The sequence below is a fragment of the Bradyrhizobium campsiandrae genome (assembly GCF_014529705.1).
Taxonomy (GTDB): domain Bacteria; phylum Pseudomonadota; class Alphaproteobacteria; order Rhizobiales; family Xanthobacteraceae; genus Bradyrhizobium; species Bradyrhizobium campsiandrae.
This window is the reverse complement of sequence record NZ_JAANIH010000013.1, coordinates 57,026-114,239: the sequence shown is the minus strand read 5'-3', so window position 1 is coordinate 114,239 and position 57,214 is coordinate 57,026. Positions and strand designations below refer to the sequence as shown.

52 protein-coding genes (2 of these 52 cut by a window edge) are annotated in these 57,214 nt (G+C 64.8%); 37 read left to right on the top strand and 15 right to left on the bottom strand.

The window, feature by feature from the left end; translation table 11 throughout:
* The 3 genes in view from G8O24_RS12240 to G8O24_RS12230 are tightly spaced (each overlapping or abutting the next) and all read left to right on the top strand, a layout consistent with a single transcriptional unit that may run on beyond the window.
* On the top strand, positions 1-1,068 hold the 3' portion of the coding sequence (locus tag G8O24_RS12240; protein ID WP_188099512.1) for an MATE family efflux transporter. It extends 324 nt beyond the left edge of the window; the window shows 1,068 of its 1,392 coding nt (coding positions 325-1,392); the start codon falls outside the window, past its left edge; its stop codon occupies positions 1,066-1,068.
* Positions 1,065-1,553 carry a DUF2867 domain-containing protein gene (locus G8O24_RS12235; RefSeq protein ID WP_188099510.1) on the top strand — a complete coding sequence of 163 codons (489 nt, stop codon included), beginning with the start codon at positions 1,065-1,067 and terminating at the stop codon, positions 1,551-1,553. The genes G8O24_RS12240 and G8O24_RS12235 overlap by 4 nt, the downstream gene beginning before the upstream one ends.
* Positions 1,550-2,200, top strand: a complete 651-nt coding sequence (locus G8O24_RS12230) for a 2-hydroxychromene-2-carboxylate isomerase (RefSeq protein ID WP_188099508.1) — start codon at positions 1,550-1,552, stop codon at positions 2,198-2,200. The genes G8O24_RS12235 and G8O24_RS12230 overlap by 4 nt, the downstream gene beginning before the upstream one ends.
* Before the next feature lie 3 nt (positions 2,201-2,203).
* Here G8O24_RS12230 and G8O24_RS12225 read toward each other — a convergent pair whose 3' ends face one another.
* Positions 2,204-3,319 carry an FUSC family protein gene (locus G8O24_RS12225; RefSeq protein WP_188099505.1) on the bottom strand — a complete coding sequence of 372 codons (1,116 nt, stop codon included), beginning with the start codon at positions 3,317-3,319 and terminating at the stop codon, positions 2,204-2,206.
* Positions 3,320-3,442: 123 nt separating this feature from the next.
* Here G8O24_RS12225 and G8O24_RS12220 point away from each other — a divergent pair, with 123 nt between their 5' ends.
* Positions 3,443-4,813 (top strand): MmgE/PrpD family protein, encoded by a 1,371-nt coding sequence (locus G8O24_RS12220; protein ID WP_188099503.1) that lies wholly within the window; start codon positions 3,443-3,445, stop codon positions 4,811-4,813.
* A gap of 5 nt (positions 4,814-4,818) precedes the next feature.
* Here the strand turns inward: G8O24_RS12220 and G8O24_RS12215 are convergent, their stop codons facing one another.
* Positions 4,819-6,246 (bottom strand): serine hydrolase domain-containing protein, encoded by a 1,428-nt coding sequence (locus G8O24_RS12215; RefSeq protein WP_188099501.1) that lies wholly within the window; start codon positions 6,244-6,246, stop codon positions 4,819-4,821.
* Positions 6,247-6,391: 145 nt separating this feature from the next.
* Positions 6,392-7,453: an AraC family transcriptional regulator gene (locus G8O24_RS12210; protein ID WP_188099499.1), complete on the bottom strand. Its 1,062-nt coding sequence runs from the start codon at positions 7,451-7,453 to the stop codon at positions 6,392-6,394.
* Between the two features lie 217 nt (positions 7,454-7,670).
* Between G8O24_RS12210 and G8O24_RS12205 the strand changes: the two genes are divergently transcribed.
* From G8O24_RS12205 to G8O24_RS12195, 3 genes are all read left to right on the top strand, one after another.
* Positions 7,671-8,588 (top strand): pirin family protein, encoded by a 918-nt coding sequence (locus G8O24_RS12205; RefSeq protein WP_188099497.1) that lies wholly within the window; start codon positions 7,671-7,673, stop codon positions 8,586-8,588.
* A 77-nt stretch (positions 8,589-8,665) separates the two neighbouring features.
* Positions 8,666-9,580 (top strand): phosphoribosylaminoimidazolesuccinocarboxamide synthase, encoded by a 915-nt coding sequence (locus tag G8O24_RS12200; protein ID WP_188099495.1) that lies wholly within the window; start codon positions 8,666-8,668, stop codon positions 9,578-9,580.
* 340 nt (positions 9,581-9,920) lie between these two features.
* Complete coding sequence (locus tag G8O24_RS12195; protein ID WP_188099599.1) at positions 9,921-12,137, top strand: SLC26A/SulP transporter family protein; 2,217 nt, start codon at positions 9,921-9,923, stop codon at positions 12,135-12,137.
* A 19-nt stretch (positions 12,138-12,156) separates the two neighbouring features.
* On the opposite strand, the gene G8O24_RS12190 is transcribed toward G8O24_RS12195, so the two are convergent.
* Together G8O24_RS12190 and G8O24_RS12185 are read right to left on the bottom strand one after the other, a co-directional pair.
* The gene (locus tag G8O24_RS12190) at positions 12,157-13,035 is read right to left on the bottom strand and encodes an MBL fold metallo-hydrolase (protein WP_188099492.1); all 879 of its coding nucleotides are present in this window, start codon (positions 13,033-13,035) and stop codon (positions 12,157-12,159) included.
* A gap of 11 nt (positions 13,036-13,046) precedes the next feature.
* On the bottom strand, positions 13,047-14,084 hold the full coding sequence (locus tag G8O24_RS12185) for an NAD(P)H-binding protein (protein WP_244645828.1): 1,038 nt from the start codon (positions 14,082-14,084) through the stop codon (positions 13,047-13,049).
* On the opposite strand from G8O24_RS12185, the gene G8O24_RS12180 reads away from it, so the two are divergent.
* Positions 14,054-14,866, top strand: a complete 813-nt coding sequence (locus tag G8O24_RS12180) for a helix-turn-helix transcriptional regulator (protein ID WP_188099489.1) — start codon at positions 14,054-14,056, stop codon at positions 14,864-14,866. The genes G8O24_RS12185 and G8O24_RS12180 overlap by 31 nt on opposite strands.
* An 8-nt stretch (positions 14,867-14,874) precedes the next feature.
* Here G8O24_RS12180 and G8O24_RS12175 read toward each other — a convergent pair whose 3' ends face one another.
* On the bottom strand, positions 14,875-16,368 hold the full coding sequence (locus G8O24_RS12175; RefSeq protein WP_188099488.1) for an NAD-dependent succinate-semialdehyde dehydrogenase: 1,494 nt from the start codon (positions 16,366-16,368) through the stop codon (positions 14,875-14,877).
* A 121-nt stretch (positions 16,369-16,489) separates the two neighbouring features.
* A complete protein-coding gene (locus G8O24_RS12170; protein WP_188099486.1) occupies positions 16,490-16,810 on the bottom strand; it encodes a hypothetical protein in 321 nt (106 codons plus the stop codon).
* Positions 16,811-17,143: 333 nt separating this feature from the next.
* Between G8O24_RS12170 and G8O24_RS12165 the strand changes: the two genes are divergently transcribed.
* Positions 17,144-18,337: a serine hydrolase domain-containing protein gene (locus G8O24_RS12165; RefSeq protein ID WP_188099484.1), complete on the top strand. Its 1,194-nt coding sequence runs from the start codon at positions 17,144-17,146 to the stop codon at positions 18,335-18,337.
* Between the two features lie 9 nt (positions 18,338-18,346).
* Positions 18,347-20,152 (top strand): AMP-binding protein, encoded by a 1,806-nt coding sequence (locus G8O24_RS12160; RefSeq protein WP_244645827.1) that lies wholly within the window; start codon positions 18,347-18,349, stop codon positions 20,150-20,152.
* 122 nt (positions 20,153-20,274) lie between these two features.
* Here the strand turns inward: G8O24_RS12160 and G8O24_RS12155 are convergent, their stop codons facing one another.
* Positions 20,275-21,276 carry an adenosine kinase gene (locus G8O24_RS12155; protein ID WP_188099482.1) on the bottom strand — a complete coding sequence of 334 codons (1,002 nt, stop codon included), beginning with the start codon at positions 21,274-21,276 and terminating at the stop codon, positions 20,275-20,277.
* A 125-nt stretch (positions 21,277-21,401) separates the two neighbouring features.
* Here G8O24_RS12155 and murJ point away from each other — a divergent pair, with 125 nt between their 5' ends.
* From murJ to trmB, 15 genes are all read left to right on the top strand, one after another.
* Positions 21,402-22,934, top strand: coding sequence for a murein biosynthesis integral membrane protein MurJ (gene murJ / locus G8O24_RS12150; RefSeq protein WP_188099480.1), 1,533 nt, complete (start codon positions 21,402-21,404; stop codon positions 22,932-22,934).
* Positions 22,935-23,003: 69 nt separating this feature from the next.
* Positions 23,004-24,056 (top strand): tryptophan--tRNA ligase, encoded by a 1,053-nt coding sequence (trpS, locus tag G8O24_RS12145; RefSeq protein ID WP_188099478.1) that lies wholly within the window; start codon positions 23,004-23,006, stop codon positions 24,054-24,056.
* Between the two features lie 199 nt (positions 24,057-24,255).
* Positions 24,256-24,825: a NifU family protein gene (locus G8O24_RS12140; protein ID WP_188099476.1), complete on the top strand. Its 570-nt coding sequence runs from the start codon at positions 24,256-24,258 to the stop codon at positions 24,823-24,825.
* A gap of 100 nt (positions 24,826-24,925) precedes the next feature.
* Complete coding sequence (tsaB, locus tag G8O24_RS12135; RefSeq protein ID WP_188099474.1) at positions 24,926-25,618, top strand: tRNA (adenosine(37)-N6)-threonylcarbamoyltransferase complex dimerization subunit type 1 TsaB; 693 nt, start codon at positions 24,926-24,928, stop codon at positions 25,616-25,618.
* A complete protein-coding gene (rimI, locus tag G8O24_RS12130) occupies positions 25,615-26,100 on the top strand; it encodes a ribosomal protein S18-alanine N-acetyltransferase (RefSeq protein ID WP_188099472.1) in 486 nt (161 codons plus the stop codon). Before tsaB ends, rimI begins: the two co-directional genes overlap by 4 nt.
* Positions 26,101-26,138: 38 nt before the next feature.
* Positions 26,139-26,594 (top strand): Fur family transcriptional regulator, encoded by a 456-nt coding sequence (locus G8O24_RS12125; protein ID WP_188099471.1) that lies wholly within the window; start codon positions 26,139-26,141, stop codon positions 26,592-26,594.
* Positions 26,595-26,599: 5 nt separating this feature from the next.
* Positions 26,600-27,280: an HAD family hydrolase gene (locus G8O24_RS12120; RefSeq protein ID WP_188099593.1), complete on the top strand. Its 681-nt coding sequence runs from the start codon at positions 26,600-26,602 to the stop codon at positions 27,278-27,280.
* A 138-nt stretch (positions 27,281-27,418) separates the two neighbouring features.
* Complete coding sequence (gene miaB / locus G8O24_RS12115) at positions 27,419-28,816, top strand: tRNA (N6-isopentenyl adenosine(37)-C2)-methylthiotransferase MiaB (RefSeq protein WP_188099469.1); 1,398 nt, start codon at positions 27,419-27,421, stop codon at positions 28,814-28,816.
* Positions 28,817-28,880: 64 nt separating this feature from the next.
* On the top strand, positions 28,881-29,879 hold the full coding sequence (locus tag G8O24_RS12110; protein WP_188099467.1) for a PhoH family protein: 999 nt from the start codon (positions 28,881-28,883) through the stop codon (positions 29,877-29,879).
* Positions 29,880-29,938: 59 nt separating this feature from the next.
* Positions 29,939-30,448: an rRNA maturation RNase YbeY gene (gene ybeY / locus G8O24_RS12105; protein ID WP_188099465.1), complete on the top strand. Its 510-nt coding sequence runs from the start codon at positions 29,939-29,941 to the stop codon at positions 30,446-30,448.
* A gap of 1 nt (position 30,449) precedes the next feature.
* Positions 30,450-31,565 (top strand): hemolysin family protein, encoded by a 1,116-nt coding sequence (locus tag G8O24_RS12100; protein WP_244645826.1) that lies wholly within the window; start codon positions 30,450-30,452, stop codon positions 31,563-31,565.
* Entirely contained in the window at positions 31,562-33,175 is a 1,614-nt protein-coding gene (gene lnt / locus G8O24_RS12095) for an apolipoprotein N-acyltransferase (RefSeq protein WP_188099461.1), read from the top strand. Before G8O24_RS12100 ends, lnt begins: the two co-directional genes overlap by 4 nt.
* A gap of 231 nt (positions 33,176-33,406) precedes the next feature.
* Positions 33,407-33,820, top strand: coding sequence for a helix-turn-helix domain-containing protein (locus G8O24_RS12090; RefSeq protein WP_188099459.1), 414 nt, complete (start codon positions 33,407-33,409; stop codon positions 33,818-33,820).
* A 76-nt stretch (positions 33,821-33,896) separates the two neighbouring features.
* The gene (locus G8O24_RS12085) at positions 33,897-35,054 is read left to right on the top strand and encodes a M20 family metallopeptidase (RefSeq protein WP_188099457.1); all 1,158 of its coding nucleotides are present in this window, start codon (positions 33,897-33,899) and stop codon (positions 35,052-35,054) included.
* Positions 35,051-35,761, top strand: a complete 711-nt coding sequence (gene trmB, locus G8O24_RS12080) for a tRNA (guanosine(46)-N7)-methyltransferase TrmB (RefSeq protein ID WP_188099455.1) — start codon at positions 35,051-35,053, stop codon at positions 35,759-35,761. The genes G8O24_RS12085 and trmB overlap by 4 nt, the downstream gene beginning before the upstream one ends.
* On the opposite strand, the gene G8O24_RS12075 is transcribed toward trmB, so the two are convergent.
* A complete protein-coding gene (locus G8O24_RS12075; RefSeq protein ID WP_188099453.1) occupies positions 35,758-36,840 on the bottom strand; it encodes a DUF2336 domain-containing protein in 1,083 nt (360 codons plus the stop codon). The two genes, trmB and G8O24_RS12075, sit on opposite strands and share 4 nt — an antisense overlap.
* 357 nt (positions 36,841-37,197) lie before the next feature.
* On the opposite strand from G8O24_RS12075, the gene rimP reads away from it, so the two are divergent.
* From rimP to pnp, 8 genes are all read left to right on the top strand, one after another.
* A complete protein-coding gene (rimP, locus tag G8O24_RS12070; RefSeq protein ID WP_188099451.1) occupies positions 37,198-37,956 on the top strand; it encodes a ribosome maturation factor RimP in 759 nt (252 codons plus the stop codon).
* A gap of 2 nt (positions 37,957-37,958) precedes the next feature.
* Positions 37,959-39,569 carry a transcription termination factor NusA gene (gene nusA, locus G8O24_RS12065; protein WP_188099449.1) on the top strand — a complete coding sequence of 537 codons (1,611 nt, stop codon included), beginning with the start codon at positions 37,959-37,961 and terminating at the stop codon, positions 39,567-39,569.
* A 23-nt stretch (positions 39,570-39,592) separates the two neighbouring features.
* Positions 39,593-40,276 carry an RNA-binding protein gene (locus G8O24_RS12060; RefSeq protein WP_188099447.1) on the top strand — a complete coding sequence of 228 codons (684 nt, stop codon included), beginning with the start codon at positions 39,593-39,595 and terminating at the stop codon, positions 40,274-40,276.
* A 70-nt stretch (positions 40,277-40,346) separates the two neighbouring features.
* Positions 40,347-43,034: a translation initiation factor IF-2 gene (gene infB / locus G8O24_RS12055; RefSeq protein WP_188099445.1), complete on the top strand. Its 2,688-nt coding sequence runs from the start codon at positions 40,347-40,349 to the stop codon at positions 43,032-43,034.
* Positions 43,035-43,189: 155 nt separating this feature from the next.
* Positions 43,190-43,633 carry a 30S ribosome-binding factor RbfA gene (rbfA, locus tag G8O24_RS12050; RefSeq protein WP_188099443.1) on the top strand — a complete coding sequence of 148 codons (444 nt, stop codon included), beginning with the start codon at positions 43,190-43,192 and terminating at the stop codon, positions 43,631-43,633.
* Positions 43,630-44,751: a tRNA pseudouridine(55) synthase TruB gene (truB, locus tag G8O24_RS12045; RefSeq protein ID WP_188099441.1), complete on the top strand. Its 1,122-nt coding sequence runs from the start codon at positions 43,630-43,632 to the stop codon at positions 44,749-44,751. The genes rbfA and truB overlap by 4 nt, the downstream gene beginning before the upstream one ends.
* 2 nt (positions 44,752-44,753) lie before the next feature.
* Entirely contained in the window at positions 44,754-45,023 is a 270-nt protein-coding gene (gene rpsO, locus G8O24_RS12040; RefSeq protein WP_028133641.1) for a 30S ribosomal protein S15, read from the top strand.
* Positions 45,024-45,490: 467 nt separating this feature from the next.
* On the top strand, positions 45,491-47,653 hold the full coding sequence (gene pnp, locus G8O24_RS12035) for a polyribonucleotide nucleotidyltransferase (RefSeq protein WP_188099438.1): 2,163 nt from the start codon (positions 45,491-45,493) through the stop codon (positions 47,651-47,653).
* A gap of 188 nt (positions 47,654-47,841) precedes the next feature.
* Here pnp and katG read toward each other — a convergent pair whose 3' ends face one another.
* Positions 47,842-50,007: a catalase/peroxidase HPI gene (gene katG / locus G8O24_RS12030; RefSeq protein ID WP_188099436.1), complete on the bottom strand. Its 2,166-nt coding sequence runs from the start codon at positions 50,005-50,007 to the stop codon at positions 47,842-47,844.
* Between the two features lie 114 nt (positions 50,008-50,121).
* On the opposite strand from katG, the gene G8O24_RS12025 reads away from it, so the two are divergent.
* Together G8O24_RS12025 and G8O24_RS12020 are read left to right on the top strand one after the other, a co-directional pair.
* Entirely contained in the window at positions 50,122-51,045 is a 924-nt protein-coding gene (locus G8O24_RS12025; protein ID WP_188099434.1) for a hydrogen peroxide-inducible genes activator, read from the top strand.
* A 6-nt stretch (positions 51,046-51,051) separates the two neighbouring features.
* Entirely contained in the window at positions 51,052-51,516 is a 465-nt protein-coding gene (locus G8O24_RS12020) for a GNAT family N-acetyltransferase (RefSeq protein ID WP_188099433.1), read from the top strand.
* Positions 51,517-51,592: 76 nt separating this feature from the next.
* On the opposite strand, the gene fabI is transcribed toward G8O24_RS12020, so the two are convergent.
* The 3 genes from fabI to fabA form a co-directional block, all read right to left on the bottom strand.
* A complete protein-coding gene (gene fabI, locus G8O24_RS12015) occupies positions 51,593-52,393 on the bottom strand; it encodes an enoyl-ACP reductase FabI (protein WP_188099431.1) in 801 nt (266 codons plus the stop codon).
* Between the two features lie 138 nt (positions 52,394-52,531).
* Positions 52,532-53,755: a beta-ketoacyl-ACP synthase I gene (fabB, locus tag G8O24_RS12010; protein ID WP_188099429.1), complete on the bottom strand. Its 1,224-nt coding sequence runs from the start codon at positions 53,753-53,755 to the stop codon at positions 52,532-52,534.
* A gap of 40 nt (positions 53,756-53,795) precedes the next feature.
* A complete protein-coding gene (fabA, locus tag G8O24_RS12005) occupies positions 53,796-54,317 on the bottom strand; it encodes a bifunctional 3-hydroxydecanoyl-ACP dehydratase/trans-2-decenoyl-ACP isomerase (protein ID WP_188099428.1) in 522 nt (173 codons plus the stop codon).
* 376 nt (positions 54,318-54,693) lie between these two features.
* Between fabA and irrA the strand changes: the two genes are divergently transcribed.
* Positions 54,694-55,182: an iron response transcriptional regulator IrrA gene (gene irrA, locus G8O24_RS12000; protein WP_188099426.1), complete on the top strand. Its 489-nt coding sequence runs from the start codon at positions 54,694-54,696 to the stop codon at positions 55,180-55,182.
* A gap of 46 nt (positions 55,183-55,228) precedes the next feature.
* Here irrA and G8O24_RS11995 read toward each other — a convergent pair whose 3' ends face one another.
* Entirely contained in the window at positions 55,229-55,759 is a 531-nt protein-coding gene (locus G8O24_RS11995; protein ID WP_188099424.1) for an SH3 domain-containing protein, read from the bottom strand.
* Positions 55,760-56,075: 316 nt separating this feature from the next.
* Here G8O24_RS11995 and G8O24_RS11990 point away from each other — a divergent pair, with 316 nt between their 5' ends.
* Complete coding sequence (locus tag G8O24_RS11990; RefSeq protein WP_188099422.1) at positions 56,076-57,077, top strand: 2-hydroxyacid dehydrogenase; 1,002 nt, start codon at positions 56,076-56,078, stop codon at positions 57,075-57,077.
* Between the two features lie 3 nt (positions 57,078-57,080).
* Here the strand turns inward: G8O24_RS11990 and G8O24_RS11985 are convergent, their stop codons facing one another.
* On the bottom strand, positions 57,081-57,214 hold the 3' end of the coding sequence (locus G8O24_RS11985; RefSeq protein ID WP_188099420.1) for a LysR family transcriptional regulator. 778 nt of this gene lie beyond the right edge of the window; only the last 134 of its 912 coding nucleotides appear in the window; the start codon falls outside the window, past its right edge; the stop codon is at positions 57,081-57,083.

The window sequence follows — 57,214 nt, the reverse complement described above, 5'->3', positions numbered from 1 at the left end:
ATCTCCCTCGTGATCTCGCTGCCGATGATGGCCTCGCCACTCTATGGCGCGCAGATCCTGCTGGCGCTGGGGCAGGCGCCGCATTCGGCAGCGCTGGCTCAGCATTATCTGAACGGGCTCGCCTGGGGCATCGCGCCGGCGCTCGGCTTCGTCGCGCTGCGCGGCCTGATGAGCGCGATGAACCGGCCGCAATCCCCGCTGTGGATCACGCTTGCCGCAATCCCCGCCAATGCAGCGCTGGTCTATGTGCTGATCCACGGCCTGTTCGGCCTGCCGGAGCTTCGGCTTCTCGGCGCGGGGCTTGCCACCACGCTGGTCAATCTCGGCACCTTCGTCGCCGCCCTCGCCATCGTCGGGTGGCGAAAGCCGTTCGCGGGCTATCGCCCGCTCGCCCATCTCTGGCGGATCGACTGGCCGCTGCTGCGCGAGCTCGTCGCGCTCGGCGCGCCGATCTCGTTTGCCATGCTGATGGAATACGGCCTGTTCTCCTCGGCCGCGCTGCTGATGGGCCTGATCTCGACCACCGCGCTTGCCGCGCACCAGATCGCGCTCCAGGTCACCGCCGTGCTGTTCATGGTCCCGCTCGGCATCGGCATGGCTGCGACGGTGCGGGTCGGCCACGCCTTTGGCCGCAGCGACCCGGCAGGCGTCCGGCGCGCGGGGATCGTCGCCGCCGTGCTCGGCATCGCCTTCGTCGCAAGCCTGACGATCGCGATCATCCTCGGACGCTACGAGCTGGGCCGGCTGTTCTTCGGCAACAGCGAGGCCAGCGCACCGACGGTGGCGCTGACCGCCACGCTTTTGCTGGTCGGGGCGACCTTCTTCATCGCCGACGCGCTCCAGACCATCATGGGCGGCGCGCTACGCGGTATCAATGACACTGGAATGACGCTGGTGTTCGCCGTCATTGGCTATTGGTGCGTCGGCTTTCCCGTCGCCTGGATGCTCCCCTTCCACACCGGCCTCGGTGCGGTCGGCGTCTGGGTCGGATTGTCGATCGGATCGTTCGTCTATGCCGGCCTATTGATCTTGCGCTTCCGCATGTTGACGCGCAAACTGCTCGGATGACGGGATCCGTTCGCGAAATCAGCCCTGACGTCGATGCCGGCACGGTACTGTCAGGCGCGCAGTTCATCGACGCCTTTCGTGTCGAGGTCGGGGCGAGCCAATTGAGCGCCCGCGAGGCCTGCACTCGGATGGTGCTGCACGGGCCGCGCTGGATCGATGCGCTGACGCGCTTGCGCAACATCCTGGTGACGCCGTTCGGCTTGAAAACATCGGGAGAAGGCGCCTACGCGCCCGGCGGCCTGATCGGCCTGTTTCCGGTGCTGAGCGAGACGCCGGAGCGGCTGGTCGCCGGCTTCAACGACTATCATCTCGATTTCCGTATCGTGGTCGATGTCGCTGGCGAGGCGACGCTTCGCCACGTCACCGTCACCACTCTGGTGAAGACGAACAATTTCCTCGGTCGAACTTATCTCAGGCTCATCACGCCGTTCCACAAGCTGGTGGCCCGCGGCATGATGGGATGCATCGGGGAGCCGGCGCGATGACGCTGTCGGTCGACCTCTTCTTTTCCTTTCGCAGCCCCTTCAGCTATCTGGCGCTGCCGAGGACATTGAAGCTGGTCGAGGCGTACGACCTCGGCGTGAACCTGCGGCCAGTCTATCCGCTTGCCGTCCGCGTGCCCGGCTTCTTCAAGAAAGCCAATCCGAACTTCATTCGCTATGTGGTGCTCGACAGCACGCGCGTGGCACAGCATGAGGGCATTCCATTCCGCTTTCCGCGGCCGGACCCGATCGTGCAGGACAAGACGACGTTCGATGTCGCGGCCGAGCAGCCCTACATCCATCGCCTGACGCGCCTTGGCGCGATGGCGCAGCTCGAGGGCCGCTCGCTCGCCTTTACATATGCGATCGCGTGCGTGCTGTGGGATGGCTCGGTTGCGGGTTGGAACGAGGGTGACCACCTCGCCCGCGCCGCCGCGAAGGCCGGCTTCGACCTTGCCGCGATGGATGCAGCCATCAGCGCCGATCCTGATCGCTACGAGCACGTGATCACGGAGAACGAAAAGGACCACGCCGCCTCAGGCCATTGGGGCGTACCGACCTTCGTGTTCGAGAACGAGCCGTTCTTCGGCCAGGACCGCATCGATCTTCTGCTCTGGCGTCTGCAGAGCAGGGGCCTGACGAAGCGCTAAGCTTCACTTCGCCACCTTCACCGGCCCATCCGCTGCCGCCTCCGACCATTCGCCGACGACGCGGTCGAGGTCGCAGAGATTCTGGTGCATCTGCTCGAGCGAGAAGCCGAGCGCGAAGAAGCGCTCCGCGGTATCGCTGGCGTGGCCGCGGATCAGGCCGTCCTGGCGCACGGCCGCCACCGCCTCGGAATAATGCTGAAGCGCGACGTGAACGGGGTGGATCGGCGGCGCGCCGGCGCCCTCGCGCAAGGCTTCGGCTGACGCCTTCAGGAAGCGGAGGATCGCCGCGCTCACCTCTGCCAGGGGGCCTGCGAGCCTGACCTGTACCTCGGCCGGCAGCGGCACCACGGTGGCGCGGCCGATCATCACGACGTCGTGGCGCAGCCGCAGGATCGTGCGCAGCAGCGGGCCGGTGTCGGGACCGCTCGACAGCCGCGCCGAACGCTCGCGCTCGGCTTCAGTGCCGATCGTGTTCATGCCCACCATGGCGGTGCCGATACCGTCCTGAATCCGATGCAGCGCATCGTTGTCGCGGCCGCGCGTGAGGCCGGCGAGCAGTTCGCCAAAGGCCTCCGCAATCAGATCCAGCAGCTTCGCCGCGCTGGCGCGGATCTGCCGCACCGCGCGCGAGGGCAGCACCAGAAAGGAGACGAGCAGTCCCGTCACCGCGCCGACCGAAACCTCGCAGACGCGGTCGATCGCCGAAGCCAGGGGGTCGGCATGGTGCATCGACGGCAGCACCAGCACGATGACCGCCGTCACCGTCGCGGAGCTCAGATTCGGATAGATCGATGCGATGAAGGCGAGCGGCGCCACGGCCAGCACCAGCAAGCCCAGCAGGCCGAGTTCACTGGAATAGGGAATCAGGATTGCGATCGCGCCGCCATAGATGGCGCCGCCGATCGTGCCGAGCATGTAGTCGCGCGTCGCCTTCAGCGAGCGGCCGACGCTCATCTGGGTCACGATGATCGACGTCAGCACGGCCCAGAGCGGCAACAAAAGGTGAAGCGCGGTGGCGAGCGCATAGGCGCCGGTGGCCGCAACGGTGACCCGGACCGCCAACCCCAATTGCGTCCGGCGCGACCACACCCGGTCGAACAGCTCTCCTGCTGAAATCATCGTCAAACGTCCCGGTCCGATCTCGTCGTGCCAACCAAAAGCATAGCTGATGCCCGCAGCCCTCTGGCTGCTTGAAAGGCAAAATCAGCCCGCCTAACTTGCCGGTCAAAACGAGGAAACACGATGGCCCACGAAACCGCAACGCTCGCCGCCTACGTCGCCAGGCTGAAATTCGCCGACATTCCGGCGGAGGTGCTGGATCGGGCCAAGGTGCTGACGCTGGACTTCCTGGGCAGCGCCATCCGGGCGCGACGCGAGGCCGAATCCACCCCCTCGCTGCTGAAGATGCTGGAAGCACTATCGCTCGACACCAGGGGCGAGGCCACCGTGTTCGGCGATTCCAAGACCTGGACGCCGGCGGTGGCGGCACTGCTCAACGGCGCGCTCGGCCATTCGCTCGATTTCGACGATACCCATGCGGATTCCTCGCTGCATCCGAGCGCGCCGGTGGTTCCGGCCGCCTTCGCCGTCGGCGAGATGGTCGGCGCCTCCGGGCGCGACGTGCTGACGGCGATCGTTGCGGGCTACGAAGTCTGCTGCCGGCTCGGCAATGCGCTCGACCCGACCTCGCATTATGCGCGCGGCTTCCATCCGACCGCGACCGCCGGCACCTATGGCGCGGCCGCGGCGGCGGCGAAACTGTTCGGCCTCTCCGAGGCGCAGGTCATTGCCGCCTTCGGCGTCGCCGGCAGCCAGGCTGCGGGCTCGCTGCAATTCCTTGTCAACGGCGCCTGGAACAAGCGCTACCAGGTCGGCGCCGCCGCGATGAACGGCGTGATCGCAGCGACGTTGGCGCGCAACGATTTCGTCGGCGCGACCGAATCGATCGAAGGCAAGCACGGCCTGCTCGCCGGCTACACCGACGATGCGCATCCCGACAAGGCGGTCGCCGGGCTCGGCAAGACCTACGAGACCATGAAGATCGGCGTAAAGCCCTATCCGAGCTGCCGCTACACCCATGCCGCGATCGACGCGCTGATCGCGATGCGGCGCGAGCACAATCTGACGCCCGACCAGGTCAAGCGCGTCGAGATCGGCCTGCATCGCAACGGTATCACGCTGACCGGCGATGCCGCCACCAAGCGGCATCCGACCTCGATCGTCGGCGGCCAGTTCTCGATGTTCTTCACCGGCGCGCTGGCGCTCGACCAGGGCTCGTTCGGCTGGGACGATTACGCCCGGCTCGGCGATGCCGCAATCGACGCGCTCGCCGACAAGTTCGACGTGGTGCAGGACGACCGGCTCGAAATCGGCCGCACCCATCCGTTCGGCGCCCGCGTCAGCATCACGACTGAAGACGGCGTGCATGAACGGCTCTATGCCGATCCGTCCGGAGAGCCGACTTCGTTCCCGGATGTGCAGGCGATGCAGCAGAAATTCCTGACACTGGCGCGGCCCGTGCTGAACGCACGGGCCGACAGGTTCGCCGACGCGATCATGACGCTGGAGCGGTTCGACCGCGTCGCGGCGGCGACGGAGCTGGGGCGGCAGTAGGCCGCCTAGTTCGCGCCCGCCATCTTCCCCTTCTCGCGCGTGACAGCCACGACATCGCGCACGAGATCGAACACGCCATCAGCTTCCGGCGGGAAGTTCGGCGAACGACCGAGGCGCACGATCACAAGCTTCTCCGAGGGAATGATGATCGTGTATTGCCCGATCGTGCCCTTGGCGAAGAAGGCATCGCGCGGCCAGCCGTGCCTGATGCGGAACTTCGCGCCAAAGCTGTCGCCCTGATTGGTCCAGAAGCCGGCGCCGATGCCGACCCAGGCGTTTGGCGTGGCAGACGCAGAATAATTCACCCAGCCCTCTGGCAGGATGCGCTTGCCGCCGACAACGCCGTCGTCGAGATAGAGCTGGCCGAACCGCGCCCAATCGCGCGCGGAGGCCAGCATCTCGCCGGACCCCTCGATCGTGCCTGAGGCGTCGAGCTGAAGCGTGACGTTGTTCATGCCGAGCGGCGCGAACAATTCACGGCGCGCGAAGGCAAGCGCATCGGCAGGCTTGCCGCCGGCGGCGTTGCGGATGAGATGCGCCACGATGATGATGTTGCCGTCGTGATAATTCCACGCCGTGCCCGGTGCTGTCGCAAGCGGCGCGCGCTCGGCGAAGCCAGCCATATCGTCCTCGGCATATTTCATGGTGTTGACGGGTTCGAGCACGGAGCCAAGCTTGGCCTCCAACGAGCTGCCGAGCGCAATGCCGGCGGTGTGGCGCAGCAACTGGTCGACGGTAATTGCATGGCGCGGATCCTCGGGATTCTGCCATGCGGCGATCGGCGCGGGCCCGTCGAGCTTCAGCCTGCCTTGGCGCACCAGAATGCCTGTCAGCGCCGAGGTCACCGACTTCGTCATGGAGAAACCGAGCAGCTCCGTCTCCGGCCCGATGCCGTCGGCATAGCGCTCGGCAATGATGCGGCCGGCCTTCATGACCACGATCGCGCGGGTGCGGCGATAGGGCGGCTGCGCGGGCTCGGCGAAAGCGCGGTCGAGCGCGGCGGCGAGGCCCTCGCTTTGCGGGGCGACAAGTCCCGGGCCGGCGATCTCGGGCAGCAACGCAGGCTGCTTGTCGTCGGATGGCAATGCGACATTGGCGATCCCCTGCCCGTGTTCCAGCGTGCAACCGAGCCCCTCGCGATAGACGGCGTGGCTGCGGCCGATCCCAAACAGGGACACCGTGACATCCTTGCGGACGCGATCGACCTGAAGATCCATCGCCCAGGTCAAAAGACCCGCACCCGGCATCGCATCGGTGGTCTCGGCGAGGTCGCGCCTGACATCGAGGCCGGAGACGAAAATGTCCGAACAGAGCGTATGGGCGATGAAGCCGGTGGCAACTTTGGGCACGTCGCGGGCGCGCGCCGCGCCGAGCGCGAGACCGGCACAGGCGATGGCGGTGGTGAGGAGGAGGATCTTGCGGCGGCGGTTCACGGGCTTTCTCCGGCTTCGGGGCGAATGCGAGGGAGCAAGCCGGAGGCGGGCGATGTGCGCTCGCCGGATTTGGAAATCGGCCTCGTCTAAACTGATCGGGGCTGGTCGATTTCGGAATTCTTACGTGATTTCAGAGACCTAAAATCTAGGCCGCGTCGGCCTTGAGCCGGCGATACTCCGTCGGCGTCACGCCGGTCACTGCTTTGAAGGCGCGGTTGAATGGCCCCAAGGACTGGAAGCCGGCGTCCATCGCGATGGTCGTGACGGGAACCTCGGCCTGGGCGGGATCGGCCAGCGCGGCCTTGGCTTCCTCGATGCGGTGGTTGTTCAGGAACACATTGAAGTTGCGGTAGCCGAGCCGCTGGTTGATCAGCCGCCGCAGCCGGTATTCCGGAATTTTCAGCCGGCCGGCCAGCACGCCGATGGTGATGTTCTCCTGGCGATAGATCCGCTCGTCTCCCATCAGCCGCATCAGGGCGTCGATGAGCTTTTGATCGGCGGCGTCATCGGCGGCCGGCTGACTGAAAACGCCAGCCGGCGCGGGCTCCGCCGCGGCCGGGAACAGATCCGTTCCGTCAACGCGCATCATGGCATAGACGATCGCCGCGACGGTCAGGGCAAGTGCGCCGGCATTGATGGTTTCGGCGACATCGCCGACGCGGTAGCCCGCGACGGCGATCTGGAGTACCGCGTTCAGCCCGCCATAGAGCGCGATGGCGCTGACGATGAAGACGCGAACGCGGCGGCGGCGCTCGACGAGATCAGCCGGCCAGGAGGCGATCATCTGTCCGACCGCAAGCGCGATGAAGCCGAGCACGATCAGATTGACCATCATCACCGAGAACCGCACATGGCCACTGGGTGCAATCCAGACGCAGCCCGCGAAGCTGAAGGCCGCGACCGCCGCCCAGATCAGACCGTGCCACCAGCGGAGGCGAAACTCGTCATCGAACAGGGCGCGCGTGAACAGCCAGAACATCACAATGGTCCCGGTCGATATTGCGATCAGCGGTGCATGCCAGAGCGGGACCCGCGACGTGACATCCAGTGAATAGCTCACGGCGTGCGCAATCGTACCCAGCACGAAGGCCGCGCCGAGACGGGCCGCAAGTACATTGCGAAAATCATGCAGCAGCGACGCCGCCAGCACCGATAGCAGCGCGACGCTGGCCGCGCGAAAAGCGAGGTCGAGGGCGGCAAGGGTCATCGGCTGGAGCCAACGGTCGCGGTTTCGGTCGGTCGAACATCGTTCGTTGGCCACATTTTTTCAAGATCCATCCATGCCACTACTGTCATCGCCCGCCTTCGCGGGCGATGACACCGAATGTGCGGCGCGATTGCCGACCTGCAACGGCGCCCTATGTCGCGACGCCGATGCGAAATTCTGCTACGATTGAGCCCAAGAAAGTCAACAGGAGTCCACCATGAGCTGGCAACCCTCGAACGACCCCGTGCTCGGCGATCCCATGTCCTGCGATGCGCTCGATCTCGTCATCGTCCCGCGCACGCGCGATCTCGGCGATGGGTTCGCGGTGCGGCGCGCGCTTCCGCATGGCAAGCGGCAGATGGTCGGGCCCTTCATCTTCTTCGATCATTTCGGCCCGGTGCAGTTCGTCTCCGGCAAGGGCATGGACGTACGGCCGCATCCGCATATCGGCCTGGCCACCGTCACCTATCTGTTCGACGGGTCCATCATGCACCGCGACAGCGAGGGCAATGTGCAGGAGATCGCACCCGGCGCGATGAATCTGATGACAGCCGGCCGCGGCATCGCCCATTCCGAGCGCACCCCAGACGCGCAGCGCGCCTCGGGGCAGAAGATGCTCGGCCTGCAAAGCTGGATCGCGCTGCCTGAGGGCTCCGAGGAGATCGATCCCTCGTTCCAGCATTATGCGGCGGGCGATCTGCCGATGATCTCGGAGCGCGATTTTACCGCACGGGTGATCGCGGGCTCGTCGTTCGGCATCGCCTCGCCCGTCACAATGGTGTCGCCCTGGTTCTACACCGAGGTCACGGCCGTGGCCGGCGCGAGTGTCCCGCTCGATCCCGATCATGAGGAGCGCGCGATCTACGTGGTCGACGGCGAGGTCGAGATCGCGAACGAGCGCTACGAGGGGCCGCGGCTGCTGATTTTCCGGCCCGGCGACCGCATCACCGTGAAGGCGCTGAAGGCGACGCGGATGATGTTTCTCGGCGGCGATGCATTGGAAGGCCCGCGCCACATCTGGTGGAATTTCGTCTCGTCCAGCAAGGAGCGGATCGAGCAGGCCAAGCAGGACTGGAAAACCGGCCGCTTCGCCGCGGTTCCTCAGGAACATGAGTTCATTCCGCTGCCGGAATAGGCTAATCCGGCTTTCGGCCGTGCCATCAGTCGCGGCTGGATATCCTTTCCGAAAGCCAAGTCTGCGAAAGCTCTGCTATGACCGCCATGCTCTCCAGCGACCTGCCCCTGACCAAGATCGGCCGCGGCAAGGTGCGCGATATCTATGCCGTCGACGACGACCGCCTGCTGCTTCTCACCACCGACCGCATCAGCGCCTTCGACGTCGTGATGGCCGAGACCATCCCGATGAAAGGCGCGGTCCTCACGCAGATCAGCGCGTACTGGTTTGGCAAGCTCGAAGGCATCGTGCCGCATCACATGATCAGCGCCGACACGGACGAGATCATCGCGGCCGTGCCGGCATTGAAGCCCCACCGCGACGAGATCCTCGGCCGCGCCATGCTGTCCCGCCGCACCACCGTGTTTCCGATCGAATGCGTGATCCGCGGCTATCTCTCGGGCTCGGCGTGGAAGGAATATGCGGCGAGCGGTACGCTGGCGGGCGAGACATTGAAACCCGGCCTCGTCGAGAGCGAGAAGCTCGAGCCCGCGATCTTCAGCCCGGCGACCAAGGCCGAGACCGGCCATGACGAGAACATCACCATCGCGAAGATGCGCGAGGTCGTCGGCGACGACGTCGCCTACACGCTCGAAAGCATGACGCGCGCGATCTACACGCTGGGCGAAGAGCTGGCACGCGAGCAGGGCATCATCATCGCCGACACCAAGTTCGAGTTCGGCCGCGACAAGGACGGCCGCATCATCCTGATCGACGAAGTGATGACGCCGGATTCGTCACGCTTCTGGGCGGTCGATGCCTATAAGCCCGGCCAGCCGCAGGCCAGCTTCGACAAGCAGCCCCTGCGCGACTATCTCGACGTCGAGCGCCGCGCCGGCCGCTGGAACGGCGATGCTCCGCCGCCGCCATTGCCGGCGAGCGTGGTGGAGGCGACGAGCGAGCGGTACCTGGAGGCATATCGGCGGGTGACGGGGAGAGAGCTGGAGATCTAGCTCAGCCGCTGCCGAGAATTCCGTCATTGCGAGCGCTGCAAGCAAATCCAGACTGTCTCCATAGCGTGACTCTGGATTGCTTCGTCGCAAGAGCTCCTCGCAATGACGTGGAGAGACCGGCGCGCCTCTCCAGAAGCGTTGGCTGCCAAGCCCTCTGGTGTCGTTCCGGCCTCGCCGGGACGACGCCAATTTCGGTTTTCCCCTCAACCATTTGATTGACCGTTCACACCCGGAGCCCGCCAGAACTGTCGGATACTTCATATTTGCAAGAATCCTGTTGCGCTAGGCTCGCACTCGTCTACCTCTCCGGGCGGGAATTTTCATGAGCGAGTGTCACAGCGTGACCGATCCTGCTATTGGCTTTGAACCGGTCACCGGGGTCAGCCCGTCCGTCAAGCGTGCGCTGAATGACATTCTGGGTGGCGGCGCGGCGAGCATTCTCACCGTCACGTTCGGACTGTCCTATGCGCTGCTGATCTTTGCCGGGCCGCTCTCGGCTCACCTGTCCTACGGCATCGCCGCGACCTTCATCAGTTCCGCGGTGCTTGCGCTCGTGATCGGGCTCGGCAGCTCCCTGCCCTTCGCGATCGCCGCCCCCGACAGTTCGACGGCTGCCGTCACGGGAATCCTGGCAGCCTCGCTGGTCGAGCACATCGAAGCTGCCAATCCGTCGGCGCCGCTGCTCTCGCCGGTCCTGATCACGCTCAGCCTGTCGACCGTGCTGACCGGAATCGTGCTGTGCGGGCTGGGGCTGACGCGGATGGGGCGCGCCATCCGTTACGTGCCTTATCCCGTGGTCGGCGGCTTCCTCGGCGCCACGGGCCTCCTCATTGCGCTCGGTGCGATCAGGGTCATCACCAACATGCCGGTGCAGCTTGCGACGCTGCCCGGCTTCGCCAACGGCACCACGATGCTGGAGCTCGGTGCCGCCTGCACCATGGCGCTGGTGCTGTACCTGACCTGGCATCGCTCGCGGAATCCGTTCGCCCTGCCGATCATCCTGGTTGGCGGCGTGATCACGGCGCACCTGGCGTTCTGGATCTCGGGTGTCTCGCTCGATACCGCCCATAGTCTGGGCTGGACGTTTCAGCCGCCGCCGCGGGCGGCGTTCATGCTGCCCTGGCACGCCGACGAGATCACCCGCTATCCCTGGTTTGCCGTGCCCGACCTGCTCGGCAATCTCGTCGCCGTCATCTTCGTCACCGCATCGAGCACGCTGTTCAACACCACAGGCATCGAGGTCGCGGTGCATCGCGAGGCCAATCTCGAGCGCGAGCTGAACGTCACGGGCGCGGCCAACATCCTCACCGGCGTGCTCGGCGGCTACACTGGCTGCAGCTCGATCAGCCGCACCATCCTCAATTTCTCCAGCGGCGGCCGCGGCCGGCTGTCGGGCCTGACCGCCGCGGCACTGTCGCTGCTGATGCTCGGGCTCGCGCCGGAGCTGCTCGGCTTCATCCCGAAATTCGTGCTCGGCGGCCTCTTGCTCTATCTCGGTGCCGATCAACTGCACAAATGGATCATCGAATCCCGCAAGCGGCTGTCGAAGCTCGAATATCTGTCGCTGGTGGCCATTATTTTCATCATCGTCGCCTGGGGTTTCGTGCCGGGCATTTTGATCGGCGTCATCATCGGCTGCGCGACCTTTGCGTTCAGCGCGGCGCGGGTGGAATCGATCAAGTACAGTTTTGACGGATCCGAATACCGCTCCTCGCTCGATCGCTCGCGCGACGACCAGGAGGTGCTGCTGGCCCATGGCGGCAAGATCCAGGGCCTCAACCTCCAGAGCTACCTGTTCTTCGGCTCCGCCAACCGGCTCTACCAGCACGTCAAGCGGTTGCTGCAGGAGCGCCCGGAATGCCGCTATTTGCTGTTCGATTTCAAGCTCGTCACCGGCGTCGATTCCTCGGCCGCCTACAGCTTCGCCCAGATCAAGCGCAGCGCCGCCGAGCTCGGCGTCGAGCTGATCCTGGTGCACCTGTCGGCCGCGGCCGAGAAGGTGCTGCGCTCCAGCGACTTTATCGGCGAGGGGGTCACCATCATCGGCGAGCTCGATCACGCGCTGGAATGGTGCGAGAACGAGATCATCGCGCAGCACCAGGGGCTGGCGCGGGAAGAAGCCAGCCTGCGCGACTGGTTCGCGAGCATCTTGGACAGCGAGGACGATGCCGACGAGCTGATCCGGCGCTGCCAGCGCATCGAGGTCGAAGCCGGCGAGATCATCGTGCGGGCCGGCGAAGCAGCCGATTCCATGCACTTCATCCTCGAAGGCCGCGTCGGCATCATGGTTCCCGCCGATGACGACCGCACCACGCGCGTCCGCAGCCTCGGGCGCTACACCACGATCGGCGAGATGGGCCTGGTGTCACGGACACCGCGCAGCGCCACCATCCAGGCCGAGGTCGACAGCGTGCTCTACGTGCTGAACACGCACCAGTTCGACGCCATCAAGCAGGAAGACCCCGCGCTCAGCCACAAGCTGCTGACCTATTTCGTATCGGTCATGGCCGAGCGGCTGACATTCGCCAACCGGACGATTGCGGTGCTCAGGCGATAGGAGTGATCGCATTCTGGCGTCACATGAGCTCTGCTGACCAGGCTTCATGTCGGATAGCGAACGAGGCTCCCTTCTTCGACAGCCGCGCGAATCCCGGAAAATTCAGGTGCATTCCAGCGATCAGCTCTCCGGTCGCGGACACGCGCTCCAGCATTTTCTTTCGGGTCGCACTGGCGGCTTGCTGATCCGCATCGAACGCAATGGTCACTTCCGGCCTCGTCACCTGGATATCCGGATAGTGAACGATGTCCCCCCAGATCAGCAGGGATGCACCGCTGCTCTCGATACGATAGCCGCTATGGCCGGGGGTGTGGCCGGGGAGATGTTCGATCACGATATCAGGCGCGACTTGCCCTGCACCGACTGTCCGGCATCGCACGCCATAGGCCTCGAAGACCGCGCGGGCGACTTGGAAGAACGGCTTCATCATATCCGGCGCCCGGTTGAGATTCGCGTCATCCGTCCAGAAGGCGAATTCGGCATCGTGCATCACGAGCTCGGCGTTCGGAAACAGGGGCGCCGACGGCAAGGCACCGACGAGGCCTCCGATGTGATCCGGATGGGCATGGGTCAGGAGTATCTGGTCGATGGCGAGCGAATCGACGTTGGCTGCGGCAAGCGAGGTGTGCAGCCGGCCACCCCAGCCATTGATGCCGCCGCCACCGCCATCAACCAGGATGGTCCGGCCCTTTCCCTCGATCAGATAGGTACTGACGGTCATTGCGGATGACCGGGGACGCCCCGCCGCCACCGTCATGTTCATGGCCTCTTCAGGCCCCACTCCGGACAGGAGCTCGAACGGCGCGACGATGAAGCCGTCGACGATTGCGGTGACGATGTAGTCGCCGATTTTCCGTCGGTTCAGACCGACGGCCTGCCATTGATTCGAATTGGTCATGCCAAGGTTCTTCATTGCACTGCAAGGGTGTCACGCACCATCGCGTCCAGGCTGCTCGCGGTGACTCCCAGCAGTGTCTCCGTGTCGCCTGCGTCAAGCAGAAGCGGCTTTTCGAACAAGTAGGACATCTCGACGGCTTCGCCGAAGCCGATGCCTTCGAGGTCGGCCGAAGTGAGGCGAAGCAGCTTTGGATTATCGATCTTCAGCGCGACCGCGAATCCTTTCACCAATTCGCGCACGGATGCCGATTGCGACGGCACGTGAAAGGCGCGCCCCCACTCACCGGTGTAGCGTGACGCTGCGACCAGGGTCTTCGCGGTATCCTTGGTGAAGCTCCACGCATGCGCCGCATCGGGATCGCCGAGGAAAGAGACCGGCTCGTTCTTGAGCAGCGACGGCAGGGCCAGCAGCGAAAAATACGTGACCGCGCCGTTGCCCAGATAGTCGCTTGCGCGGACCTCGATGGCAGGAACGTTCGATCGCCGCGCACGCTGCCACATGATGTGCCTGACAGTGCCCTTTCGGCTGGTCGGGTCCGGCTCGATATCCGCAGTGAGAGGCCCTGCAGTTCTCGCGCCATAGCCATAGACATTCCCGGCAACGAGCAGTCTGGCGCCAACTTGCTCGGCCGCCTTGACCGTTCCATCCATGATGGGGAAAAAATCGGTCGGCCATCGATGATAGGCCGCCATCGCGCACATGAAGATCGCATCCGCGCCCTTGGCTAATGCAGCCAGCTGCGCGACATCGGTGGCATCCGACGACACGGTACGCACATCCCCTGCGTCGATTGACCCGGCATTCCTGCTGGTGAGGATGACGCTATGTCCCTCCGCTGCCAGAAGGCGAGCGGTTTCGCGGCCAACCGGGCCAGCTCCGACAATCACATAGTGGCTCACTTGACGTCCTCGTTCGTCACGAAACGGCAGATGAGTTGTTTGACGCTTGAGCCGTTGAAAATCGCGCACGATGCGCCAAATACCGAGCACGTTCCGCCAAGCCAGTTTGGAGCCCGGCCATGCGCGCGAGATCGAGTTCAGCGTCATCATCGGTCGGCGGCATCGCCGCAGCCACGCGAACGGAGGCCGATCCTGATGCCCTCGAACCGATCGGCGATCACCGGATCATCATCCATCTCACACCCACCATGCGCTCCCGTTGCCTCGCCACGGGCGAAGCGCATTTGCGTCGCGCCGGCGATATCGATCTGATCCCATCGGGCACGGTTGCAGGCTTCGTTGCAGAGACGCCCTACCGGTCGTTCCAGATCCGACTCGCGCCCGGCATGCTCGATCATGCGGCATCCCGGGCGGGGCGATTGACGTCAGTCCGGCTTGGTACGCATCACATGCTGCGAAATGACCGCATCATCCTGCTCGGGCAGGCGCTCGAAAGCGACATCCAGGCGGGCTCGCCGAGCGGTCCGCTGTTCGCCGAGAATGTCGGAATGGCCCTGGCGGTCGAACTGCTTGGGCTGACAGACGATGCGCCGCCTCGCACCACGCGTCTCTCCGAGGCGCAACTCCAGAGAATCGCCGCCTATGTCGACCAGAATCTGGACCAGCCGCTCACCGTCGACATTCTCTGCCGCCAGGCCGGCGTCAGCAGCTCGCACTTGAGGACGTGGTTCAAGGCGGCCACGGGCCTCACTGTGCACCGCTACGTCCTGCAGCGACGACTGGCGCATGCGCGCCGGCTCCTCCTGCAGGGCGATCGCAAGCTCAGCGACATCGCCCTGGAGGCCGGCTTCGCCCATCAGTCCCATCTGGCCAAATGGATGCGGATAGAGCTTGGATACAGTCCTGCCGAGTTGCGCCGAAGCAGGAGCTGATGGGGCCCTCACACCCCCGCCATCATCACGTATTTGATCTCGACATATTCTTCCATGCCGTGACGCGAGCCTTCGCGCCCCAAGCCGCTTTCCTTGACGCCGCCGAACGGCGCGACTTCGGTGGTGATGAGGCCGGTGTTGACGCCGACCATGCCCGACTCCAGCGCTTCGGCGACGCGCCAGACGCGGCCGAGATCGCGGGAGTAGAAATAGGAGGCAAGGCCGAACGGCGAGGCATTGCACATGGCGATGACGTCGGCTTCGTCCTTGAAGCGGATGACGGGCGCGAGCGGGCCGAAGGTCTCTTCCTGCGCCACCAGCGAGTCCGGCTTGACGTCGGCAAGCACCGTGGGCTCGAAGAAGGAACGCCCGAGCTCGCTGCGCTTGCCGCCGGTGACGACCTTGGCGCCGCGCTTGACGGCATCGGCAATGTGACGCTCGACCTTGTCGATCGCCTTCATGTTGATCAGCGGCCCTTGCGTGACACCGGCTTCCGTGCCGTCGCCGACCTTCATCGCCGCGACCTTCGCCGACAGCTTCTTGACGAACTCGTCGTAGATCTTGTCCTGGGCGTAGATGCGGTTGGCGCAGACGCAGGTCTGGCCCATGTTGCGATATTTCGAGACGATCGCGCCTTCGACCGCGGCATCGATATCGGCATCGTCGAACACCACGAACGGCGCATTGCCGCCGAGCTCGAGGCCGAGCCGCTTCACGCCGACCGAAGCCTGCTGGTATAGGATCTTGCCGACGGCGGTCGAGCCGGTGAAGCCGACGAAGCGCACCGCCGGATGCTCGCACAGCACCTTGCCGATTGGCGGCGCATCACCGGTGATGATGTTGAGCACGCCCTTCGGGATACCAGCCTTGTCGGCGAGCACGGCCAGCGCCAAGGCCGAGAGCGGCGTCTCGTTGGCGGGCTTGAGCACCACGGTGCAGCCGGCCGCCAGCGCCGGCGACACTTTGCGCGTGATCATGGAGTTGGGGAAGTTCCACGGGGTGATGGCGCCGCAGACGCCGATCGGCTGCTTGATCGCGAGCAGCCGCGCATCGGGCCGCTGCGTCGGAATGGTCTCGCCATAGACGCGGCGGGCTTCCTCCGCGAAGAACTCGATATAGGCGGCGCCGATATCGACCTCGCCGAGCGCTTCCGACAGCGGCTTGCCCTGCTCGGAGGTGAGGATCAGCGCGAGGTCTTCACGGTTGGCGATGATCAGCTCGAACCATTTGCGCAGGATGTTGGAGCGCTGCTTGGCGGTGTGCTTGGCCCAGCCAGGGAAGGCGCGCTGGGCGGCTTCGACCGCGCGGGTGGTGTCGTCAGCACCAAGCTGCGGCACCTTTGCGAGCTCGACGCCGGTGGCGGGATTGTTGATGGCGAACACCGGCGTGCCGACCCAGGCGCCATCGATGTAGCAGGCCTCCTTCAGCAGCGACGGGTCCTTCAACCGGTCGCGCAGGGTGGCGGTGGGGTGCTGGGCGCGTGCGGCGGCGGGCGGGGTCATGGCGTTACTCCCTAGGCGATCATCGGGGGCGATCGGATCGGCCGGAATATAGGTTCAGACGGCGCCCAATGCACCGTCCTGCAACGCACATCTGATGGGAATTAAACTGGCAGCGGCGGCGTTACGCCGCGCCGCTCATATAGGTCTCGCGCCGGCCGATCATGCGCTCGGCCGCGGCCTTGGCGTCGGCCTTGGAGGAGGTCGCGCAGGTCCGATATTCGAGATCCGGCACGTCGGATGCGTTGCGGCGGCCGAACCAGGATTTCGAGCCGACCGGCAGCAGCGCCAGCGCCTGCGCCAGATTGTCGACCGCGCCGAAGGAATAGAGCGCGCCTGATCCTGCGATCCGAACCTCGTAAATACCCGGCGAGATCGGCGCTTCCAGATTCTCGCCCCGTCCGGGACGGGGATAGCGCTTCCATTCGCTCCAGGTCGAAATCATCTCAAGGTCCCCTCGCGGCCGAGGGCCGCCAATTTTGTATCAAATCCTAACGTCAGCCCCGATCGGGCCGTGAGCTGAACGTCGCAACGCACAAAATGTTTCAAGTGCTTCAAACAGCCGAAACATACCGCCGGAGCCCATCCAAGGTCACGGTCAGCTGCGGCCATCCACCGCAGATTGTGATGAAGTGTTGCAGATCAGTCGTCTCGCGCGGGGCGCAGAGCGTCAAGTCACGACATCGCGACCGGCGCACAGGTTGAGATGCTTGCCGCCCGCGACCTGCGGGAGGACAATCGATCACTTCCAACAATAATCAAACCGGAGGAAACCCACATGCAAAGCACAGCCCAGATCGACGAGATTCTGCGCAAGGCCAGCGAGGCCAAGGAAATTCCCGGCGTCGTTGCGCTCGCCGCCAGCGGTAACGACGTGTTGTATCAAGGCGCCTTCGGCAAGCGCGATCTCTCCAAGCCCGATGCGATGACTGTAGACAGCGTGTTCTGGATCGCATCGATGACCAAGGCGGTGACATCGGCCGGCGCGATGCAGCTGGTCGAGCAGGGCAAGCTGTCACTCGATGCACCGATCGGCGAAGTGCTGCCCGATCTCGCCAAGCCGCAGGTACTCGAAGGCTTCGATGAAAAGGGGGAGGCGAAGCTGCGGCCGGCGAAGGCGCCGATCACGCTGCGTCACCTCATGACCCACACCGCCGGCTTCTGCTATAATATGTGGAACGGCGACATCGCGACCTATCTGGACAAGACCGGCACGCCGGCGATCACCACCTGCCAGAACGCCGCGCTGAAGACGCCGATCGCCTCGGATCCCGGGACGCGCTGGGAATACGGCACCAACATCGATTTCGTCGGCAAGGCGGTCGAGGCCGTCAGTGGCAAGCGCCTCGATGGCTATCTTCGCGACAATCTGTTCGCGCCGCTCGGCATGAGCGATACCGCCTTCAAGATCAGCGACGACATGCGCAAGCGCCTGGTCGGCATGCATGCGCGCGGCGAGGACGGCCAGCTTGCCGCCATCCCGTTCGAGCTCGAACAGGAGCCGGAATTCCACATGGGCGGAGGCGGGCTCTATTCGACCGCGGGCGACTACATCAAGTTTACCCGGATGATCCTCAACAAGGGCCGCGGCAACGGCAACCAGGTGCTCAAGGCCGAGACGGTCGCAACCATGGGACAGAACCATATCGGCGATCTCAACGTCACCAAGATGGTCTCGGTGGCGCCGATGTACAGCAACGACGTCGACCTCTATCCCGACCAGGCCAAGAAGTGGGGCCTCAGCTTCCTGATCAACACCGCCAAGACGCCGGAAGGCCGTAGCGCCGGCAGCCTCGCCTGGGCGGGCCTCGCCAACACCTACTACTGGATCGATCCGGCACGCGACGTCACCGGAGTCATCCTGATGCAGCTGCTGCCGTTTGCGGACACCAACTGCCTGCAAGCCTTCGCGGGTTTCGAGCGCGGCGTCTATGCCGGGCTCGATGCGGGCAGCGGCCAGCGGGCGGCGTAACCCCATAGTATGAGGCGCGCGGCGTCGCGCGCCGTCCCGGCAACAGATAACCTCGTGCCTGACAGCCATTGGCCTCGGGCACGAGGCACTACATTTGAGGAGACGAACTTGGTGGACGGTCTTGCAGGCAAAGCCGACAGTTACGTATGCGGCATCTCGGATGCGCCGCTGCTCGGCGACACCATTGGTCGCAGCCTCGACCAGGCGGCGCGGCGCTGGGGCGACCGCGAAGCGCTGGTCTCACCGAGCCACGGCGTGCGCTGGACTTGGAGCGAATTCGCCGAACAGGTCGATGCGCTCGCGGCCGGCTTTCTCGCGCTTGGCCTCGCGCGCGGCGAGCGGATCGGCATCTGGTCGCTGAACCGGCCGGAATGGACGCTGACCCAGTTCGCCGCCGCCAAGGCCGGCCTGATCCTGGTGACGATCAATCCCGCCTATCGGCTGAGCGAGCTCGAGTTCGCGCTGAAGAAAGTCGGCTGTGCCGCGATCGTCACCGCGACGGCGTTCAAGACCAGCCAATATATGGAGATGCTCAACACGCTGCTGCCGGAGCTGGCGAGCGCTACGCCGGGAAAGTTGCAGGCGGCGCGGCTGCCGGCCTTGCGGATGGTGATCCAGATCGGCGGTCCCTCGGCGCCAGGCACGATCCCCTTCGAGGAGGTCGCACGCATGGGCAAGGCGGAGCATCGCGCGCAGCTTGCCGCGCTCGGCGCGGCGCTGCAATTCGACGACCCCGTCAACATCCAGTTCACCAGCGGCACCACCGGCTCGCCCAAGGGCGTGACGCTGACCCACCACAACATCCTCAACAACGGCTATTTCACCGGGCGCGCGATGCGCCTGACGGAAGTGGATCGCATCTGCATTCCGGTGCCGCTCTATCACTGCTTCGGCATGGTGATGGGCAACCTCGCCTCCGTCACGCTCGGCACCACCATGGTCTATCCCGGCGAGGGATTCGATCCGCTCGCGACGCTGCGCACGATCGAGCAGGAGAAATGCACCGCGCTGTACGGCGTGCCGACCATGTTCATCGCCGAGCTCGATCATCCTGAATTCAAGACGTTCGACCTGACATCGCTGCGCACCGGCATCATGGCCGGCGCGCCCTGCCCGATCGAGGTGATGAAGCGCGTCGTCTCCGAGATGAACATGCGCGACGTCACCATCGCCTATGGCATGACCGAGACCAGCCCGGTCAGCTTCCAGAGCGCGACGGACGATCCGCTGGAGCGGCGCGTCTCCACGGTGGGGCGGATTCATCCGCATGTCGAGGTGAAGGTCGTCGATCTCGAAGGGAGGATCGTCAAGCGCGGCGAACGCGGCGAGCTCTGCACCCGCGGCTACAGCGTCATGCTGGGCTATTGGGAGGAGAAGGAAAAGACCGGCGACGTGCTCGACGCCGCCGGCTGGATGCACACCGGCGATCTCGCCACCATCGACGACGAAGGCTATTGCAACATCGTCGGCCGCATCAAGGATCTGGTGATCCGCGGCGGCGAGAACCTCTACCCGCGCGAGATCGAGGAATTCCTGTACCGTCACCCCAAGATCCAGGACGTGCAGATCTTCGGCGTCGCCGATACCCGCTATGGCGAGGAGCTCTGCGCCTGGATCCGCGTCAGGTCAGGCGAGACGCTGACCGCCGAAGAGGTTCGCACCTTCTGCGACGGCCAGATCGCCCACAACAAGATCCCGCGCTACGTCGAGTTCGTCGACGAATTCCCGATGACGGTGACCGGCAAGATCCAGAAATTCGTGATGCGGGATGCGGTGGAGCAGCGGCTCGGACTGAAGGCGGCGAAGACGGCGTGAGGTAAGAGCCACCGTCGTCGCCACAGCGTCATTGCGAGCGTAGCGAAGCAATCCAGAATCTTGCCGCGGAAACAGCCTGGATTGCTTCGCTGCGCTCGCAATGACGAGGAGACAGACCGGCCTTAAACCGTCAGCCCGCGCTGCTGGGCCAGCTCCTTCAGCGACACTTGCGGACGGGCGCCGATGTGCTGGATCACTTCGGCGGCGGCGAGCGCGCCGAGCTCGCCGCACTGCTTGTGCGAGAGGTCGCGCGAGAGGCCGTAGAGGAAGCCGGCCGCGAACAAATCGCCGGCGCCCGTGGTGTCCACCAGCTCCGTGATCGGCGAGGCTGGAGCCGTGACCGCATCGGTCGGCGTCACCACGACGCAGCCCTTCTCGCTGCGGGTGACCACGCCGAGCTTGACGTCGTTGCGCAGCTGCTTGAGCGCGGTGTCGAAGTCGGAGGTCTCGTAGAGCGAATGCAACTCGGACTCGTTGGCGAACACGATGTCGGCAGTGCCGTTTCGCATCAGTCCCAGAAACTCGTCGCGATAGCGGCCGACGCAGAAGGAGTCCGACAGCGTCAGCGCGACCTTGCGGCCGGCCTCGTGGGCGATCTTGGAGGCCTTGAGGAAAGCTTCCTTCGCGCCCGGCGGGTCCCAGAGATAGCCTTCGAGATAGACTATTTTTGCCGCCGCGATCTCGGCGGGGTCGATATCGGCCGGCGACAGGTCCTGCGCCGCGCCGAGATAGGTGTTCATGGTGCGCTCGCCGTCGCCGGTCACCAGGATGTAGGAGCAGCCGGTGGCGGGGCCATCCTTCGCGGGCGGCGTGTTGAAGGCGACGCCGGCGGCGCGGATGTCATGCACATAGAGCTTGCCGATCTGGTCGTCCTTGACCTTGCCGACATAGGCGGCGCGCGCGCCCAGGCTGCCGATGCCGACGATGGTGTTGGCGGCAGATCCCCCCGAGACCTCCGTCGCCGGACCCATATCGTTGTAAATGGCGGCGGCCCGCGCCTCGTCGATCAGCGACATGCTGCCCTTGGCCATGCCATGCTTGACCAAAAAGGCTTCATCGGTCCGGACCAGCACGTCGAACAGCGCGTTGCCGATCCCGAGAACGTCATATTTCACGTCAGCCATTCACTTTGATCCTGTTTGCCGGATTGCGAACCACCAGGAAATCCGCTTCCTGTCGGCCTGAAAATGTAGCTGGCGGCCTATCACGACCGGACCTTCACGGGCAAGCAACGGTATTATTAACGAGCATGATCCGCTCCTTCCTGACCGTCTCGACGGGAACACTTGCCTCGCGGCTGCTGGGTTTTGCCCGCGATTCCCTGATCGCGGCGCTGCTCGGCACCGGCGCCGTGGCGGATGCCTTTCTGGCCGCCTTCCAGCTCGTCAACGTGGTGCGGCGGCTGCTGAGCGAAGGCGCCCTCAATGCGGCCCTGATCCCGGCCTGGCTGCGCGTCCGGGAGCGTGATGGCGAGAAGGCCGCCTCCGCATTTGCCGGACGCGTGCTCGGCACGGTCAGCGCCGCCCTGATCGTGGTCTCTCTGGGCATCGCCTTCGCGATGCCGCTGATCATCATGATCATCGCGCCGGGCTTCGTCGGCAGCGCCACGCGCGATCTCGCGGTCCAGGACGCACGGTTGATGCTGCCATATCTCGCCTTTGCCGGTCCGGTCACGGTGCTGATGGGTCTATTGAACGCGCAAGGGCGATTTGCGCTCACCGCGTTCTCGCCGCTGCTGTTCAACATCGCGCTGATTGCGGCCATCGCTGCGCTGCTGCTATCGCACGCCGATGCGGCACTCGCTGCATCGATGCTGGCGGCGACCGTCGGCATCGCCGGTCTGCTGCAACTGGTGATGCTGGGCTCGCAGCGAAGCGCGAGCCTGGCGAGGCCGCTGCGCGTCAGCTTCGACAAGGAGATGCGCGGCTTCTTTGCCAGGGCGATCCCCGGCATGATCGCAAGCTCGGGCCCGCAATGGCTGATGGTAGCGGGCGCGATCATCGCCTCCGCGACGCCCTCGGCCGTGTCCTGGCTCTATTTCGCCAATCGCCTGATCGAGCTGCCGCTCGGCATCGTCGGCGTCGCCATGGGCACGGTGCTGGTGCCGGAATTGACGCGCGCCGTCGGGAGCGGCGACCGCGAGGCCGTCGCGCACGCCGAATCGCGCGCGCTGGAACTTGCAACCGGGCTCGCACTGCCCGCGACGCTCGGCCTCGCCGTGCTGGCCGAGCCGATCGTGCGGCTGTTGTTCGAGCATGGCGCCTTCGGGGCAGAAGACAGCACCGCCACCGCACGCGCGCTGACGTGGCTGGCGCTGGGGCTGCCGGCGCATGTGCTGATCAAGGCGCTGTCGCCGGCTTTCTATGCCCGCAGCGACACGATGACGCCGCTGCTCGCTACGGCCAAAGGCCTCGCGGTCGCGGTCGCGCTCGCCGTCCTGCTCGGGCATTTCTTCGGTGCGAGCGGGATCGCCGCCAGCATCGCGGCCGGTGCCTGGAGCAGCGCGGCCTCGCTGCTCCGGAAGGGCACGCGCGAATTCGGCTTCTCGATCGACGCCGCCGCCCGCAAGCGGCTGCCGCGGATCGTGCTTGCCGCAGCCGCCATGGGCGCCCTGCTCTGGCTGACCACGGGTCTGATGCCATCAGCGGCCCATGGCATGATCCGCTTCATGGTGCTGGGGCTGCAGATCGCGGCCGGCATCGCCGTTTATGGCCTGCTGCTGCAAATCCTCGGCGCCGCCTCCTGGCGCGAGGCGGCTGGCGCCCTGAAGCGGCCCGCCTAGCGAATTACCCTTGACGGGGCAGCGCCGCTGTTGGAAACGACGGCCGGCGACCTCTCAGGAAAACTGACCATGCCATTCGTTGAACGGGTTTTTTCGGGCGTCCAGCCGACCGGCAATCTGCACCTCGGCAATTATCTCGGCGCCATCGTCAACTTCGTGAAGATGCAGGAAACCCATAACTGCATCTATTGCGTCGTCGACATGCACGCGATTACGCAAGGCTTGGACGTCTGGGGCGGCCCGGCGGAGCTTGCACGCAACACCCGCGAAGTGACCGCGGCGTTCATCGCTGCCGGCATCGATCCGAAGAAGCACATCGTGTTCAACCAGAGCCAGGTCTCCGGCCATGCCGAGCTCGCCTGGATCTTCAACTGCGTCGCGCGCATGGGCTGGCTCGGCCGCATGACCCAGTTCAAGGAGAAGGCCGGCAAGGACCGCGAGAACGCCTCGGTCGGCCTGTTCGACTATCCCGTGCTGATGGCCGCCGACATCCTGCTCTACCGCGCCACCCACGTTCCCGTCGGCGAGGACCAGAAGCAGCATCTCGAGCTCTCGCGCGACATCGCGCAGAAGTTCAATAATGATTTCGGCGACTCGATCCGCGCGCAAGGCACGAACGACGGCGTCTTCTTCCCGCTGCCGGAACCCTTGATCACGGGCCCGGCAACGCGGGTGATGAGCCTGCGCGACGGCACCAAGAAGATGTCGAAATCGGATGCGTCCGACAATTCGCGCATCAACCTCACCGACGATGCCGACACCATCGCGCAGAAGATCCGCAAGGCGAAAACCGATCCGGAGCCGCTGCCGAGCGAAGAGAAGGGCCTGGAGGCGCGCCCCGAAGCCGACAATCTCGTCGGCATCTTTGCCGCGCTCTCCGGCCGCTCCAAGGCCGATGTGCTCCGCGAGTTCGGCGGCGGCCAGTTCTCCAGCTTCAAGAACGCGCTGGCGGAGCTGTGCGTGACGAAGCTTGCGCCGATCGCCGGCGAGATGAAGCGCCTCGTCGCCGATCCCGGCCATATCGACACCATCCTGAACGAGGGTTCCGACCGGGCCCGCGCCATCGCCGAGGAGACCATGAAGCTGTCGAAGGACATCGTCGGCTTCATCCGCCGGCGCTGATTGCTTATCGTCACAGTCATTTCGGGGCGCCCGTAGGGCGAACCCGGAATGACCGAACAAGAAGCATGCGAGGGACGGCAATAGGCGTCTAACTCGCTGATTTATCTGCAAAACGGCCTTGACCGTGCGTTCCCGGTCGCCATCTGCTAGGGAAGAGGCTCACGCGCCGGCCTTGAACCGGCGACGTCTGGAGAAAACCATGTTCATTCAAACCGAAGCCACCCCCAATCCCGCCACGCTGAAATTCATCCCCGGCCGCGTCGTGTCCGACGGCAGCCCGATGGAATTTTCGAGCCGCGAGGCCGCTGGCCGTTCGCCGCTCGCCGAAAAGCTGTTCGATGTGCCTGGCGTCACCGGCGTGTTCTATGGATCTGACTTCATCACCGTGACCAAGGCGGACGGTGAGTGGCAGCAGCTCAAGCCTGCGATCCTCGGCGCCATCATGGAGCACTACATGTCCGGCGCGCCGCTGCTCGCCGACGGTGGGGCTGGAAGCGATGTCGAGCTCGATGACGAGGACGAGTTCTTCGACGAGGCCGACGCCGAGACGGTCGACATGATCAAGGACCTGATCGAGACGCGGGTGCGGCCGGCCGTCGCCAATGACGGCGGCGACATCACCTTCCGCGGCTTCAAGGACGGGATCGTCTACCTCAACATGAAGGGCGCCTGCTCGGGCTGCCCGTCATCGACCGCTACGCTCCAGCACGGTATCCAGAACCTGCTCAAGCACTTCGTGCCCGACGTGGTCGAAGTCCGGCCGATGTAAATGCCGATGTAAATCATGGGCGAATGGCGAGTCGCGAATGGCGAATAGGACCCGGGTCGGCTAGACTATTCGCCATTCGCCATCAGCCATTCGCTTTTCCATGTTGATCCTTGCCATCGATACTGCGCTCGATGCGTGCGCAGCGGCCGTGCTCGACACCGATGCCGGCGAGCTCCTTGCGCAGGAGCAGCTTCTCATGAAGCGCGGCCACGCCGAGGCGCTGATGCCGATGATCGCGCGGGTGATGCAGTCGGCCAATCTCGCCTTCACGGCACTCGACCGGATCGCGGTGACTGTCGGCCCCGGCAGTTTCACCGGCCTGCGCGTCGGCATTTCGGCGGCGCGCGGTCTTGCGCTTGCGGCCAAGCGGCCGGCCGTTGGCCTTTCGACCCTCTCGGCCTATGCGGCCGCCATCGTCGGCCGGAGTGAACAGGCACCGGTGATTTCGGCGATCGATGCGCGGCATGATCACGTCTATTTCCAGATCGTCGGCGGCGACGGCAGCGAGCTGGTGCGGCCGGCCGTCGCGTCCATCGACGAGGCGATCGCGGCCTCGCAATTCGGCGCACCGCATCTGGTCGGCAATGCCGCCGGGATTTTTGCCGAGCGCTGGCCGAAGGTCGGGCCACAACCGGTTACGGTCGACGCGCAGCCCGCGCCCGACATCAGCTGGGTCGCCTGGCTCGGCGCTGCCGCCAATCCCGACTCCAATCCGGCGCGGCCGTTCTATTTGAAGGCGCCCGATGCAAAGCCGGCCGCGCTGCCGCCGCTCGCACAAGCCGCAAGCTCATGATGAGATCGCTTCTGGAATGGTGGCGCGGCGGCGCGGCCGCCGTCGAGCCCGCCTCATTGCGCGACGCGCCGCGGCTGGCGCAGCTTCACGGCGCCTCGTTCGCGCATGGCTGGGGCGAGAGCGAATTCGAGGCCATGCTCAGCGAACGCAACACGCTCATTCACCGCCTGCGGTTGAGACGCAAGACGATCGGCTTCGCGGTATCTCGGATCGGCGCGGACGAAGCCGAAATCCTCTCGGTCGCGGTCGAGGCGTCCCATCGCGGCCGCGGCCTCTCCCGCACGCTGCTGATGACCCATCTCGGCCACCTCGCCGGGCGCGGCGTGCGCACGATATTTCTGGAGGTCGAGGAGAACAACCAGCCGGCACGACGGCTCTATGACAGGGGCGGATTCGTGGTGGTCGGGCGTCGCGAACGCTACTATAAGCAGCCGAGCGGGGAACAATTGAACGCACTTCTGATGCGACGTGACTTGTCGTAGCATTGGTGGCAGAAAGCGCCCCGTCAGGCGGACACGATATGACTGGATTCAAACCCTCTTCTGCATCCAAGACGACCGGCATCGAGGCGCGCTGTGCCGCCACGGGCATGCGCATGACCGAGCAGCGCCGCGTCATCGCCCGCGTGCTCGCTGAAGCCGTCGATCATCCCGATGTCGAGGAATTGTACCGGCGCTGCGTCGCGGTCGACGACAAGATCTCGATCTCGACCGTGTATCGCACCGTCAAGCTGTTCGAGGATGCCGGCATCATCGAGCGCCATGATTTCCGCGAGGGGCGCGCGCGCTACGAGACGATGCGCGACAGCCATCATGACCACCTCATCAATCTGCGCGACGGCAAGGTGATCGAGTTCACCTCCGAAGAGATCGAGAAGCTGCAGGCGGAGATCGCCCGCAAGCTCGGCTACAAGCTGGTCGATCACCGGCTCGAACTCTATTGCGTCCCGCTCGACGACGACAAGCCGACGTCTTGAGCCTCGTGCCCATCGACCTCATCATCTTCGATTGCGACGGGGTGCTCGTGGACAGCGAGGTGATCTCCTGTCAGGCACATGCGGATGTGCTGACGCGGCACGGCTATCCGATCACGGCGGAGCAGGTGTCGGCGCGCTTCCTCGGCCGCGCGACGAAGCAGGCCAATCTCGAGATCGAGTCCGAGCTCGGCCGCAAGTTGCCCGAGGCCTATCACGGCGATCTCCAGGACGAGCTGTTTCGCGCATTCGAAGCCGATCTCGAGGCGATCCGCGGCATCCACGACGTGCTCGACGTGGTGACGCAAGCCGTGTGTGTCGCCTCCAGCGGTTCGCACGAGCGGATGCGCGTGAGCCTCGGCTGCACCTCGCTTTACGAGCGCTTCGCGCTAAACATCTTCTCGTCTTCCCAGGTGGCGAACGGCAAGCCCGCGCCGGACCTGTTCCTGTTTGCGGCCAGGGAGATGGGCGTGTCGCCCGAGCGCTGTGTCGTGGTCGAGGACAGCCTTGCCGGCATTGCCGGGGCACGGGCGGCCGGGATGAAGGTATTCGGCTTTTACGGCGGCAGCCATTGCGGCGCCGGCCATGCCGAGACCCTGCGCCAGGCCGGCGCCGACCTGACCTTTGCCGACATGCACCAGCTGCCGGAGCTGGTCCGCCGGGTCGCGGCGGACGCCCTGGCGGGCTGAATCTGGTCCAAAATCTCCAAATTCCGGGCTGAAGCGGGCGGCGAGTGCCCCGCAATAGCCGTATGGCCCTCCAATCGCTGGATTTTCGCTCCTCCAGCCTATATCTGAGGGCCGTCCTCCACCTCACCTCCGGGTTCCATGACGCCGCCGCGCAAGCTGCACATCAAATCGTATGGTTGCCAGATGAACGTCTACGATGCCCAGCGCATGGTGGACACGCTGGCTCCGGAAGGCTTCGTGGAGACCGCGAGCGCCGAGGAGGCCGACCTCGTCATCCTCAACACCTGCCACATCCGCGAGAAGGCCTCCGAGAAGGTCTATTCCGAGCTCGGGCGCCTGCGCGTCGCCAAGGACGAGGCCGCGCGCGGCGGCCGGACGATGCAGATCGCGGTCGCCGGCTGCGTCGCGCAGGCCGAAGGTGGCGAGATCACGCGCCGCGCGCCCGTGGTCGACGTCGTGGTCGGGCCGCAGAGCTATCACCATCTGCCGGAGCTGCTGAAGCGGGCGCGCGACGAAGGCCGCGCGATCGAGACCGAATTTCCAGCCGCCGACAAGTTCGGCTTCCTGGCCCAGCCGAAGCCCGATGCGATCCGCGCCCGCGGCATTTCCGCGTTCGTCACGGTGCAGGAAGGCTGCGACAAGTTTTGTACGTTCTGCGTCGTGCCTTACACGCGCGGCGCGGAGGTCTCGCGCCCCGTGGCAAAGATCGTTGACGATGTGAAGCGGCTTGCCGACAACGGCGTGCGCGAGCTCACGCTGATCGGGCAGAACGTCAACGCCTATCACGGCGAGGGACCTGACGGAAAAATCTGGGGCCTCGGCCGATTGCTCGAGCATCTGGCGACCGTTCCCGGCATCGCACGGCTGCGCTATTCGACCAGCCATCCCCGCGACGTCGATGACAGTTTGATGGCAGCGCATCGCGACCTCGATGCCCTGATGCCGTTCGTGCACCTGCCGGTGCAGTCGGGATCGGACCGGATTCTCGCCGCCATGAACCGGAAACATACCGCCGATGATTATCGAAAAGTCATCGACCGTTTCCGCGCTGCGCGCCAAGACATTGCTTTTTCATCAGATTTTATCGTGGGCTTCCCCGGCGAGAGCGAGCAAGATTTTCTCGCCACCCTCGCGCTTGTCACGCAAATCGGCTACGCTGCGGCTTATTCGTTCAAATACTCCGCCCGGCCGGGAACGCCGGCCGCGGACATGCAGGAGACGGTGTCCCCCGCCGAGATGGACCAGCGATTGGAGCGGCTCCAGGAATTGATCGACAGCCAGCAATCGGCCTTCAACAAGGCCGCGATTGGCTCAACCGTCGACGTGCTGTTCGAACGTCCGGCGCGCAGGGACGGCCAGATCGTCGGCCGCACCGCCTTCCTCCAGCCCGCCCATGTGATGGCCTCGCCCGACATCATCGGCAAGATCCTGCCGGTGCGGATCGACAGTCTCGAGCGCTACAGCTTCCTCGGCGAGCTCGCCACGCCAAACCATGCGCGCGAGCCCGCTTTGTCATTTATCGCCACTGGAGCCTGAACCCTTGCCAAAAAGCGCATCGGATTCGTCTTCTATCGCTCCCAGCCGCAAATTTGACCGCGACATGCAAGTTCCGCCCGAGACACAGGTCGTCATCGACTTCGACGACAACCGCGCCGCTTCAGCACTGGTCGGCCCTTATGGCCAGAACCTCGCGCAGATCGAGCGGCGGCTGGGCGTCGTCGTCGATTCCAAGGGCAACCACATCACCATCGGCGGCACCCGCGACGGCTGCGATGCGGCGCGCCGCGTGCTGGAGACGCTCTACGCCCACGCCGTGAAGGGGCAGGATGTCGACCAGGGCGAGGTCGAAGGCGCGATCCGTGCCGTGATCGCGCAAGGCTCGCTGTTCGAGTTCGACGCCAAATCGGCGAAATCCACCTTCGACAGCATCAATTTGCGCAAGCGTCCGGTGCGCGCCCGCACGGCCGCGCAGGATTCCTACATCCGCGCGCTGAAGCGGCACGAGCTGGTGTTCGGCATCGGTCCCGCCGGCACCGGCAAGACCTGGCTCGCGGTTGCCCATGCCGCGCAATTGTTCGAACGCAAGGAGGTCGACAAGATCATCCTGTCGCGTCCCGCCGTGGAAGCCGGCGAGCGGCTCGGCTTCCTGCCCGGCGATCTCCGCGAGAAGGTCGATCCCTATCTGCGCCCGATCTATGACGCGCTCTACGACCTCATGGACGCGCGAATCGTCGAGCGCGCGCTGCAGACCGGCGAGATCGAGATCGCGCCGCTCGCCTTCATGCGCGGCCGCACGCTGACCAATGCCGCCATCATCCTGGACGAGGCGCAGAACACCACATCGATGCAGATGAAGATGTTCCTCACGCGTCTGGGCGAGAACAGCCGCATGATCGTGACGGGCGATCCCTCGCAGATCGACCTGCCGAACGGCCAGACTTCCGGCCTGGCAGAGGCGACGCGCCTGCTCGACGGCGTCGAGGGCATTGCGCAAGTTCATTTCAAGGCCGAGGACGTGATCCGCCACGAGCTCGTGGCAAGAATCGTCGCCGCCTATGAAGGGTCGCCGCAGCGGCCGCCCGCCGGCAGCAAATCCTGACGAGACAACAGCGGACCAGGCGGGCGCGATGACAACGCCCTACCGTTCCGAACAAAGCCATGTCGCATCCCAATCTTCCCACCACCGAGATCCTCGTCGTCGCCGACTGCTGGCAGAGCGAGCCTGACGCCGAGGCCGTGATCCAGCGCGCCGTCGCCGCCGCCGCCGCATCCGTCGACGAAGACGTTGCGGAGGCGGAAGTGGCCGTGATGCTGACCGATGATGCCGGCATCCGCACCCTCAACAGCAACTGGCGCGGCATCGACAAGCCGACCAACGTGCTGTCCTTTCCCGCGCTCCAGCCCGAAGGCGAATGGAAGCCGGGCGATGCGCCGCGCATGCTCGGCGACATCGCCATCGCCTTCGAGACCATGCGGCGCGAGGCGGACGAGGAGCACAAGCCGTTCGATCATCATCTGTCGCATCTTGCCGTGCATGGCTTCCTGCATTTGATCGGCTACGATCACGAGAACGACGACGACGCGGAAGAGATGGAAGCGCTCGAAACCGAGATCCTCGCTCACCTCGGCATCCCCGACCCCTATGCAGACCGCGCGGGGACGCACTGAGATGCCGGATTCAGAGCCTATTCACGACAATCCGCGCAACACGGCCAATCTGCCTGTTGTCGTGACGCAGGGCGAGGTGATGCGGCCGACCGCGGAGGGCTGGCTGCTGCGCGCCATCCGCACGCTGTTCGGCTGGAAGGCCGGCTCGGTCCGCGACGATCTCCAGGTCGTGCTCGACGCGTCGACGCCCGACGACACCGGCTTCTCCGCGGTCGAGCGCACCATGCTGCGCAATATCCTCGGCCTGCACGAGCGGCGAATCGCCGACGTCATGGTGCATCGTGCCGACATCGTCGCGGTGAAGCGCGACATCCCGCTCGGCGAGCTGATGGACCGGTTCGAGAGCGCGGGCCATTCCCGCCTCGTCGTCTACAACGAGACGCTCGACGATCCCGTCGGCATCGTCCACATCCGCGACCTGCTCGCCTTCATGACCGCGCGGGCGCGCGTGTCGGAGGCGACCAAGACCAAGCGCAAGAAGCCGCTGCCGGCCGGGCTCGATCTGAAGGCCGTCGACCTCGCGCTGCCGCTGCAGGATGCGCGCATCATCCGCAAGCTGCTCTATGTGCCGCCGTCGATGCGCGCGATCGACCTCTTGGCGCAGATGCAGGCGACGCGCATTCATCTAGCGCTGGTCGTCGACGAATATGGCGGCAGCGATGGCCTCGTTTCGCTCGAGGACATCGTCGAGCAGATCGTCGGCGAGATCGACGACGAGCATGACAGCGACGAGCCGCCATCGATCGTGCGCCTGCCCGACAATGCCTTCATCGCCGATGCCCGTGCCAGCCTCGACGACGTCCGCACCGTGATCGGCGAAGACTTCGTCACCGGCGAGGCCGGCGAGGAGGTGGAGACGCTGGGCGGCTATCTCGTCAGCTTCGTCGGACGGCTGCCGGTGCGCGGCGAGGTGATCTCGGGCCCCGGCAATTACGAGGTCGAGGTGCTCGATGCCGATCCGCGCCGCGTCAAGCGGCTGCGCATCTCGACGCGGAAGGAACGCCCCGCACCGCGCAGCCAGCGCGAGAGAAGCCGCCGCGAGGCCGCTCCCGACAGCGGCCAGCCGCCTTCCGGCGACACGCCAACCCCGCCCGCCGACGGGACCGGCCCGCAGTGAGCGCGTTCCAGCGTTTCAAGCAGATAGCACTTGCCATCATCCTGACCTGGGGATGGAAGCGCGCGCTGCTCGCAATGGCTTGCGGCGCGCTCTCGGTGCTGGCGCTGGCACCGTTCAATGTCTTTCCAGTGCTGTTCATCACCTTTCCAGTGCTGGTCTGGCTGATCGACGGCGCTGGCGCGGGACGATATGGCGGCGTCCCCGCAGCGGCGCTGACCGGCTTCTGGTTCGGGCTCGGCTATTTCGTCCCCGGCCTCTACTGGATCGGCATCGCCTTCTTCGTCGACGCCGATATGTTCGCCTGGCTGACGCCGTTCGCCGTGCTGGGCCTGCCGGCCTATCTCTCGATCTACACGGCGATCGGTTTCGCGCTGGCCCGCCTGCTCTGGACCAAGGATGCCACCCGCATTCTCGCGCTCGCCGCCAGTCTCACGGCGAGCGAATGGTTGCGCGGGCACATGCTGACGGGCTTCCCGTGGAACGCCTTCGGCTATGCGTTGTCGGAGCCGCTGGCGCTGGCGCAGACCTCATCCCTCATCGGCCAATGGGGCATGACGTTCCTCACGGTTGCGATCTTCGCGAGCCCGGCCTTGCTGATCGACCGCACGCGCGACCGCAAGATCGCGTGGCGCGTGCCGGCCGCGGCGCTCGCGCTCCTGGTCGTCATGGGCATCTTCGGCGCGATCCGCCTGTCGCTGCATCCGACCGCGATGGTTGCGGGGGCCAGGCTGCGCCTGATGCAGCCGAACCTCCAGCAGGACCTCAAATTCAATTACTCCGCCAAGGCGGAGGTGATGAAGAAATATCTGGCGCTGTCCGACCGTGCGTCCGGACCGCAAGCGACCGGCGTGGGCGCGGCCACCATCCTGATCTGGCCCGAATCGGCGTTCCCGTTCTTCCTGACCCGCGAAGCCGACGCGATGGCTGAGATCGCCGAGCTGCTGCCCAAGGGCACGGTGCTGATCACCGGCTCGGTCCGCGCTCCCGATCTGCCGCAGGGCACGCCGATCACGCGGGCCTATAATTCGATCTACGTGATCGATCACGACGGCAGCGTGCTCGCCGTCTACGACAAGCTGCATCTGGTTCCATTCGGCGAATATCTTCCCTACCAGGACCTCATGGAGAAGCTCGGCTTCGAGCAATTGACGCGCATGCGCGGCGGCTTCATTGCCGGCACGGTGCGCCACGCGCTGCCGGTGCCGGGGGCGCCGCCTGCGCTGCCGCTGATCTGCTACGAGGCGATCTTTCCCGGCGAGGTTGGGACGCGCGACCAGCGCCCGGGCTGGATGGTGAACCTCACCAATGACGGCTGGTTCGGCATCTCGACCGGACCGTACCAGCATCTGGAGCAGGCGCGGATGCGCGCCATCGAGCTCGGCCTGCCGCTGGTCCGCTCAGCCAATACCGGCATCTCGGCAGTGATCGATCCGATGGGGCGCACGGTGGCGAGCCTCGGTCTCGGGATCGAAGGCATTTTGGATGCAACCCTGCCCAGCGCAATCCCGCCGACGATTTATGCGAGCGTAGGTGACATTCCCGCAGCCATGCTCGTCGCGCTGGCTGTGATTTTGGCGGTGCGCCGCCGTGTCGCCAAACGGCACCCCTGATCGCGCCGTCGCGAGCGATCGAGGCGGATGGGCCAGAAACTTTTGACAACCGCAGTCCCACGGTTGACAGACTGCATTCGGGCTCCCCATTCTGCACCCGCTGCGCAAGACAGCGGTGCATTGCTAAATTTCTCCGCAATGTTTCCCCAATCAGAGTGAAGTTTTGATGTCGCTGTCACCTGAGGCAATACTTTCGATTGCGCCGACGGTGGTGTTTGGAGGGCTGAGGAAATGTCGAAAGCGCCCAACCCTGTTGACAAATATGTCGGCAGTCGCGTGCGTATGCGCCGCATCATGTTGGGCATGAGTCAGGAAAAGCTTGGAGAAGCTTTGGGCCTGACATTCCAGCAGATTCAGAAGTACGAGAAGGGCACGAACCGGGTCGGCGCAAGCCGAATCCAGCAGATCGCAGAGATTCTGCAGGTGCCGGTGTCGTTCCTGTTCGAGGGCGGACCGAGCGGCACGCCGGGCCCCGACGGCTTCGCCGAAGGTGCTTCGCCCTCCTATGTCTCCGACTTCCTCGCGACTTCCGAAGGGCTCGCGCTGACCAAGGCGTTCACCCGAATCACCGATTCGAAGCTGCGCCGCTCGATCGTCGACCTCGTCGAGCAGATCGCCGCCCGCGAAGGCCCGGACAAGCGCTGACGCAGCGCTTCATTCCGATTTGAGACTGCGCCAAATCTGGCCTATGTCGTCAGTTGCGGAGCGCGCCTCCGCCGAGATGATGCGATTCGAAGGCACAGATACGTCCATGGCGAGCTCCAATTCGTTCGATAGCCAAACTATTCTCGCTGGTATCCGCCGCTGGGTGGAGATCGAGACGCCGACGGAGGTGCCCGAACAGGTCAACAAGCTGACCTCGATGGTGGCCGATCACTATCGCGATCTGCCTGTTACGATCGAACGCATCGCCGGCGTCGATGGCTGCGGCGATCATCTCGCAGTACGTTCGACCTGGGGCCAGGACGAGCCCGGTATTCTGGTGCTCAGTCATCTCGATACCGTTCACCCCATGGGCTTCATCGCGCGCCTGCCGTTCAAGGTCGACGGCGACAGCGCGTTCGGTCCCGGCATCTACGACATGAAGGGCGGCGCCTACATCGCCTATCACGCGTTCCGCGAGCTTTGCGCTGCACCCACCCGGCCGCCGCTCGGCATCACCCATCTGTTCACCTCGGATGAGGAGATCGGCAGCCCGACTTCGCGTGCGCTGATTGAGAACGAGGGTCGCAAAGCCAAATACGTGCTGGTGACGGAACCGGCGCGCGACGGCGGCAAGATCGTCACCGGGCGCAAGGGCGTCGGCCGCTTCCAGGTTTTCATCAAGGGCGTGCCTGCGCATGCCGGCTCGCGTCCCGAGGACGGCCGCAGCGCCGTGCGCGAGCTCGCCAATGTCATCCAGACGCTGGAAGGGATGAACGATCTCAAACGCGGCGTCACCGTCAATGTCGGCGTGGTGCGCGGCGGCACGCGCCCCAACGTCACGCCGGAAGAGGCCTATGCCGAAGTCGATCTGCGCGTGCCCGGCGTCGACGATGCGGAAGAATTCGTCGGCAAGATCCTCGGCCTGACATCGAAGACATCAGGCGTGACCGTGACCGTCACCGGCGAGCTCAATCGTCCGCCTTACGAAAAGGGCAACGCGGGCGCCTCGCTCTACGAGCATGCGAAGACGCTCGCCGCCGAACTCGGCTTCGAGCTGATCGACACCCATACCGGCGGCGGCTCGGACGGCAATTTCACCGCGCCGTACACCGGCACGCTCGACGGGCTCGGCGTCGACGGCAAGGGCGCGCACACGCACTATGAGCAGCTCTACGTCTCCTCGCTCGAGCCGCGCGCGCGACTGCTCTATCGCCTGTACCAGACGCTGCGATGAGCGAACGCAAATCGGATCCCGATCGCAGCGACGGCGAGCGCGCCTTCTTCGGACGGCGCAAGGGCCACAAGCTCAGGCAGCACCAGGCCGAGCTGGTCGATCATTTGCTGCCGCATCTGTCGCTGGACATCGCGGCGGAGCGGCCGACAGACGCCACGGAGGTCTTCGATCCGGCGGCAGACGATGTGCGGCTCGAGATCGGCTTCGGCGGCGGCGAGCATCTCACCGCGGAAGCGCAGACCTTTCCCACCACCGGCTTCATCGGCTGCGAGCCTTACGTCAACGGCATGGCCAAGATCCTCGCGCAGATCGAAGCGGCCAACATCGCCAACATCCGCCTGTTCGCCGGCGATGCCGCCGAACTGCTGGCCTGGCTGCCAGATGCCTCGCTGTCGCGGATCGACCTGATCCATCCCGATCCATGGCCGAAGCGGCGGCATTGGAAGCGGCGCTTCGTCCAGGATCGTACGATCGTCGCGATGGCGCGCGTGCTCAAGCCGGGTGGTGAATTCCGCTTCGTCTGCGATATCGACGATTACTGCGCCTGGACGCTGTCGCATCTTGCGCGTTCGCCGGATTTTCAGTGGCTCGCCGAACGCGCCGATGATTTCCGCCGACCCTGGGAAGGCTACACCATGACGCGCTATGGACGGAAAGCCGCGCGCGAGGGACGCAAGGCGGCGTATTTGCGCTTCGGGCGGCGCTAGATCGTCTGCCGGTTGCGCCAGAATTTCACGACGCGCTCGGCCGTCGCCGGCATCAGGCGGGTGAAATTGATCCGCGCCTGCTCGAGATCGGCATCGGCGGGCGTGCGATGCGGCCCGTACCACATCATGATCAGTGCGCGCACCGTGGGCCAGCCGAGATTCAGCACCCGGCCGAGGATCAGGATCGGATCGTAGCGATCGCCGGAGACCAGGCGGTCGAGGATCGAAAGCCTGACACCGGCCATCGCCGACAGCGTGGCGACCGATTCCTCGTATTTGTGCGCCTTGGCAAAGCCGAGCAGCGCGCTCTCGCCGAGATGGCCGTCGCGGTGCAGGCCGAGCACCGTGCGTTGCGCCGCCGAGAAATCGCGCCGCGGCCCGGGCGGCAGTCGGGCCTCCTCGATCGCAGCCATCGCGCGCTTGATCTCGACCTGACGCGCCGGATTGACCACGGTGGACAGACGACGCCTGATGACGTCGAGCGTGCCGTCCAGAAGCTTCCTGAGATGCTCGCCGGAGAGATCCTCGCGCTGGCCGATCTTGAGCGTCAGCACGCCATCCTGGCTTGCGCGCTTGATCAGCTCCGAATAGCCATCGGCTGAGAAATGCGCACCGGCGTTGCCGGCGGCGCGACGCACCACGTCGCGATCGCCGCGCTCGACCAGCGCGTCGGTCACCTCGGTCGACAGCGTAGGCCGCTCCGTCATCGCCAGCAGATGGCCCTGGCCCTTCAGCCGCGCGATCTCGACGAGTGCGGCTTCGTCGAGCACCGGCGAGTGGCGCAGCACCGGGCCTGCCACCAGGATCTCGTTTTCGCGGGCGAGCTGGCCCACCAGATGAGGCGGCGCATTGTTCAGCCGCGAGAAGCGCTCGGCGAGATCGACACGCGCGGCAAGCTCCGCGTGCGGAACGAGATCGATCAAGAGATCGTCGAAGAGATCGACGAGTTCGGGGCGGAGTTTTGCGGCATCCTGAAAGAACAGCGCGGCAATGGCGCTCGCGATTTCGCCACGACGACGGGGATCGCCGCGTTTGACGATATCGTCCAGTCCGGGAATGAGCGACGTGGCAACGGTCATGAAACGCAACTCGAATCTGGCACGCCGTGGGCGCGCCATAGCTCAAGCCGCCCCACAAATCCGAAATTTAGGCCCGCTTCGTGAAGGAAGCGTTGCCGTCAGGGGCGCCGGCCGGGATGCAAAAAGCCCGTATCCGCCTGCGAGGGGCCTTGTCCGGGCTGGCGGAAAGCGCTATATCAGCGCCAATTCATCTTCTCATACGATCCGCGTAGTGAGAGTGGGCCCGAAAGGACCCGCTCTTTTTTATTACCTGAACGCGGCTTGGCGGAAGATGTGGCCCGACACCGTCGGGAAAGTTCCGAAGCGGGCTTTGACCTCTTAGCCAAGCGTTAACCATCGAGCGCCTTGACCCCTGATATGACCGAACCGACCACTGGTTCCACCGATGCCGAGTTGCTGGCCGAGCCGAGGCTCGTGGTCGAGCCGGGCGTGGCGGCGCGGGTGTCGGCGGTCGCAAGCCCGGTGCTCGAGGGCATGGGTTACCGCCTGGTGCGGATCCGCATCTCCGGGGAGGCCGGCTGCACCGTGCAGATCATGGCCGAGCGGCCTGATGGTTCGATGCAGCTCGAGGATTGCGAGGCGATCTCGCGGGCGCTGTCGCCGGTGCTCGACGTCGCCGACCCCATCGATCGCGCCTATCGCTTAGAGATTTCCTCGCCGGGAATCGACCGTCCGCTGGTGCGCCGCTCCGATTTCGAGCGCTATACCGGCCATCTGGTGAAGATCGAGATGGCCGTCGCCCATGAGGGGCGCAAGCGATTCCGTGGCACGCTCGGCACTGTTGAAGGCGACCGCGTGCATTTGCGTCGCGACGACGTCAAAGCGGGCGACGATGCCGACGTGCTGCTGACGATGGAAGACATCGCCGAGGCACGGCTGGTGCTGACCGATGAGCTGATCGCCGAATCCATGCGCCGCGGCAAGGCCGAGGAGCGCCAGATGCGCCGGGATCTCGGCCTCGCGCCGCCGCAGGCGCCGCATGCCAGGATCAGCGAGAAGATCACCAAGAACACCAAGCCGGCGAAGAAGAAGCCGGCCCCGACCAATACCAAGAAACATCGCCTTGCCGCCGAACGCGCGCGGCGCGGCGAGATCGAGCCTGACGAAGGAGACTAGCCATGGCAGTCAGTGCCAACAGACTTGAGTTGCTCCAGATCGCCGACGCCGTCGCGCGCGAGAAATCGATCGACCGCGGCATCGTCATCGCGGCGATGGAAGATGCCATCGCCAAGGCGGCACGCGCCCGTTACGGCAGCGAGACTGACGTTCACGCCGAGATCGATCCGAAGAAGGGCGAGCTGCGGCTGTCGCGCCACATGCTGGTGGTCGACAAGGTCGAAAACCACTCCAACCAGATTTCGCTGGTCGATGCGCAGCGCGCCAATCCGGGCGCCCAGGTCGGCGACACCATCGCCGACACCCTGCCGCCGCTGGAATATGGCCGCATCGCCGCGCAGTCGGCCAAGCAGGTCATCGTGCAGAAGGTGCGCGAGGCCGAGCGCGACCGGCAGTACCAGGAATTCAAGGACCGCATCGGCGACATCGTCAACGGCGTCGTCAAGCGCGTCGAATATGGCAGCGTGATCGTCGATCTCGGCAGAGGCGAAGCCATCATCCGCCGCGACGAGATGCTGCCGCGCGAAGTGTTCCGCAACGGCGACCGCGTCCGCGCCTACATCTTCGACGTCCGCCGCGAGACGCGTGGCCCGCAGATCTTCCTCTCCCGCACCCATCCGCAGTTCATGGCGAAGCTGTTCGCGCAGGAAGTGCCGGAGATCTACGACGGCATCGTCGAGATCAAGGCGGTGGCCCGCGACCCCGGCTCGCGCGCCAAGATCGGCGTGATTTCCCGCGATTCCTCGGTGGATCCGGTCGGCGCCTGCGTCGGTATGCGCGGTTCGCGCGTGCAGGCCGTGGTGAACGAATTGCAGGGCGAGAAGATCGACATCATCCCCTGGTCGCCCGACATCGCGACCTTCGTGGTCAACGCGCTGGCGCCGGCTGAAGTCTCCAAGGTCGTGATCGACGAAGATCGCGAGCGCATCGAGGTCGTGGTCCCTGATACCAACAACCAGCTCTCGCTGGCGATCGGCCGTCGCGGCCAGAACGTCCGCCTGGCCTCGCAGCTCACCGGCTGGGACATCGACATCCTGACCGAGCAGGAGGAATCGGAGCGCCGCCAGGCCGACTTCGAGAACTCCACCCGCGTCTTCATGGAATCGCTCAATGTCGACGAGGTTGTCGGCCAGCTGCTCGCGTCCGAAGGCTTCACCTCGGTCGAGGAACTCGCGATGGTGGACCTCAAGGAACTCGCCGGCATCGAGGGCTTCGACGAGGAGACCGCGCAGGAGCTGCAGAGCCGCGCCCGGGAATATCTCGATCAGCAGGAAGCCGAGATCGAGGCCCGCCGCAAGGAACTCGGCGTCGAGGACGCCGTGAAGGACGTGCCCGGCGTCACCTCGAAGATGCTGGTGAAGTTCGGCGAGAACGACATCAAGACCGTCGAGGACCTTGCCGGCTGCGCCACCGACGATCTGGTCGGCTGGACCGAGCGCAAGGAAGGCGGCGAGCAGACCAAGTTTGCCGGCGCACTCGACGGCCTCGGCGTCTCCCGCGACGATGCGGAAGCCATGATCATGCAGGCCCGCGTCAAAGCCGGCTGGATCACCGAAGCCGACCTCGCCAAGCCGGCCGAAGAGGCCGAGGCGGCTGAAGATCAGCCGGCTTAAGGGCAACGGAGGATGTCGCCCGGATGCTTGCCAGCGCTGACAGCGAACTCGACCATGGACCGCGGGCCGAAAGGTCCGCGACCATGCGCATGTGCGCGGTCAGCCGCGAGGTCCGGCCGATCGACGAGCTGATCCGCTTCGTCGTATCGCCCACCGGCGAGGTAGTTCCCGACCTCAAGCGCAAGCTGCCAGGACGCGGCATGTGGGTGACCGCCTCGCGCCAGGTGGTTGCGGAAGCCGTGCGGCGTCACCAGTTTAGCAAAGCCTTCAAGCGCGAGCTGCGCACTCCTCAGACGCTTCCCGCCGACATCGAGGCGCTCCTGGTTAGGAGCGTGGCCGAAGCCCTTGGAATTGCTGCCAAGGCGGGCCAGATCGTCGCCGGCTTCGGCAAGGTTGAGAGCGCCCTCAAGGAGGGCACGGTCGAGGTCCTGATCCACGCCAGCGACGGGGCCGCGGACGGAATCCGCAAATTGGACATGCTGGCACGGCAAAATGCCGGAAATCGCGGTATCAGGCCGCAGATTCCCGTCATCACTGCCCTGAAATCGGTAGAATTGGATTTGGCACTTACCCGGTCAAATGTGATACATGCTGCCCTGCTCGCGGGCCCGGCGAGCAAGTCATTCCTGTCACGTAGCCAGATGCTGGTCCGATACCGGATGGCGGACGCTGACAAGACTGCCGAAAAGCCCGGCCAGGATTTCTGAGAGACACGACGACCCGATAGGACGGTGCGGCAACGCACAACTCTGAATAAATCAGGATTAGGACTGCTGAATGGTTGATACCAAGACCCCAGACGACAAGAAGCTGAGCGTTCCGAGCAAGACGCTATCGCTCAAGCCGCGCGTCGAAACGGGCACTGTGCGCCAGAGCTTCAGCCATGGCCGCAGCAAGCAGGTCGTGGTCGAGAAGCGCGGCAAGCGCCGCATCGACGGCACCCCTGAGCCGCAGGCCCCGACGGTTGTTGCAAAGCCGGCGCCGGCTGCGCCCACGCCCGCCCCGTCACGCCCGGCACCGCCGCGCAACGCCGGCTCCGGTGTGGTGCTGCGTACGCTGACCGAGGACGAACGCTCCGCGCGCGCCAGCGCGCTCGCTGATGCCAAGGTTCGCGAAGTCGAAGAGCGCCGCCAGGCCGAGGAAGAGGCCCAGCGCCGCGCCGTCCGCGAGGCCGCCGAGCGCGCCGAGCGTGAAGCCGCCGAATCCCGCCGCAAGGCCGAGGAAGAGCGTCACCGTCACGAGGAAGAGGCCAAGCGCAAGGCCGAGACCGAAGCCAAGAAGCGTTTTGGCGAAGGCGAGCAGCTGGCGGCGGCCGCGCGTCCCGCTGCAGCTCCCTCAGCCCCGGCGACCAGCGCGCCGCGTCCCGCTCAAACCACGACCCGGCCGGCAGGGACAACGACCGCCCGCCCGGCATCCACCACGTCGCGGCCGGGTGGCCCTGTGGGCCGCACGCCCGCCGTCGCGGCCGGTCCGGACGAGGACGATGGTCCGCGCCAGATCCGTCGCGGCCCCGGCGGCGCCGCGCGCCCCGTCGTGGCGCCCAAACCCACCCACAAGCCTGGTCCGCAGAAGGAGCGCGGCCGCCTGACCGTCGTCACCGCCCTCAATGCCGACGAGGTTCGCGAGCGCTCGATCGCTTCGTTCCGCCGCCGCACCCAGCGTCTGAAAGGCCATGCCTCGAACGAGCCGAAGGAAAAGCTCGTCCGCGAGGTGACGATTCCGGAAGCGATCACCATCCAGGAACTCGCCAACCGCATGTCCGAACGCGCGGTCGACGTCATCCGCATGCTGATGAAGCAGGGCGCGATGCACAAGATCACCGACGTGATCGACGCCGACACCGCGCAGCTGATCGCCGAAGAGCTCGGTCACACCGTCAAGCGCGTCGCCGCGTCGGACGTCGAAGAGGGTCTGTTCGACCAGGTCGACGATTCCACCGACACCGAGACCCGCTCTCCGGTCGTCACCGTGATGGGCCACGTCGACCACGGCAAGACCTCGCTGCTCGACGCGCTCCGCCATGCCAACGTGGTCTCGGGCGAAGCCGGCGGCATCACCCAGCATATCGGCGCCTATCAGGTGGTGTCGCCCGAAAGCGGCAAGAAGATCACCTTCATCGACACCCCCGGCCACGCCGCGTTCACCGCGATGCGCGCCCGCGGCGCCAAGGTCACCGACATCGTCGTGCTGGTGGTCGCGGCCGATGACGGCGTCATGCCGCAGACGATCGAGGCCATCAACCACGCCAAGGCGGCGCGGGTGCCGATCATCGTTGCCATCAACAAGATCGACAAGCCCGATGCCAAGCCCGAGCGCGTCCGCACCGAGCTGCTCCAGCACGAAGTGCAGGTGGAATCCTTCGGCGGCGACGTCGTCGACGTCGAAGTGTCCGCCAAGAACAAGACCAATCTCGACAAGCTGCTCGAGATGATTGCGCTCCAGGCCGACATCCTCGACCTGAAGACCAATTCGGACCGTCCGGCCGAAGGCACCGTGATCGAGGCCAAGCTCGATCGCGGCCGTGGTCCGGTCGCCACCGTGCTGGTCCAGCGCGGCACGCTGCGTGTCGGCGACATCATCGTTGCGGGCGCCGAGATGGGCCGCGTCCGGGCGCTGATCTCGGACCAGGGCGAGACGGTTCAGGAAGCCGGCCCCTCGGTCCCGGTCGAGGTGCTCGGCTTCAACGGTCCGCCGGAAGCCGGCGATCGTCTCGCGGTCGTCGAGAACGAAGCCCGCGCCCGCCAAGTCACCAGCTACCGTGCGCACCAGAAGCGCGAGAACGCGGCGGCCTCGATCTCAGGCATGCGCGGCTCGCTCGAGCAGATGATGTCGCAGCTGAAGACGGCGGGCCGCAAGGAGTTCCCGCTGATCGTCAAGGCCGACGTGCAGGGTTCGCTGGAAGCGATCCTCGGCTCGCTGGAGAAGCTCGGCACCGACGAAGTCGCAGCCCGCATCCTGCATGCCGGCGTCGGCGGCATCTCGGAGTCCGACGTGACGCTGGCGGAAGGCTTCAACGCCGCGATCATCGGCTTCTCGGTTCGTGCCAACAAGGAGGCCGCTGCGGCCGCCAAGCGCAACGGCATCGAGATCCGCTACTACAACATCATCTACGACCTCGTGGACGACGTGAAGAAGGCGATGAGCGGCCTGCTCGCGCCGACCTTGCGCGAAACCATGCTGGGCAACGCCGAGATCCTGGAGATCTTCAACATCTCCAAGGTCGGCAAGGTTGCCGGCTGCCGCGTCACCGATGGCACCGTGGAACGCGGCGCCAATGTGCGCCTGATCCGCGACAACGTCGTCGTGCACGAAGGCAAGCTGTCGACGCTGAAGCGCTTCAAGGACGAAGTGAAGGAAGTCCAGTCCGGTCAGGAATGCGGCATGGCCTTCGAGAACTATCACGACATGCGTGCCGGTGACGTCATCGAGTGTTATCGCGTGGAGACGATCCAGCGCTCCCTGTAAGTCCAAATCTTACCGAAGCGTCCGGATCTTTTTGAGCTGAAATTGCGGGAGTGCGATGGCCGGATTTTTCCGGCCATCCACACTCCGTTCGTTTCATCAGGACAAACGACAATGCTCGTGTCCCGAATGCGGGCACGACGAGGTGATTTTCGACCATGCCGCGCCATCATCAGAAGAAGAGTTCCGCGCCCGGCGGCTCGCAGCGTCAGCTGCGCGTCGGCGAGCAGGTTCGCCACGCGATAGCCGATATTCTGGCGCAAGGCAGCGTGCATGATGCCGACCTCGAAGGTCACATCATCACCGTGCCGGAGGTGCGGATGTCGCCCGATTTGAAGCTCGCGACAATCTACGTGATGCCGCTCGGTGGCCGCGACACCGAGCTCGTCATCGCTGCGCTCGATCGCAACAAGAAATTCCTGCGCGGCGAAGTCGCGCGGCGCGTTAACCTGAAATTTGCACCTGACCTTCGCTTCCGCGTCGACGAGCGATTCGACGAAGCGGAACGGATCGAGAAGCTTTTGCGAACACCTGCGGTGCAGAAGGACTTGGACAAGAATCTGGAACAGGACCCGGATTCGAATCGGGAAGAAGAGCAATGATGATGGACCCGGCTCACGGCACGATCGGCAGCGAAGAGGCCGACACCCGCGATCTGCAGAAAAACAATTTTGCGGAGGCCGGCGGCAATGCTCAGCCGCAACAGGAGGCGCGTCGCGTCAACAATGATCCGCGCGCGCCCAAGCAGCAGAAGGGCAACCAGGTGCGCCGCGACCGGCGCGACGTGCACGGCTGGGTCGTGCTCGACAAGCCGATCGGGATGACCTCGACGCAGGCCGTCGCCGTGCTCAAGCGCCTGTTCAACGCCAAGCGCGCCGGCCATGCCGGCACGCTCGACCCGCTCGCCTCCGGCGGCCTGCCCATTGCCCTGGGTGAAGCCACCAAGACGGTTCCCTTCGTGATGGACGGGCGCAAGCGCTACCGCTTCACCGTGTGCTGGGGCGAGGAGCGCGACACCGACGATATCGAGGGCCAGGTCACCGCGACCTCGGACCTGCGCCCGACCCGCCAGGCCATCGAGGCCCTGCTGCCCCGTTTCACCGGCGTGATCGAGCAGGTTCCGCCGCGTTATTCGGCGATCAAGGTCCAGGGCGAGCGGGCCTACGACCTCGCCCGGGACGGCGAAGTCGTGGAACTGGCCGCCCGGCCGGTCGAGATTCACCATTTAACCCTTGTAGATCAACCAGATAACAACAGAGCCGTGTTCGAGGCCGAGTGCGGCAAGGGCACCTATGTGCGGGCGCTCGCCCGCGATATGGGCCGGATTCTCGGCAGTTACGGCCATATCTGCGCGCTGCGGCGGACCCTGGTTGGCCCATTCAGCGAAAATGACATGATTCCGCTGGATCAGCTGGAGGCTTTGTGCGATAGAGCCGCGTCCGGCGAGGGAAGCCTCGCCGACGCGCTGATGCCCGTTGAGACCGCGCTGGACGACATCCCGGCACTGGCCGTCACTCGGGCTGATGCGGCAAGGCTCCATCGGGGCCAGGCCGTTTTGTTGCGCGGACGGGATGCGCCCACAAGTAGCGGCACAGTCTATGTCACGGTGGCAGGCCGTCTTTTGGCGCTTGCTGAAGTTGGCAATGGCGAAATCATCCCCAAGCGTGTGTTCAACCTGACCGGCTTGACTGCCTCAACCGGTCGCAACGAGAGAAATTGACGATGTCGATTGCCGCAGAACGCAAAGCGGAAGTCATCAAGACGAATGCCACCAAGGCCGGCGACACCGGCTCGCCAGAGGTCCAGGTCGCGATCCTGTCGGAACGCATCAACAACCTCACCAGCCATTTCAAGACCCACGTGAAGGACAACCATTCGCGTCGTGGCCTCTTGAAGCTGGTCTCGACCCGCCGCTCGCTCCTCGACTATCTCAAGAAGAAGGACGAGGCGCGGTACAAGGCGCTGCTCGAGAAGCACAACATTCGTCGTTAAGAGTTCTTGCGCGCGCCACCGGCGCGCGTTTTTGCGCGTGGTTTCGAGCGAAAGCGCTTATTTTAGGGTTTTTGATCGAGGCTCACGCGTACGTCCGGTGCGGGCCCAAAGCGCGACAACAGTCGCACTCTGGATTTTTGTTTGAGCATGATCTTTTCGGAAAGCGGTTTCGCACTTTTCCGGATCATGCTCGGGCGATGCTTCGCATCCGGGGGCATGAGGCGCGAAGACCAAAGGTTCGGTGTTCGTGAACGTGCCGACTGACAGTCCAGCAGCAATCCGGCGGCTGGGCGCAACGGGCAAGGTGCCCGTATGACCCGAAAGGATGGACGCCATCCGACATCCAAAAACCATGGCAGGATCGCAGGACGCTGATCGCCCGCTCCGATCAGCGTCCTGCAATCTTGACATGGTTTTTGTTTTTCTGAGCCGTCCCTTCTTTCGAGAACCCATGAAAGAAGACCTCTATGTTCAATAAGCATTCAGTCGAGATCGACTGGGGCGGACGCCCTCTCAAGCTCGAAACCGGCAAGATCGCCCGCCAGGCCGACGGCGCCGTCATCGCCACCTATGGCGAGACCGTGGTGCTCGCCACCGTCGTCGCGGCGAAGGCGCCGCGTGAAGGCGTCGACTTCCTGCCGCTGACTGTCGACTACCAGGAAAAGACCTACGCAGCCGGCCGCATTCCCGGCGGCTATTTCAAGCGCGAGGGTCGTCCGACCGAGAAGGAGACGCTGGTCTCCCGCCTGATCGACCGTCCGATCCGTCCGCTGTTCGTCGACGGCTGGCGCAACGAAACCCAGGTGATCGCCACCGTGCTCTCGCACGATATGGAGAACGACCCCGACATCGTCGCGCTGGTGGCCTCCTCGGCTGCGTTGACGCTCTCCGGCGCGCCCTTCAAGGGCCCGATCGGCGCCGCCCGCGTCGGCTTCGCCAATGACGAGTTCATCCTCAATCCGACGCTCGACGAGATGGTCGACACCCAGCTCGACCTCGTCGTCGCCGGCACCGCCGACGCCGTGCTGATGGTGGAATCGGAAGCCAAGGAGCTGAACGAAGACATCATGCTCGGCGCCGTGATGTTCGGTCACCGCCACTTCCAGCCTGTGATCAACGCGATCATCGAGCTCGCCGAGAAGGCCGCCAAGGAGCCGCGCGAAGTCACCGTGATCGACAACGCCGCGCTCGAGAAGGAAATGCTCGGCCTCGTCGAGCAGGAGCTGCGCGCCGCCTACGCCATTCCGGTCAAGCAGGACCGCTACGCCGCCGTCGGCAAGGTCAAGGAAAAGGTGATCGCCCACTACTTCCCCGAAGGGCAGGAGCCGAAATACGACAAGCTGCGCATCAGCGCCGTGTTCAAGGAGCTCGAGGCGAAGATCGTTCGCTGGAACATCCTCGACACCGGCAAGCGCATCGACGGCCGTGACTCAAAGACCGTGCGCAACATCATCGCCGAAGTCGGCGTGCTGCCGCGCGCCCACGGCTCGGCGCTGTTCACCCGCGGCGAGACCCAGGCGATGGTCGTGACCACGCTCGGCACCGGCGAGGACGAGCAGTACATCGACGCGCTGTCGGGAACGTACAAGGAGACGTTCCTGCTGCACTACAACTTCCCGCCCTACTCGGTCGGTGAGACCGGTCGCCTCGGCGGCACCAAGCGCCGCGAGATCGGCCACGGCAAGCTCGCCTGGCGCGCGATCCACCCGGTGCTGCCGCCGCATCACGAGTTCCCCTACACCGTGCGCGTGGTCTCGGAGATCACCGAATCCAACGGCTCCTCGTCGATGGCTTCGGTCTGCGGCGCCTCGCTCGCGCTGATGGACGCCGGCGTGCCGTTGAAGCGCCCGACCGCGGGCATCGCGATGGGCCTGATCCTCGAAGACAAGCGCTTCGCGGTTCTCTCCGACATCCTCGGTGACGAGGACCATCTCGGCGACATGGACTTCAAGGTCGCCGGTACCGAAGCGGGCATCACCTCGCTCCAGATGGACATCAAGATCGAGGGCATCACCGAAGAGATCATGAAGGTGGCGCTCGCCCAGGCCAAGGATGGCCGCATCCACATCCTCGGCGAGATGGCCAAGGCGCTCACCAACGCCCGCGCCGAGCTCGGCGAATACGCGCCGCGCATCGAGACCTTCAAGATCGCCACCGACAAGATCCGCGAAGTGATCGGCACCGGCGGCAAGGTGATCCGCGAGATCGTCGAGAAGACCGGCGCCAAGGTCAACATCGAGGACGACGGCACCGTGAAGGTCGCATCCAGCGACGGCGAGGCGATGAAGGCCGCGATCAAGTGGATCAAGTCGATCGCATCCGATCCGGAAGTCGGCCAGATCTATGACGGCACCGTCGTCAAGGTGATGGAGTTCGGCGCCTTCGTGAACTTCTTCGGCTCGAAGGACGGCCTCGTCCACATCAGCCAGCTCGCGGCCAACCGCGTGCAGAAGACTTCCGACGTCGTCAAGGAAGGCGACAAGGTCAAGGTCAAGCTGCTCGGCTTCGACGACCGCGGCAAGACCCGCCTGTCGATGAAGGTCGTCGATCAGACCACCGGCGAAGACCTCGAAGGCAAGGACAAGGGCGGCGAGGGCGAGAAGGCCCCGCGCGAAGCGGCCGGCGAGTAATCGCTCCGCACCAGCAAAACGAAAGGGCGGCCGAAAGGCCGCCCTTTTTGTTTGTGTCGCTTAGTTGACCAGTCCGTAGCCCGCATGAAGCGAAGCGGAATGCGGGACCGGCGTCCCGGATTGCGCTGCGCTCCATCCGGGCTACAAAAGTCACCTCTCCCGCAAGCAAGCGGGAGAGGTGCAGCAACTCACGCCGCGATGTCGTAGCGGTCGAGGTTCATCACCTTGGTCCAGGCCTTGGCAAAGTCCTTCACGAACTTCTCCTTGGAATCCGAGGTCGCATAGACCTCGGCGAAGGCGCGGAGCTGCGAGTGCGAGCCGAAGATCAGATCGGCGCGAGCAGCGGTCCACTTCACCGCGTTGGTCTTGCGGTCGCGGCCTTCGTAGGAGCCGTCGGCAGCCGGCGTCCAGGCCGTGCTCATGTCGAGCAGGTTGACGAAATAGTCGTTGGAGAGCGTGCCCACCTTGGCGGTGAAGACACCCTTCTTCGAGCCATTCGCATTGGCGCCGAGCACGCGGAGACCGCCGACGAGCACCGTCAGTTCGGGACCCGTGAGCCTGAGAAGCTGCGCGCGATCGACCAGCGCTTCTTCCTCCCGCAGGAACTGATGCCTCTTGCCGACATAGTTGCGGAAGCCATCGGCCCGGGGCTCGAGCGGCGCGAAGGAGGCGGCATCGGTCTGCTCTTGCGAAGCATCCATGCGGCCCGGCGTGAAGCCGACCTTGACGTCGACGCCGGCATCCTTGGCAGCCTTCTCGACCGCAGCAGTGCCGCCGAGCACGATCAGGTCGGCGATCGAGACCTTCTTGGCGCCAGCAGACGCGTTGAAGTCCTTTTGGATCGCTTCGAGCTTGCCGAGCACCTTGGAGAGCTGAGCCGGCTCGTTCACTTCCCAGTCCTTCTGCGGAGCCAAGCGAATGCGCGCGCCGTTGGCACCGCCGCGCTTGTCCGAGCCGCGGAAGGTCGAGGCCGACGCCCAGGCGGTCGAGACCAGCTCGGATACCGTGAGGCCCGAACCCAGGATCTTGGTCTTCAGCGACGCGATATCCTGATCGCTGACCAGCTCGTGGTTCACGGCCGGAATCGGATCCTGCCAGATCAACGTTTCCTTCGGCACCAGCGGGCCGAGATAACGCTGGATCGGGCCCATGTCGCGATGGGTGAGCTTGAACCAGGCGCGGGCGAAGGCATCCGCGAACTGATCGGGGTTTTCGAGGAAGCGACGCGAGATCTTCTCATAGGCCGGATCGAAGCGCAGCGAGAGGTCGGTCGTCAGCATCGTCGGCCGATGCTTCTTCGATTTGTCGAACGGATCGGGAATGATCGCGTCGGCACCCTTGGCCACCCACTGGTTCGCACCACCGGGGCTCTTGGTCAGCTCCCATTCGTACTTGAACAGGTTCTCGAAGAAGTTGTTGCTCCACTTCGTTGGCGTGGTGGTCCAGGTCACTTCCAGACCGCTGGTGATGGAATCACCGGCGAGGCCTGAGGCGTGCTTGCTCTTCCAGCCGAGGCCCTGGTCTTCCAGCGCGCCCGCTTCCGGCTCCGGACCGACCAGCGACGGATCGCCGGCGCCATGGGTCTTGCCGAAGGTGTGGCCGCCGGCGATCAGCGCGACGGTTTCCTCGTCGTTCATCGCCATGCGGAAGAAGGTCTCGCGGATGTCCTTGGCCGCGGCGACCGGATCCGGCTTGCCGTTCGGGCCTTCCGGATTGACGTAGATGAGGCCCATCTGCACCGCGCCGAGCGGTTCAGCGAGCTGGCGCTCGCCGCTATAGCGCTCGTCGCCGAGCCAGGTGCCTTCCGGACCCCAATAGAGCTCCTCCGGCTCCCAGACGTCGGCACGACCGCCGGCGAAGCCGAACGTCTTGAAGCCCATCGACTCCAGCGCGACGTTGCCGGCGAGCACCATCAGATCGGCCCAGGAAATCTTGCGGCCGTATTTCTGCTTGATCGGCCAGAGCAGCCGGCGCGCCTTGTCGAGGTTGGCGTTATCAGGCCAGGAGTTGAGCGGAGCGAAACGCTGCTGACCGGCACCGGCGCCGCCGCGACCGTCGGTGGTGCGGTAGGTGCCCGCGCTGTGCCAAGCCATGCGGATCATGAGGCCGCCATAGTGACCGAAATCGGCAGGCCACCATTCCTGCGAATCCGTCATCAGGGCGGTCAGGTCCTTGACGACCGCGTTCAGGTCGAGCGTCTTGAATTCCTTGGCGTAGTCGAAGTCCTCGCCCATCGGATCGGACAGGTCGGAATTCTTGTGCAGCATGTCGATGCTGAGATTGGTCGGCCACCAGTCGCGGTTCGCTGGCACGCGTTTGCCGCCCGAAAACGGGCACTTCGAATTGTCGTCCATGAATACCTCCTCTGGTGGCGCCGCATCAGCGCCATTGACCAGGTCGAAGCATTCTAAGCGCCCCCTTCGATCAGGGGAAGTTGACTTTAATGATCGCTGCGATAGGATTTTCTGATGATCAACGTGACGCTGCGCCAGCTGCGGTATTTCGACGCGTTGGCCCGCCATGGTCATTTCGGCCGCGCCGCGGAAGCCTGTTCCATCTCGCAGCCGGCCCTGTCGATGCAGATCAAGGAGCTGGAGGAAGCGCTGGGCGGTCTGCTGCTGGAGCGCAGCGCCCGGCAGGTCGCATTGACCCGGTTTGGCGAGGAGCTCGCCCAGCGCGTCCGCGACATCCTGCGCTCGGTCGATGAGCTCGGCGACTTCGCCCGGGCCTCGCAGGATCGCTTCGCGGGGCGGCTGCGCATCGGCATGATCCCGACGATCGCGCCGTATCTGTTGCCCAAGATCACCAAGAATCTGACCCGCATGCACCCGGAGCTCGACATCCGCGTGCGCGAGACGATGACGCCGCGACTGATCCAGGAGCTGGTCGAAGGCCGGCTCGACACCGCCATTGTCGCGCTTCCGGTGTCCGAACCCTCGCTCACCGAGGTTGCCCTGTTCGAGGAGAAATTCCTGCTGGTGCGACCGGGCACGGATGCCGGCACGCCTGTGCCGTCGCGCGAGATGATGCGCGAGATGCGGCTGTTGCTGCTCGAGGAAGGACATTGTTTCCGTGACCAGGCGCTGTCGTTCTGCAACATGCAGTCGGCGCCACCGCGCGAGATGCTGGATGCGAATTCGCTGTCGACGCTGGTCCAGATGGTCAGCGCCGGCATCGGTGTCACCCTGATTCCGGAAATGGCGGTGTCGGTGGAGACGCGATCGGCTTCCGTCTCGCTGTCACGCTTCCGCGACCCCGAGCCCTCGCGCACCATCGGCATGGTCTGGCGCAAGACCAGCCCGCTGGCGCGCCAGCTGCTGCAGATCTCCGAGGTGGTGTGTCTCTCGGCGGGCAAGGTCCGCGCACGGCCGCCCGCGCGCAGCAAGGCTTGAGCCGTGATGTCAGATCCCATCATCCGCCCCGCCCGCACCGACGAATATGATGAGATCGGCCGCGTCTGGATGGAGAGCTGGGTTTCGACGGGTCTGGCCGAAGCCAGCGACTTCCTGCTGGCCAATCTGCGTGCACGCGTCAGGCGCGAGATCGAGGACGGCTGGACGCTGTTCGTCGCCGACGACGTCGGCACGATCGCCGCGATGCTGGCACTGCATCTGCCAAAGCTCTATCTCGACATGCTGTTCGTCGGGCCCGCCTACCAGGGACAATCGCTTGGGCGGAAGCTGCTCGCCTTCACACGAACGCACATGCCTGACGAGATCCATCTGCGCTGCGTCCGCGAGAACGAAAAGGCCTGGCGCTGGTACGAGCGCGAAGGCTTTGTGTTCGAGAAGGAAGAGATATCGCCGGTCACGGGTTTCACGATGAAATGCTACCGGTGGAAAAGAGCAGACACTCGCGTGTAGGCGCAGCCTTGAATGCGCATATCGCGCATTGCATGCAGCGCCCCCGCTGTTCAGGCGCGTCGACAATCGCGGCTTGTTAGTCCACTTCCTTCAGATCATCCGGCCGCGGCATCAGCACGATGTTGTAACCGGAATCGACATAATGGATTTCGCCGGTCACGCCGCCGGAGAGATCGGACAAGAGATACAGCGCCGAGCCGCCGAGTTCGTCGAGCGTGACGCCGCGGCGCAGCGGCGAATGCTTCTGCATGAACGCGAACATCGCACGCGCTTCGCCGATGCCGGAGCCGGCGAGCGTGCGGATGGGACCCGCGGAGATCGCGTTGACGCGGATGCCGCGCGGTCCGAAATCGGACGCGAGATAGCGCACGGAAGCTTCCAGCGCCGCCTTGGCGACGCCCATCACGTTGTAGTTCGGCATCGACCGCTCCGAGGCGCCGAAGGTCAGCGTGATCATGCTGCCGCCCTCCGTCATCAGCTCGGCGGCACGCTTGGCGACCTCCGTGAACGAGAAGCAGGAGATCACCATGGTGCGCGAAAAGTTCTCGCGACTGGTGTCGGCGTAGCGGCCTTTCAGCTCGCTCTTGTCGGCAAAGCCGATCGCGTGGATGACGAAGTCGAGCTTGCCCCATTTCTCACGCAGCACGTCGAAGGTGGCATCGACGCTTGTGATGTCCTCGACGTCACAAGGCAGCACCAATTCAACGCCGAGCGATTCCGCAAGCGGCTTGACGCGTTTGCCGAGGGCTTCGCCCTGGAAGGTGAAGGCAAGCTCGGCCCCGTGGGCATGCAGCGTCCTCGCCATGCCCCAGGCGATCGAATGATCATTGGCGATGCCCATGATCAGACCGCGCTTGCCCTTCATTAGACCTTCCATCTCGCAATCACTCTCCGCTCTCTGTCATGCCCGGGCTTGTCCCGAGCATCCACGTTCTTCCGCAGCCAGTACCAAAGACGTGGATGGCCGGGACGAGCCCGGCCATGACGACAAACTACCGGTGCGTCAACGATGCCGTCACACGTCCATCCGGCTGAACACCAGCGTGGCGTTGGTGCCGCCGAAGCCGAACGAGTTCGACAGCACGGTGCCGATCTTGACGTTGTCGATGCGCTTGCGCACGATCGGCATGTCGGCGAAGACAGGATCGAGCTCCTGGATGTGTGCGCTCTCGCAGATGAAGCCGTTGTTCATCATCAGCAGCGAGTAGATCGCCTCCTGCACGCCGGTCGCGCCCAGCGAGTGGCCGGTCAGCGCCTTGGTCGCCGAGATCGGGGGGCACTTCTCGCCGGTGCCGAACACCTTGCGAAGCGCTTCGATTTCCGGCGGATCGCCGGCGGGCGTCGAGGTCGCGTGCGGGTTGATGTAGTCGACCTTGGTCTTCACGGTCGACATCGCCATGCGCATGCAGCGCTCGGCGCCTTCACCCGACGGCGCGACCATGTCGTAGCCGTCCGAGGTCGCACCATAGCCGACGATCTCGCCGTAGATACGCGCGCCGCGCGCCCTGGCATGCTCGAGCTCTTCCAGGACGAGGACTCCAGCGCCGCCGGCGATGACAAAACCGTCGCGGTTGACGTCGTAGGGGCGCGAGGCGGTGGCGGGCGTGTCGTTGTACTTCGAGGACATCGCGCCCATGGCGTCGAACAGCACCGACAGCGACCAGTCGAGCTCCTCGCAGCCGCCGGCGAAGATGACGTCCTGCTTGCCGATCTGGATCGTTTCATAGGCGTTGCCGACGCAATGGTTCGAGGTCGCGCAGGCCGAGGAGATCGAATAGTTCACGCCCTTGATCTTGAACCAGGTCGCAAGCGTTGCCGAGGCTGTGGACGACATCGCCTTCGGCACTGCAAACGGACCGACGCGCTTCGGCCCCTTGGTGCGGGTGATATCGGCGGACTCGACGATGGTGCGGGCAGACGGGCCGCCGGAGCCCATGATGATGCCGGTGCGGATGTTGGAGACTTCCTCGGGCGTCAGACCGGAGTCCAGGATCGCCTGCTCCATCGCGACGTGATTCCACGCCGCACCCTGACCGAGGAAGCGCATCGCACGCCGGTCGACCACCGTCGAAGGGTCGAGCGTCGGGGCACCTTGCACCTGCGAACGGAAGCCGAGCTCGGCATATTTCTCCGCCCGCGAAATGCCCGACTTCGCCTCGTGAAGGCTCGCAAGCACTTCCTGGGTGTTGTTTCCGATCGACGAGACGATTCCCATCCCGGTGACCACAACCCGCCTCATGACAGCCTCGCCCTAATCGTTGTCATCTTTGCTAATGCGCTTAGCCCAGGCTGGTGCCCTGCTTGAACAGACCGACCTTCAGGTCCTTGGCGCGATAAATAATCTGGTCATCGACCGAAAGCCATCCATCGGCAACGCCGAGCACGAGCTTTGAACGCATCACGCGCTTCATGTCGACGTTGTACACAACCTTGCGGGCTTCGGGCAGCACCTGGCCGCTGAACTTTAATTCGCTGAGGCCAAGCGCACGGCCGCGACCTTCGCCGCCGACCCAGCCGAGGTAGAAGCCGACCATTTGCCACAGCGCATCGAGGCCGAGGCAGCCGGGCATGACGGGGTCGTTCTTGAAATGGCAGCCGAAGAACCAGAGGTCGGCCTTCACGTCGAGCTCGGCGCGCACCACCCCTTTGCCGAATTCGCCGCCATTGTCGTTAATTTCCGTGATGCGGTCGAACATCAGCATCGGCGGCAGCGGCAACTGGGCGTTACCCGGGCCGAACATCTCGCCGCGGGCACATGCCAGCAGATCTTCGTATTCGTAACCATTGCGCCTGTTAAGCATGCGGAAGCCTCTGTTCTAACCCCGATTGAGCGGCGTTTCTGGCAAAAATGGGCTCCGTTTTTGTCCGGAAAGCAACGCCTTTTGCTCTTCGCCAGCAGGCGCGAATGCCGAGAGCCCTTGCGAGCATGGACTTGCCAGCATGGACTTGCGACCCTGGCCTCAATGCCCGGCCGCGCCACACCGGGCTAAGCGGAACCGGGCGCTCTCTAACACAGGCCTTTTCGGTGGCAAAGCGATCTCATGAAGGTAAAATGACGGGCTTGTGGCCCAGTTCCTTCGCTAATTAGAACCACTCTAGTTGCGAGAAACTTGCATCTGCATCTATCTGTCCATATATTGCAGATAGATAGTGTCAACGCGTGCCCGAATTTTGGAAATGAGCGAGAACAACGCGCCCCGTCACGACGAAGACGTCCATGCGGCTCTTCTGTCCGGCCGCCAGCCGGCCCTGACCGGCTGCCCCTGGCACGACGTCAACGAGATGCTCCAGTCCGCCGGCCTGCGCCCGACGCGCCAGCGCATGGCGCTGGGATGGCTGCTGTTCGGCAAGGGTGCGCGCCACCTCACGGCTGAAATGCTCTACGAGGAAGCGACCCTGGCCAAGGTCCCGGTCTCGCTCGCGACTGTCTACAACACGCTGAACCAGCTGACCGATGCCGGCCTGCTGCGCCAGGTCAGTGTCGACGGCACCAAGACCTATTTCGACACCAACGTCACCACCCACCACCATTACTATCTCGAGAACAGCCACGAGCTGGTCGACATCGAGGATCCGCATCTGGCGCTGTCGAAGATGCCAGAGGTGCCCGAGGGTTACGAGATCTCGCGCATCGACATGGTCGTGCGGCTGCGCAAGAAGCGCTGACTTTTTCTCTTTGGTCGTCCCGGCGAAGGCCGGGACTACAAGAGCGTCAATTCACCTGCTCGTCGGCGTAGACACCCCAGAGGCGTTCCTGCTGGATCCAGCCGTCAAAGCCGTTGCCGGTGACGTGGCACCAACTGGTGGTGCACTTCTTCACCGTCGTGACGACGCCGGCCTGGAGTTTTGCCGCCACCGCGCTCTCGGAATCGGCACGGTCATAGATCGGCGCGAGATCGTCCTTGTTCTTCATGGTGACCACCGCAGTGCGGCGGCCTGACAGCAGCGAGTGATAGACCCAGCCCTCGGCGCCCTCGGAATCGCGCACCCGGCGCCAATTCTCGAACTCGGCGGTGATTTCGACCGGCAGCCCGGCGCGGGTGTAGACCCAGGCCACGTCATTGTCCTTGGTCGGGCCGGCACGCACGTTCACATGATCCGATTTGAGGCTGACATAGCGCGGCACCGGAAGACCGCTGGCGGTCTGGGGGGTGGTGTCCTTGGCCGAGTGCGAGGGGCCGACCGAAGCGCTCCACCAGGTGCAAACGAGCGCCATCACCGAACAAAAACGCCCCAACGCCATCAACCCGTCTCCTGTCGAAGACCTGGACTCAAAGCCCGGTCCTCACCCCACATTCCAAAATCCTGCCGGATCATCCCCTCTCGGCCCCATGCGGATGTTCCCGAAGCCAACTTGTCTTGGCCCGGCCTTCTGCTAGAGAGGACGGACGCTTGAACAACCAGTTTGCCCCGATTTTCCGGCCGGAAATCTCGGGAAAGCTTGAAGGAAACGCCGGGGACGACACGGCAAAGCCAGTGTCGAACAACCGGGTTAATGAGGCCTCAACGGCCGGCCTCTGGCGACAGAGGCGGCCTGCAACGCCTCATGAGGGCAGGACATGTCGGTGAAGAAAAAGCCCCTCGTCGTGGTGACGCGCAAGCTGCCGGACTCGATCGAGACCCGGATGCGCGAACTGTTCGACGCACGCATCAATCTCGACGACACGCCGATGTCGGCCGAGCAGATCGCCGAAGCCGCCCGTACCGCCGACATCCTGGTTCCGACCGTTACCGACCACATCAGCGCCGACGTCGTCAACCAGCCGGACTGCAAGCTGAAGCTGATCGCCAATTTCGGCAATGGCGTCGACAATATCGACGTCGAGGCCGCGCATGCCCGCGGCATCACCGTCACCAACACGCCCAAGGTCCTCACCGAAGACACCGCCGACATGACCATGGCGCTGATCCTGGCCGTGCCGCGCCGGATGATCGAAGGCGCCTCGATCCTGACGGAAGGGAAACCCTGGGCGGGCTGGTCGCCGACCTGGATGCTCGGCCACCGCATCGGCGGCAAGCGTCTCGGCATCGTCGGCATGGGCCGCATCGGCCAGGCGGTTGCGCGCCGTGCCCGCGCCTTCGGCCTGCAGATTCACTATCACAACCGCCGCCCCGTCGCGCCCAAGATCGCCGAAGAGTTAGGGGCGACCTATTGGGAAAGCCTCGACCAGATGCTGGCGCGGATGGACATCATCTCGGTGAACTGTCCGCACACGCCGGCGACCTATCATCTGCTGTCGGCGCGTCGGTTGAAGCTGATCCGTAAGGACGCCTATATCGTCAACACCGCGCGCGGTGAAGTCACCGACGAAGACACGCTGATCAAGCTGATCGAAGGCGGCGAGATCGCCGGCGCCGGCCTCGACGTCTACGAGCACGAGCCGGCGGTCAATCCGAAGCTGGTTCGGCTGGCGAAGGCCGGCAAGGTCACACTGATGCCGCATATGGGCTCGGCCACCATCGAGGGCCGCGTCGAGATGGGCGAGAAGGTGATCATCAACATCCGCACCTTCCTCGATGCCCACAAGCCGCCCGATCGCGTGCTGCCCAGCATGCTATGAGGCTCATTTGCTGCGCATCGCACGCTTGCGCCAATCTGCGACGAAATCGATGAAGGCGCGCAGCGCGGGCGGCACTTGGCGCCGGCTGGGATAATACAGGAAAGGGCCCGGAAACGGCTCGCACCAATCTTCCATCA

Bases quoted from the DNA above. Each gene is read 5' to 3' on its own strand.
- rimP (WP_188099451.1), top strand. From the start codon at position 37,198: ATGACCGAACCGACCACTGGTTCCACCGATGCCGAGTTGCTGGCCGAG.
- G8O24_RS12155 (WP_188099482.1), bottom strand. From the start codon at position 21,276: ATGGCTGACGTGAAATATGACGTTCTCGGGATCGGCAACGCGCTGTTC.
- G8O24_RS12225 (WP_188099505.1), bottom strand. From the start codon at position 3,319: ATGATTTCAGCAGGAGAGCTGTTCGACCGGGTGTGGTCGCGCCGGACG.
- truB (WP_188099441.1), top strand. From the start codon at position 43,630: ATGATGATGGACCCGGCTCACGGCACGATCGGCAGCGAAGAGGCCGAC.
- trpS (WP_188099478.1), top strand. From the start codon at position 23,004: ATGCCATTCGTTGAACGGGTTTTTTCGGGCGTCCAGCCGACCGGCAAT.
- fabA (WP_188099428.1), bottom strand. From the start codon at position 54,317: ATGCTTAACAGGCGCAATGGTTACGAATACGAAGATCTGCTGGCATGT.
- rpsO (WP_028133641.1), top strand. From the start codon at position 44,754: ATGTCGATTGCCGCAGAACGCAAAGCGGAAGTCATCAAGACGAATGCC.
- G8O24_RS12085 (WP_188099457.1), top strand. From the start codon at position 33,897: ATGATGCGATTCGAAGGCACAGATACGTCCATGGCGAGCTCCAATTCG.
- G8O24_RS12175 (WP_188099488.1), bottom strand. From the start codon at position 16,368: ATGACCCCGCCCGCCGCCGCACGCGCCCAGCACCCCACCGCCACCCTG.
- trmB (WP_188099455.1), top strand. From the start codon at position 35,051: ATGAGCGAACGCAAATCGGATCCCGATCGCAGCGACGGCGAGCGCGCC.
- G8O24_RS12160 (WP_244645827.1), top strand. From the start codon at position 18,347: ATGAGGCGCGCGGCGTCGCGCGCCGTCCCGGCAACAGATAACCTCGTG.
- G8O24_RS12100 (WP_244645826.1), top strand. From the start codon at position 30,450: ATGCCGGATTCAGAGCCTATTCACGACAATCCGCGCAACACGGCCAAT.
- G8O24_RS12190 (WP_188099492.1), bottom strand. From the start codon at position 13,035: ATGACCAATTCGAATCAATGGCAGGCCGTCGGTCTGAACCGACGGAAA.
- G8O24_RS12235 (WP_188099510.1), top strand. From the start codon at position 1,065: ATGACGGGATCCGTTCGCGAAATCAGCCCTGACGTCGATGCCGGCACG.
- ybeY (WP_188099465.1), top strand. From the start codon at position 29,939: ATGTCGCATCCCAATCTTCCCACCACCGAGATCCTCGTCGTCGCCGAC.
- G8O24_RS12180 (WP_188099489.1), top strand. From the start codon at position 14,054: ATGCGCGCGAGATCGAGTTCAGCGTCATCATCGGTCGGCGGCATCGCC.
- G8O24_RS12140 (WP_188099476.1), top strand. From the start codon at position 24,256: ATGTTCATTCAAACCGAAGCCACCCCCAATCCCGCCACGCTGAAATTC.
- G8O24_RS12185 (WP_244645828.1), bottom strand. From the start codon at position 14,084: ATGATGACGCTGAACTCGATCTCGCGCGCATGGCCGGGCTCCAAACTG.
- G8O24_RS12200 (WP_188099495.1), top strand. From the start codon at position 8,666: ATGACCGCCATGCTCTCCAGCGACCTGCCCCTGACCAAGATCGGCCGC.
- rimI (WP_188099472.1), top strand. From the start codon at position 25,615: ATGATGAGATCGCTTCTGGAATGGTGGCGCGGCGGCGCGGCCGCCGTC.
- pnp (WP_188099438.1), top strand. From the start codon at position 45,491: ATGTTCAATAAGCATTCAGTCGAGATCGACTGGGGCGGACGCCCTCTC.
- murJ (WP_188099480.1), top strand. From the start codon at position 21,402: ATGATCCGCTCCTTCCTGACCGTCTCGACGGGAACACTTGCCTCGCGG.
- G8O24_RS11990 (WP_188099422.1), top strand. From the start codon at position 56,076: ATGTCGGTGAAGAAAAAGCCCCTCGTCGTGGTGACGCGCAAGCTGCCG.
- rbfA (WP_188099443.1), top strand. From the start codon at position 43,190: ATGCCGCGCCATCATCAGAAGAAGAGTTCCGCGCCCGGCGGCTCGCAG.
- G8O24_RS12205 (WP_188099497.1), top strand. From the start codon at position 7,671: ATGAGCTGGCAACCCTCGAACGACCCCGTGCTCGGCGATCCCATGTCC.
- G8O24_RS12165 (WP_188099484.1), top strand. From the start codon at position 17,144: ATGCAAAGCACAGCCCAGATCGACGAGATTCTGCGCAAGGCCAGCGAG.
- infB (WP_188099445.1), top strand. From the start codon at position 40,347: ATGGTTGATACCAAGACCCCAGACGACAAGAAGCTGAGCGTTCCGAGC.
- G8O24_RS12090 (WP_188099459.1), top strand. From the start codon at position 33,407: ATGTCGAAAGCGCCCAACCCTGTTGACAAATATGTCGGCAGTCGCGTG.
- G8O24_RS11995 (WP_188099424.1), bottom strand. From the start codon at position 55,759: ATGGCGTTGGGGCGTTTTTGTTCGGTGATGGCGCTCGTTTGCACCTGG.
- fabB (WP_188099429.1), bottom strand. From the start codon at position 53,755: ATGAGGCGGGTTGTGGTCACCGGGATGGGAATCGTCTCGTCGATCGGA.
- G8O24_RS12060 (WP_188099447.1), top strand. From the start codon at position 39,593: ATGCTTGCCAGCGCTGACAGCGAACTCGACCATGGACCGCGGGCCGAA.
- miaB (WP_188099469.1), top strand. From the start codon at position 27,419: ATGACGCCGCCGCGCAAGCTGCACATCAAATCGTATGGTTGCCAGATG.
- G8O24_RS12025 (WP_188099434.1), top strand. From the start codon at position 50,122: ATGATCAACGTGACGCTGCGCCAGCTGCGGTATTTCGACGCGTTGGCC.
- nusA (WP_188099449.1), top strand. From the start codon at position 37,959: ATGGCAGTCAGTGCCAACAGACTTGAGTTGCTCCAGATCGCCGACGCC.
- G8O24_RS12110 (WP_188099467.1), top strand. From the start codon at position 28,881: ATGCAAGTTCCGCCCGAGACACAGGTCGTCATCGACTTCGACGACAAC.
- G8O24_RS12230 (WP_188099508.1), top strand. From the start codon at position 1,550: ATGACGCTGTCGGTCGACCTCTTCTTTTCCTTTCGCAGCCCCTTCAGC.
- tsaB (WP_188099474.1), top strand. From the start codon at position 24,926: ATGTTGATCCTTGCCATCGATACTGCGCTCGATGCGTGCGCAGCGGCC.
- G8O24_RS12170 (WP_188099486.1), bottom strand. From the start codon at position 16,810: ATGATTTCGACCTGGAGCGAATGGAAGCGCTATCCCCGTCCCGGACGG.
- G8O24_RS12020 (WP_188099433.1), top strand. From the start codon at position 51,052: ATGTCAGATCCCATCATCCGCCCCGCCCGCACCGACGAATATGATGAG.
- G8O24_RS12075 (WP_188099453.1), bottom strand. From the start codon at position 36,840: ATGACCGTTGCCACGTCGCTCATTCCCGGACTGGACGATATCGTCAAA.
- irrA (WP_188099426.1), top strand. From the start codon at position 54,694: ATGAGCGAGAACAACGCGCCCCGTCACGACGAAGACGTCCATGCGGCT.
- G8O24_RS12125 (WP_188099471.1), top strand. From the start codon at position 26,139: ATGACTGGATTCAAACCCTCTTCTGCATCCAAGACGACCGGCATCGAG.
- fabI (WP_188099431.1), bottom strand. From the start codon at position 52,393: ATGGAAGGTCTAATGAAGGGCAAGCGCGGTCTGATCATGGGCATCGCC.
- katG (WP_188099436.1), bottom strand. From the start codon at position 50,007: ATGGACGACAATTCGAAGTGCCCGTTTTCGGGCGGCAAACGCGTGCCA.
- G8O24_RS12210 (WP_188099499.1), bottom strand. From the start codon at position 7,453: ATGACCCTTGCCGCCCTCGACCTCGCTTTTCGCGCGGCCAGCGTCGCG.
- G8O24_RS12220 (WP_188099503.1), top strand. From the start codon at position 3,443: ATGGCCCACGAAACCGCAACGCTCGCCGCCTACGTCGCCAGGCTGAAA.